Here is a 56061-nt window from a genome sequence, read left to right as displayed (position 1 = left end):
GAAGGTGCCCGTCCACAGAAGCTCGAGGACGATGTGTCGAGGCCGTGCAATCCGCTCGGCTGCGAGTGTGGCTTCAGCGTGCGCGATTGAGAGCTCCTCTGGAAATCGTTCGAGCACCGTCTGGAACAGGGCCGCGCGCGACTCGCGGCGAGCCTGAGAAGCGAATCTGATGTTGTTGATCAATGCCGAGTCCTCGCCGGTCCAAACCTCATAATCGGCGGAGAGGCGCTTGGACACCACCTTGGTCCACGTGAACACGGCCTTGACCTCGTCTTTCTGCGCGATTCGTGGATTCTTGACGTCCACGACCAAATATGACCCATCAGCCCGCGTCAGTAGGAGATCGGGACAGTGGCGTCGGCCGGTACCTCTGTCGTCGCCGGTGATCCAGAAAGGTTGCGCCGTGATCCAAACGACTTCGGGATCGAAGTCGGCAAGCAAGATGCGGTCGCGTTCGAGAAGGCTTTCGTAAACCACGTGGTCGGCTGTTGTACGGGTCCAAAAAAGACCTGGATAGTGGCGTTGGCCGGCGTGGGACGGTGGCAGGCGCACTGGCTGGGCTCGGGCCATCGAGCTGATCGAGTGATCCCTGACCTGACTGATGGTCTCGTCACCGGCTTCGGTAACGAAGCGAATCTCGGTCGCACCGATCTGATCAGGCATTTTGCTATCGTGCCGCATGACAGCCCGATGAGAACGATGACACGCCTATGACAAGCCGATGAGAAAATGACACGTTCGGTGAGAAGCTACACTTCACCCACGGCATAAATCCACCGGGAACAAACATCCCGCCATCAGGGTTGAGTCGGTCAGACTGAACTTTGGAGGATGAATGTCTGACAAGACCTATTCACTGCCCGTGCTGTTCGTGCCCGACGTCGTGGTTCTGCCCGGGATGGTCGTGCCGATCCCGCTCGACGACGCTGCTCAGGCGACGATTGATGCTGCACGTGCCAGCGAGTCCGGCAAACTGCTGGTCGCGCCGCGACTGGACGACCGCTACCCGACCTACGGCGTGATCGCGTCGATCGTGCAGGTCGGGCGCATTCCCGGCGGCGGGACTGCGGCGGTGCTGAAAGGTGAGCAGCGCGCCCACATCGGGACCGGGACCACCGGCAACGGCAATGCGCTGTGGGTCGAGGTCACCGAGACCGACGATCCCACAATCACCGACGAGACCAGGGCAAAGGCGGCCGAGTACAAGAAGCTCGTGCTCGCGATGCTGCAACGACGCGAGGCCTGGCAGGTCATCGACGCCGTCAACAAGATGAGTGACCCGTCGGAGCTGGCCGATACGTCCGGCTACTCGTCGTGGCTCACCGATGTCCAGAAGCGGCAACTGCTGGAGACGCCGGACGTCGGCGAACGCCTGCAGCTGCTCATCGACTGGACCGGCGAGCACATCGCCGAGACCGAGGTGAGCGACAAGATCGCCGACGACGTGCGTAACGGCATGGAGAAGCAGCAGAAGGAGTTCCTGCTTCGGCAGCAGCTCAACGCCATTCGCAAGGAACTCGGCGAGGACGAGCCTGACGGCGCCGACGACTACCGCGGCCGCGTCGAAGCCGCCGACCTGCCCGACAATGTGCGCGAGGCCGCACTGCGCGAGATCGGCAAGCTCGAACGCGCCAGCGACCAGTCACCCGAAACCGGTTGGATCAGAACATGGTTGGACACCGTGCTCGACCTGCCGTGGAGTGTCACCACCGAGGACTCGACCGACATCAAGGGTGCCCGCGACATCCTCGACACCGACCACCACGGACTCGACGACGTGAAAGACCGCATCGTCGAATACCTGGCGGTGCGTGCGCGTCGTGCCGAGCGCGGCCTGCAGGTCGTCGGCGGACGCGGATCGGGTGCCGTGATGGTGCTCGCCGGCCCGCCCGGCGTCGGCAAGACGTCGCTCGGTGAGTCCGTCGCACGCGCGCTGGGCCGCAAGTTCGTGCGCGTCGCCCTCGGCGGCGTCCGCGACGAGGCGGAGATCCGCGGCCACCGGCGCACCTACGTCGGCGCGCTGCCCGGCCGGATCGTGCGCGCCATCGGCGAAGCGGGATCGATGAATCCTGTTGTGCTGCTGGACGAAATCGACAAGGTGGGCTCGGACTACCGGGGTGACCCGGCGGCGGCGCTGCTCGAGGTCCTCGACCCCGCGCAGAACCACACGTTCCGCGACCACTACCTCGACCTCGATCTCGACCTCTCCGACGTCCTGTTCCTCGCGACCGCCAACGTCATCGAGAACATCCCGTCGGCGTTGCTCGACCGCATGGAACTGGTGACGCTCGACGGCTACACCGAGGACGACAAGGTCGCGATCGCCCGCGACTACCTGCTGCCCCGGCAAGCCGAGAAGGCCGCGCTCGACGACGACGAGGTCACCGTGACCGACGCTGCGCTGCGCGAGATCGCCGCGAACTACACCCGGGAACCCGGTGTGCGACAGTTCGAACGGCTCCTCGCCAAGGCGCTGCGCAAGGCGGCGACCAACCTCGCGTCGGGCAAATCCCAAGCACCGGTCACGATCGACGAACCCGACCTGCGGGACTATCTGGGCCGGGCCCGGTTCACCCCGGAGTCGGCCGAACGGACCGCGGTGCCCGGTGTGGCAACGGGTTTGGCGGTCACCGGCATGGGCGGCGACGTCCTGTTCATCGAGGCCAACCGCACCGAGGGGAAGAACGGTCTGCAACTGACCGGACAACTGGGTGACGTGATGAAGGAGTCCGCGCAGATCGCGCTCTCCTACGTCCGGGCCCACGCCGATCAACTCGGCATCGACCCGAAGAACCTCGACGGCACCATCCACGTCCACGTCCCCGCGGGCGCGGTGCCCAAGGACGGTCCGAGCGCCGGTATCACGATGGTGACCGCGCTGGTGTCGATGGCCACCGGCCGCAAGGTGCGGGCCGAGGTCGGCATGACCGGCGAGGTCACGCTGAACGGCCGGGTCCTGCCCATCGGTGGGCTCAAGCAGAAACTGCTTGCCGCCCAACGCAACGGGCTGACCCAGGTGTTCATCTCGCCACGCAATGAGGCCGACCTCGACGATGTCCCGGCCGAGGTCCTCGACGCGGTGACGGTGACGCCGTTCGCCGATGTCGCCGACGTCGTCGCGGCCGCTCTCGAGCCGGCGGCCGAGGTGACCGCAGAGACAGTGAACACAGCGGCCTGATCGTCGGGCTACGGTGGGAGGGAAACCTCGGCACGTGTCAGCAAAGGAGCTTTGCATGTCCGACCTCCCACCGATCACCGACGCGGAGATGAAGACGATCATCGCGTACTCGCAGCCGTATTCGGTGGTCGTCCTGAAAGCCGGCCCCAAGTTCCACACCGACGAGGCGAAACCCCTCATTTGGGAGCACAGCCGCCGCAACTTCTCGTTGCGGGCCAGCGGCAAACTCTCGATCATCCTCGGTGCCAGCGACGACTCCGACATCCGTGGCTACGGGATCTTCGACCAAGACCCCGAAACCACCGCGAAGATCATGAACGACGACCCGGCCGTACAGGCCGGCGTCTTCGAGTTCGACGTTCACCCGGTCCGCGGCTTCCCGGGTGACGCGCTCATCCCCACGCCGGACTGAACCAGCTCAGCTCTTCGCCGAGAATCCCAGGACGCGCGCGACAGTCTCACGATTCATCGCCGCATCGAACGGCTGTGCGGTGACCAGGGTCTGCTGCTGGATGAGGCCTTCGATCACCGCGACGATCAGTTCGGCGGCACGGGTGGGGCGCTTCGGCCAGAACTCAAGCGTGATCTGATCGGCAAACCCCACGAACCGACTGCGATTGGCCACGATCAGCTCGCGCAGCGCCGGATCGAACTGCGCCTCGATCAGCAGCGCATGCCGCACCACCACGAGTCCGCGACCCTCCGTCGTCATCGCCTCGATGAACCTCACCACGCAGTCGAGGATCATCGTCTCCGACGGCCGGTGACCGCCGGCCATGGTGTCGAAGATCGGTTCGAACTCGCGCACCGCGATCTCCCGCATCCGTTCAAACGCTTCCTGGAGCGCGAGTTGCTGCAGCTTGGAACGGTTGGGTGCGTAGTAGTTGACCGAACCGGGGGGCACGCCGGCAGCGTCGTCGACGGCGCGGTGCGTGAGTGCTCTCAATCCGCCGGACGCGACGACGTCGAAGGCGGCGCTGCTGAATTGGGCACGACGATCGGGTGTCGCGTTGCCGGTAACCATGTGCGGCGCACCCCCGTCCCGTCCGCGTGACCAACCTCGCCGAATGTAGTCGCTCGTTCGCGAATGGCCTCACACGCTCACCGCGCTCAGCATGGCCAGTTTCTCGTGACTCACGGTGCCCGGGGTCGCGGTGTAGACGAGCAGGCCCTGGTTGGCGTCGGGGTCGAACAGGGTCTGGCAGAACACCTCGATCAGCCCCAGCTCGGGATGGAGCAGCCGTTTGCGCTGGTCGGTGAGCCGAACGTTCACGTCGTGCTCCTTCCACAACGACGCGAACTCGGGGCTTTCCGCGAGCAGGGCGTCGGCGATCACCGCGGCGCGGGAGTCGGGTCCCTCCGTGGTGACCGCGGCGCGCAGTCGGGCGGTGTGGGCTCGTGCGTGATGGTCGTGGTCGTCGGCAGGGAAGCGTTGTCGGGTCGCTGGGTCGGTGAACCAGCGGTAGGCGATGCTGCGTGCGACGCCCTCGAAGTGCGTCTCGTCGCCTACGAGAGCCTTCGCCGGCATGGTCTGCAGCAGCGTCTCACCGGCGCTGTTGACGACCATCGCCGGTGTGTCGGCGAGACGGTCGACGATCCGCAGCATCCCCGGCCCGACGTGGTCGGACGCCGATCGGCGTCCCGGAGCGTGCTGGCCGGCGAGCCGGAAAAGGTGGTCACGCTCATCGAGCGACAGGTGCAGCGCCCGGGCCAACGCGGTCAGCATCTGCTCTGACGGATGCGGGCCGCGTTGCTGTTCGAGGCGGCTGTAGTAGTCCGTGGACATCTGCGCGAGCAGCGCGACCTCTTCGCGACGCAATCCGCTGGTACGACGCCGACTCCCGGCGGGCAACCCTACGTCCGCAGGCGTCAGCGCCTCCCGGCGGCGTCGCAGGAACTCCGCCAAACCGGCCCGGTCGAAGTCCATGGGCCCTCCTCACGATCGACTCTGCATTCCACTCTTGCCGATCGGCCCGTACTCATCCAGGGATCGACGGTCCGTGGATGAGTGGTGCCTTGTTGCCCTCGCCGCACTGCGGTGGTGTGGAGGTCGAAAAGTTCAGTCGTCAACAAGGAGACAGATCATGCGTATCAGCGGCAACACCATCTTCATCCCGGGCGCGACCTCGGGAATCGGGCTCGGTCTCGCACTGCGCCTGCACGAGGCGGGCAATCGGGTCATCGTCGGCGGTCGACGCACAGAACTGCTGTCGCAGATCGCCGACGCGCACCCCGGCATCGAGACCGTCCGCATCGACACCGCCGACGCCGACGACGTCGTGCGGGTGTCCGCCGAGGTCCAGCGACGATTCCCGGACACCAACGTGCTGATCGCGATGGCCGGCATCATGCGCTCAGAAGATCTGCGCGACAACGACTTTCTCAGCACAGCGGTCGCGGAGGTGGAGACCAACATCCTCGGACCCCTGCGCCTGGTGGCGGCGTTCACCGAATTCCTCGCCGCACAGCCCGACGCCACGATCATCACGGTGTCCTCGGGGCTCGCGTTCACCCCGATGGTGGGCACACCCACCTACAGCGCAACCAAGGCGGCCATCCACTCCTTCACCGACAGCCTGCGAATCCAGTTGGCCGACAGCGGTATCGGTGTTCTCGAGCTCGTCCCGCCGGCCGTCCAGACCGATCTCATGCCCGGGCAGGCAGAGGCCGAATGGGCGATGCCGCTCGACGACTTCCTCGACGAGGTGATGCACCTTCTCCCGGAGGCCACCCGCGAGATCCTCGTCGAACGCGTAAAGCCGCTGCGGTTCGCCGAACTCAACGGCAACCGCGATGACCTGATGGCAGCGCTGGCGCACGTCTAGGGCATACCCTGGCCTTACCGCTCCCTGAGGTGCGAGGAGCGCTAGCCGCCGGGTTGAGGAGCGACGAGGGAGCGGAGCGACCCGACGCGTCTCGAAATCGACGAGCCTCGAAGGGCAGGTGACGCCGGCTCATGTCGGAAGGTCTCTCCGCATCGTCGAGTTCCGGTCGCTGGCTCATCGCCGCGGCCGTGCTCGGCTCGGGGGTGGCGTTCCTCGACAGCACGGTGGTCAACGTCGCACTTCCCGCCATTTCCCGCGACCTCGACACTGGACTGTCCGGGCAGCAGTGGGTGCTCGACGGCTACCTGCTGACCCTCAGCGCTCTGCTGCTGGTCGGTGGCGTGGCCGGCGATCGTTACGGTCGGCGTCGGATCTTCGTCGGCGGACTGGTGATCTTCGGGCTGGCATCCATGGCCTGCGGCCTGGCGCCGACGATCGAGGCGTTGATCGCGGCTCGCATCGTCCAGGGCGTCGGCGCGGCCGCCGTGGTACCGGGCAGCCTCGCATTGATCGACGCGGAGATTCGCGAGGAGGACCGCAGCCAAGCGATCGGCCTGTGGGCCGGCATGTCCGGTGCCACAACCGCTTTGGGCCCGTTCGTCGGTGGGTGGTTGGTCGACGCCGTGTCGTGGCGGTGGGTGTTCTATCTCAGCGTTCCACTTGCCGTCGGTGCCATCGCGATCGCGTTGAGGCACGTGCCGAAGTCAGACGGCGCCGGCACGGGAAGGCTCGACGTCGCAGGCGCTCTCGCGATGATCGTCGGGTTGAGTGGGGTGATCTATGCGCTGATCGAGTTCCCGGATCGAGGCTCGGACGCCGGTGTGATCGCCTCGGCGGCAATAGGTGTCATCGGACTGATCGGTTTCGTTGTCATCGAATCCCGGGTCGACGACCCACTGCTGCCGCTCGGGCTGTTCCGGTCTGCCCAGTTCACCGGAGCCAACCTGACAACGCTGGTCGTGTACGCGGCACTCGGCGGAGCGCTGTTCCTGCTTGCGCTGCAACTGCAGCAGAGTATGGGCTACTCGGCGCTCGAGGCCGGGGCCGCGACCACACCGAGCACCATCATCATGCTGTTCGGGTCACCACTGTCCGGCAAGGTGTCGCAGATGACGGGACCGCGACTGCCGATGACCGTCGGACCGCTCGTCGCGGCCACCGGATTGGCGCTGATGACGCGGATCGAACCCGGCGCCGGCTACTTCACTGCAGTGTTCCCGGCTGTTGTGGTGTTCGGGCTCGGTATGACCATCACGGTTGCGCCCTTGACCTCCGCGGCGCTGGGCGCGGTCGACGACGCACATGCAGGCACCGCGTCGGGCGTCAACAATGCCGTCGCGCGTCTCGCTGGACTGCTCGCGGTCGCGATCCTGCCGGTCGTCGCCGGTATCGACAGCGGTCCCGGTCAGCCGCTCGGGTCGGGATTCCACACCGCGATGATCATCTCCGCGATCTGCTGTGCCCTCGGTGGCATCGTCGCCGCCGCGACCATCCGATCCGGGGCACCGGTGACACCGCACGTCCAACCGGCAATGAATCACGCATGCCAGCCGCCGGAGCGACTCACTTCTTGAGCCGACGACTCCCTGCGTGCCAGTCCTCTTGGACACCCACATCGGCATCGGTGACTCCGAATGCACGGAGTTGAGGCTTCTCGCGCAGGCTGCGTTTCAGTTCAGCGAACCCGGGAAAGCTCGCGAGGCCGATGACGTGGTCCCACAGGGCGACTGCGTCGTCGTCGCTGGGCAGCCGGCTGATGACCGGGCCGAAGAATGCCACGCCGTCCGGCGGCTGGAAATGGATGATCGGTGTGCCCACGTCCCGTCCGGTGAGGGACAGCGCTTCGTCCGTCTCGGCTTGTATCTCGGCATCCCACGACGAGTCATCAAGCGCGTCAATGTGTTCGGGCGGCAGTCCGAGTTCGGCGAGGATCGGTTCCAGGAATTCGGCCGTGCCGCGGTGATCGCGCTCGCCCACCATGTAGGTTCCGGTGTGCGAGTCGAAGATTCGGGTCCCGAAAGCGGTGTAGAGCGGGCCGATGGCGTCGCGCCCGTGTTCGCGTCGGACACTTGCCGCCGCCCGCAGGAGCTTCAAACCGGCCCAGTGCCCGGCCTCGTACTCGGGCGGGAAGTGCGCGTCGTAGTCGATGTGCGCGTTGAGAAGTCGCAGCGAGATGAATCGCCAGTCCACCGCATAGTCGCGTTGCGCCTGCACCTTGCGCACCCACTTGCTGGTCATCCAGGCAAACGGGCAGACCGGATCGAAGTAGAAGCGGATGTCGGCGTCGCTCACGGATCACCTCTCGATCAGTATGATTTTGGGTCCGGAATCCGGCCCCAAAATCATACTGATCGCGTGGACCTCAGACGAGGCCGAGTGAGTGCAGGATTTGATAGACCTGGTACAGGCCGACGATTGTTTCAACTGATCCCATGATGTCCCCCGACATATAGTGCGATTCTTACGTGTCATCGAATCTGATCACGACGACAAGGCTGACCTTAAGCCCGCGAATCGTGTTCTGCGAGTGGAAGTGACAGCACACACAGTGGGCTGAACCGGTGGTCCGCACCGCTTTTCGGCCCCGGCACCTGGCGGGCTCGGTCGCCCAAGCCGTCGCGCCGCAGACGCGAGCCTCACATTTGCCCAGTTCGCAGCGTCGGTCACCGGACTCTGTCGGATCAGCGTCCCGACCGCCGACGTCGTCGGCGGTCGTGGCGGCGGGAAGAGCGTGGTCGCCGAGCGCGAGGGCAATGACACCCACCGGGAGGCGTCCGAAACGGGCCTCCTCAGTGCCCGCCGAGGCATATTGCCCTCGGCGACACCTCACGGCGACCGCTTCAGACGCCAACTCCCGGAGTCGAGCCGGCCCAACGACCCGAACGCACCGCGACCCGTCGGATGTCTGTACCCCTCAGCCCGGCCAAGGGCACTATGTGCTTGGCAAGCCTCCCAGGTACAGATTTCCGCAGCTCAGCGGAGGCGGTCACCCTAACTCTTCGAGTCGGCGACCCATCCGCCGACATCGTCGGTGTTTGCAACGCCGAGCAGAACCGACCCTGACCAGCGATTACTCACATTGAGCGTATCGCGCTCAACTTTTTCGGGATTCCGGGAATGATCCCGGCCATGTCCCGGTTGAACAAATCGAGAAACCTGAGTCGTGTAGGCTCAACCCAGGTTGACTCCGGCTGTGTCCTCCAGTAGGACATGAGTCGGATGCACTGAAGTTCGGGTTTCGAACAACGTACTTGGGTGCACACCCACGAACTAGGAGGAAGCAACAAGATGTCCCGTGCTGTTGGAATCGACCTCGGCACCACCAACTCCGTGGTCGCGGTGCTCGAAGGTGGAGAGCCGGCCGTCATCGCCAATGCCGAAGGCTCCCGGACCACCCCGTCGGTGGTCGCCTTCGCGCGTAACGGCGAGGTGCTGGTCGGTCAGCCCGCAAAGAATCAGGCGGTCACCAATGTCGACCGCACCATCCGTTCGGTCAAGCGCCACATGGGCGAAGGTGACTGGACCGTCGACATCGACGACAAGAAGTACACCCCGCAGGAGATCAGCGCGCGCACGCTCATGAAGCTCAAGCGCGACGCCGAGTCGTACCTGGGTGAAGACGTCTCCGACGCCGTCATCACGGTGCCCGCATACTTCAACGACGCCCAGCGCCAGGCAACCAAGGAAGCCGGCCAGATCGCCGGCCTCAACGTCCTGCGCATCGTCAACGAGCCCACCGCCGCAGCCCTGGCCTATGGACTCGACAAGGGTGAGAAGGAACAGACCATCCTGGTCTTCGACCTCGGTGGCGGAACGTTCGACGTCTCGCTGCTCGAGATCGGCGACGGCGTGGTCGAGGTCCGCGCGACCTCCGGTGACAACCACCTCGGTGGTGACGACTGGGATCAGCGCGTCGTCGACTGGCTCGTCGAGAAGTTCAAGAGCTCCAGCGGCATCGATCTGACCAAGGACAAGATGGCCATGCAGCGTCTACGCGAGGCTGCCGAGAAGGCCAAGATCGAACTGTCGTCCTCGCAGTCGACGTCGATCAACCTGCCCTACATCACCGTCGACGCCGACAAGAATCCGCTGTTCCTCGACGAGCAGCTGAGCCGCAGCGAGTTCCAGAAGATCACCAGCGACCTGCTCGAGCGCACTCGCGCACCGTTCCAGGCGGTCATCAAGGACGCCGGCATCTCCGTCGGCGACATCGACCACGTGGTCATGGTCGGTGGCTCGACCCGTATGCCGGCAGTCACCGAGCTGGTCAAAGAACTGACCGGCGGCCGGGAGCCCAACAAGGGCGTCAACCCGGACGAGGTCGTCGCCGTGGGCGCCGCCCTGCAGGCCGGTGTGCTGCGCGGTGAGGTCAAGGACGTGCTGCTGCTCGACGTCACTCCGCTCTCCCTCGGTATCGAGACCAAGGGCGGCGTCATGCACAAGCTGATCGAGCGCAACACCACCATCCCGACCAAGCGGTCGGAGACCTACACCACGGCCGAGGACAACCAGCCGTCGGTGCAGATCCAGGTGTATCAGGGTGAGCGCGAGATCGCTTCGCACAACAAGCTTCTCGGCTCCTTCGAGCTCGGTGGCATCGCCCCCGCGCCGCAGGGTGTCCCGCAGATCGAGGTGACCTTCGACATCGACGCCAACGGCATCGTGCACGTCACCGCGAAGGACAAGGGCACCGGCAAGGAGAACTCCATCCGCATCCAGGACGGCTCGGGCCTGAGCAAGGACGAGATCGACCGGATGATCAAGGATGCCGAGGCGCATGCCGACGAGGATCGCAAGCGGCGTGAAGAGGCCGAGACCCGCAATCAGGCGGAGTCGCTGGTCAACCACACCGAGAAGTTCCTCAAGGACAACGAGGACAAGGTTCCCGCCGACGTCAAGGAGAAGGTCGAATCGGCCATCTCCAACGCGCAGGAGGCACTGAAGGGCACCGATTCGACCGCCATCAAGAACGCGATCGAGAAGCTGTCCGAGGAGTCGCAGGCTCTCGGCCAGGCCATCTACGCCAACACCGCCGAGTCGCCCAACGGTGACGCACCGGCCGGTGACGCCGCAGATGCCGACGCCGACGTCGTGGACGCCGAGGTCGTCGACGAGGAGAAGAAGTGACCCAGAGCGAGTCCTCGCCCGACACCGGGTTCGACCCGACCGAAGCCGAACTCGGCGGGGTCGAACCCGAGCGCGAGGGCGACATGCCCATCACCGTCACCGACAAGCGGGTCATCGACCCGGACACGGGGGAGGTTCGCCCGGGTGCACACCCGGCGGCCGAACCCAACGCGGCCGACGAGCGGGTGGCAGAACTGACCGCGGACCTGCAACGGGAACGCGCTCAGTTCGCCAACTTCAAGCGGCGTGCGGCGGAGGAGAAGCAGGGGTCGGTTGCCTACGGCAAGCAGATCCTGATCGACAAACTGCTCCCCGTCCTCGACGACCTCGACCGTGCACGTGAGCACGGCGATCTCGAGAGTGGTCCGTTGCGTGCGGTCGCCGACAAGCTCGTCGGTGCCCTCACCGCGGAGGGTCTCGCCCGCTTCGGTGAACCCGGCGACGAGTTCAACCCGGAACTGCATGAGGCCGTCCAGCACGACGGCGACGGTGCGCACCCGGTACTCGGGGCCGTGTACCGCTGCGGTTACCGGCTGGGTGACAAGGTGATCCGCACCGCGATGGTCACGGTCACCGATCCGGCAGAAACCGCCGCACCCTGAGGGTCAACGTTCCCTGAGGTGCGAGGAGCGCTAGCGACGAGCCTCGAAGGGCTTGGTGAGACAATGTCGCCAGCCCCTTCGAGGCTCGCAGGCTCGCACCTCAGGGAGCGGGGCTTACGGCTCAGAAAGTGGATTGCTTCACAATTTCATTGACAGACCAGACAACAGAACATCAAAGGAGGTGACGTCTGGTGGCTCCACAACGCGAATGGTTGGAACACGACTTCTACCAGGACCTCGGCGTTGCTTCTGACGCTTCGGCCGACGAGATCAAGAAGGCTTATCGGAAGCTCGCCCGCGAGCTGCATCCGGACGCCAACCCGGGGGACAGCGCGGCCGAGGAACGCTTCAAGCGCGTATCCGAGGCCCACAGCGTGCTCTCCGATCCCGCGAAGCGTAAGGAGTACGACGAGACCCGCGCCATGTTCGCGGGCGGTCGATTCCGCGGCGGCGGCAACGGTTTTCCGGGCGGCTTCGGCGGGGGCACAAACTACAACACGTCGGGCGGCGGGGCCGACTTCAACATCGGCGACCTGTTCGGCAGCGGTGCCGAGGCTGGTGGTGGCTCCGGCGGATTCAGCGACCTTTTCGAGGGCCTGTTCAACCGTGGCGGCGGCGGTCAGCGAACCTCGACCGCAAGCCGGCCGCGACGCGGCAACGACCTCGAAACCGAGACGTCGCTGTCGTTCAAGGACGCAGCACTCGGTACCACCGTCCAGCTTCGGGTGACCAGCCCATCGCCGTGCACCACGTGTCACGGCAGTGGCGCCAAGCCGGGCACCAGCCCGCGAGTGTGCCCGAGCTGCAACGGTTCCGGGTTCATCAGCCGCAACCAGGGCGCGTTCGGATTCAGCGAACCCTGCCAGGATTGTCAGGGCACCGGAAGCCGCATCGACGATCCGTGCACCGACTGCGACGGCAGCGGCGTCAAGGTCCGCGCCCGCACGATCAACGTCCGCATTCCCGCGGGAGTCGAAGACGGGCAACGCATCCGGCTTGCCGGACAGGGTGAGGCCGGACGACGCGGCGCGCCGTCGGGCGACCTCTACGTGGTCGTCCACGTGACCGCCGACAAGGTGTTCACGCGCAGTGGCAACGACCTCAAGGTGCAGTTGCCGGTGAGCATCTCCGAACTCGTGCTCGGGGCGACGGTGTCGGTGCCGACCCTCGAGGGGTCGGTCGGGGTCAAGATCCCGGCCAACACCACCGACGGCCGCACGCTGCGAGTGCGTGGTCGGGGCGTGCCGAAGCGTTCGGGTGGGGCAGGCGATCTGCTGGTGACCGTCAAGGTCGCGGTGCCGCCCAAGCTCGACGACGACGCCACCGAGGCCATGCGCCGCTATGCCGAGGCCGAACGCGCGAGCGGATTCGATCCGCGCGCCGGGTGGGGGCGATGATGATGGCGTCCCGTGACTTCGACGAGTCGGCGACGTTCCTGATCTCCGTGGCCGCCGAGCTGGCCGGTATGCATGCGCAGACCCTGCGCACATACGACCGGCTCGGCCTGGTCACCCCCCAACGCACGAGCGGCGGCGGCCGGCGCTACTCCACCCGCGACGTCGAACTGCTGCGCGAGATCCAGCGACTCTCCCAGGAGGAGGGTGTCAACCTCGCCGGCATCAAACGGATCATCGATCTGGAGAATCAGGTCGATGCGCTGAGCCAGCGGGTGCGTGAACTCGGCGACGAACTGCAGCAGGCCCGCGGCCGACGCGGCGGCGAACTCGTCCCGGTGCCGCGCACCAGCGCGCTGGTGGTGTGGCAGCCGCGTAACAGGCGTCCCAAGAGTTAACCCCGATCGGCCCCGGCAGCCGAGGACCCGGGACCTGCCGTTATCCTGTCTGGTCAAGGATCGACGTGAGAGGTAGTGCCCGGTGGCCGAGATGACCGATACCGTGCTCGGTATCTCCGTCGTCGACGACCAGATCGCCTCTGTCGTCCGCGACGGGGACGGCCGTGTCGTCGCCAGCAACCTCGTCGACCTGCCGGATTCGGCGACGTCGTCGCAGGTGGAGTCGGCGATCGAAGAACTCGTGACCTCGGTCCCGATGGACTTCCAGCACATCGGTCTCGCGGTCGCCGACGACTCCCTGCGCGAGCATCTCAACAGCGCATTCGCTCCGACCGCCGGCACTCCCGACTGGCACTCGAAGATCGGGGTGACCGATTTCCCGACCGCCCTGGCGGAGGTCGCCCGAGCGCAGGCGACGCGTCCCGGCGTGGTCGCGGTGGTCGACCTCGGAACCAACGCCGCCCCCTCGGTCGGGGCCACCACGGTCACCGTCGACGTCGCGACCGGACGTCTCGTCGGGGTCGGGCAATTCGATCGAGGTGAGTGCGGACCGGTCACCGAGCATGAGGGTGCCTCCGCGTTGGCCGACGCCATCACCGAGATGCCCGGCGGCGACAAGCTCACCTCGGTGATCTGCACCGGACCTGGTGCCGAGACCCCGGGCGTCGCGCCCGCCTTCGAGTACGCCGTCCAGCGTCCCGTGACGATCGCCGACCAGCCTTCCCTCGCGTCGGCCATCAGTTCCGCCGAGTTGGCCCGCGTCGCCGAGGCGCCGACGATGCTGACCAGATCGGCGCCCGCATCGTCGGGTAAACGCTGGTGGTTCATCGGCGCCGCAATCGGCGCTGCGATCGTCCTGGGCGCCCTTGCCATCACCGCGGTGCTCGCCGCCGACGGAGAACTCCGCGAGACCAGTCCGAGCACCATCACCTCCACCGTCACCACCCCCGGACCGGGCAGGACGGTGACCAAGACCGAGGCCGCCGACACCGTCGTCGAGACGGAAACCCGGACCGTCACCCAGACCACCACACCGCGGCCCGTCACCCGGACGAGGACGATCACCGAGACACCACCCGCGGAGACGACGACGGAGACGGAGACCGTCACCGAGACGGTCAACCCCAACCCCTACGACCCCAACGCCCAGAACTGAGACTTCTCAGATCACCGGATCGTATTGGATGCGGCTCGCGGGCACCCCGGCGATGATCAGCTTGCGCCGCGTCGCCTCCACCATCTGCGGCGACCCCGCGACCAGAACCTGATGGTCGTCCCACGATCCTTGTCCGACGACGACGTCACCGAGTCGCCCGATCAGGTGCGGCATCCCCAGATCTTCGGGTGACGGGAGCGAGCTCAGCCACCAAGGGTCGGTCGTCTCCTCGGTCACCGCGGTCACCTGCAGCCACGGATTGGTGGTGGCGATGCGTCGCAGCACGGCGAGGTCGTAGAGCTCACCGGGGTAGCGCATGCCGTAGAAAATGTGTGTGCGGGGCGAATCCGCGCGTTTGGACATCTCGATGATCAGCGCGCGAAGTGGTGCCAGCCCGGTGCCACCGGCGACCATGAGCACGTCGCGGTCGGGGTCGACGTGCAGCGTGCCGTGCCCTTGCGCCAGATGCCAGACATCCCCGACGCGGGTGTCGGCGACGATGGTCGGGCTCACCGTGCCGCCCTTGATGGCCCGGACATGGAACTCGAGTTCGCCGTCGGGGTTCGGTGGGATCGCCGACGACAGATTGCGCCACGCCTTGGGCCACTGCGGGATCTGCACCTCGACGTACTGCCCGGCGTGAAAATGCAGCGGGGTGTCGGCGACCAGGCGGACGACGGCGAGGTCGCGGGATATCCGGTACTTCTCGGCGACGGTGGCAGTCCACGTGGCCGGCTGTGTCGCGGTTTCGGCGGCGCCACGCATGACGCCGGTCAGCAGCATCGTCGCCTGTGCGACGACGTCGGCGGTGTCGGTGTCCCAATACCCGTCCATCAGCTCGGCGAACTCACCCATGAGCGCGAGGTACATGACGCGGTAATGCTCGGGTTCGACGCCGAACTTCCGATGGTCGCGGCCCAGCTGGGCCAAGAACTCGACCAGCTCGGGCTGGCCGGATTCGGCGGGGATGACCTCCAGGACGTGGTCGACGACGCGGTAGAAGGCGTCGCGCTGGCCGGCCATCATCGCGGGGAAGAGGTCCCGGAGGTCCGGGTCGATGGCGAACATGCGCGTGTACACGTTCTTGGCGAAGCGGTCAGGATCTCGGTTCACCGCGGTCCGCAGATGGTGCAGCGCATGCCGAGAGTGCGTCGCCATCGCGTCCTTTCACCTCCCCGGTCGCTCGTGTCGATGTGGTCGGGACCGGTCGCGGCTGGATCGAGACCGATTCACGATCCTCCATCGTATGCCGCCTCGCCGAAGCCTGTGGCAGGGTACGTGTTGTGACGTCTCTCGACGGTGTGATTCCCGGGATCGTCGATGCACACCTGCAGCAGTGGAATCCGCGACGGACACCGTGGGCTGCCAACCGTGCGTCCCGCCTCTATCGCTTCGTGCCCGGCATCGGGGACCGGATCTTCCCCGTCATCGTCTCGCGCGCCGATCGCGAATACGTGCTGACTCCCCGAACCGTCGCGCGCACCTACGAGCCGCGGCAGTACGCCGCCGACATCGCGGGCGTGCCGGCCGTCGCCGGGGTGCCGATCGACACCGTCGTGCACATGGAATCGCACTGGCGCGCCGAGTCCATCGAAGACCAGCCGGCAGAAGATACGACGTCGGTCGAGGAGACCCGCTACGTGGTGGGATTGCCCTTCGGTGAGCGGGGCGCCCCGCGACTCGGCGCCCTGATCGCACACGCCGATCCGCGCGCTCCCGAGTTCGGCCGCATCCTCGACGAGCACGCGGCGGTCACCGATCTGTTCCGCGGTGTTCGTATCATCTCGTCACGGCACCCCGATCCCCGCGTTCGGGACGGCGGCGACACCGAAGGCATGCTGGCGTCGGCCGCCTTCCTGGAAGGGTTCGGCGAGATCGCCGCCAGGAAGCTGATTTTCGACGCCTCGGTGTATTCCCACCAGCTCTACGACGTCGTCACCCTGGCCCGTGAGTATCCTGACACGCCGATCGTCCTCGACCACTTCGGCATTCCCGCAGGGGTTTTCGGTCCCATCGGCCTGCGAACCGGAGCCACCGCCGCAGCCCGCGCCGACATCATGCGCCTGTGGCGGGAACGGATGACGACGCTCGCCGGCCATCGCAATGTGTCGGTCAAGCTGTCCGGCCTGGCGATGCCGGTCCTCGGGTTCGGCCACGAACGGTGGGGCAACATCGGTGACCAGGCCACCCTCGCCGAGATGATCGGACCGTTCGTCGAACACATCATCACCCACTTCGGCACCGAACGTGTCATGTACGGCAGCAACTACCCGATCGACAAACCGAACTCCCGGATGGACATGCAGGTGGGTGCGCTCATCGACTGCCTGTCCCGATGGGGTCCGGACGCGCTTCGTAAAGTGTTCCGCGACAACGCGCTACGCACCTACAGCATCGAAGAGGTGTCCGCTCCCTGAGGACTCCGGCTCAGTCCTCCTCCGACTCCTGATGACGCCCGTGCGGCGCCTCGGGGACCGGCGGTTGCGGCACGACGGGGTAGTCGCCGGTGTAGCCTTCGCGTGCCGCTGCCATCGTCATCACCTTGCCGCGCACCGCATACCAGCCGACGATCAGCATCGGGATGATGACGAGGATGGCGATCAGGTTCCAGATGTTCTCGTAGCACATCAGCACGGTCACCGCGGCAAGGAAAAGCAGCGTCACGTAGCTCGTGTAGGGAGCACCCGGCAGCCGGAATGCGGGGCGTTCGAGAATTCCCTTGCGCTCCCAGCGATACAGCTGAATCTGGCAGGCGACGATCATCGCCCAGGTCGAGATGATCCCCAGCGCAGACAGATCGAGCGCGATGTTGAATGCGTCCTCGGGAACGAACAGGTTGAGCACGATGCCGAGGAGCGTCAGGGCTCCGGTGAGTGCGATGCCGCCGAACGGCACTCCATTGCGATTCATCTTGCCGGTGAACGCCGGGCCCGAACCGTTCATCGCCATCGAACGCAGGATGCGGCCGGTGGAGTACAGGCCGGCATTGAGGCTCGACAGAGCGGCCGTCAGCACAACAAGATTCATGATCCCGCCCGCGGCAGGCATGCCGATCTTGGAGAAGAACGTGACGAATGGACTCTCGCCGGCGCGATAGGCGGTATAGGGCAGCAGCAACGCGAGCAGCAGAACCGAGCCGACGTAGAACACGGCGATGCGCACGATGACGGAGTTGATGGCCCGTGGCATCACCTTGGGCGGATCCTCGGTCTCGCCGGCCGCGATACCGACCAATTCGACTGCCGCGTAGGCGAAGATGACCCCGGACGTGACGATGCACAGCGGGAAGATGCCCTCGGGGAAGAGACCGCCGTTGTCGGTGATGACGCTGATCCCGGCCTGCTGTCCGTCGATGTCGAAGCGTCCGGCCAGGAACACCATGCCGACCACGAGGAAGGCGATGAGCGCGGTGACCTTGATGATCGATGCCCAGAACTCCATCTCGCCGAACAGTTTCACCGAGATGACGTTCATGGTGAGGACGATGCAGAGTGCGATGAGCGCGATGAGCCACTGCGGTATCGCCTCGAACATGCTCCAGTAGTGCACGTAGAGCGCAACCGCGGTGACGTCGACCACCGCGGTCGCCGCCCAGTTGAAGAAGTAGAGCCATCCGGTGACAAATGCTGTTTTCTCACCGAAGAATTCGCGTGCATACGACACGAACGAGCCCGACGACGGGCGGTGCAGTACCAGCTCACCGAGGGCCCGCAGGATGAAGAAGACGAAGATGCCGCAGACGGCGTACACGATGAACAGGCCGGGTCCGGCGTCGTGCAAGCGGCTGCCCGCGCCCATGAACAGGCCGGTGCCGATCGCGCCGCCGATGGCGATCATCTGAATCTGCCGCGGTTTGAGGCTCTTGTGATAGCCCTCGTCTTCGTGTGCGAGGGACGAATTGTCGTACGTGGTGGTTTCGGACGTCATGTTTCCCTTGTGGTGGTGGGTTTTTTCGCGCAGCATTGGGCACCCTCGGATCGCGAGAGCGCACGCGCAGATGAACAGAACCAGAACAGAGATTAGACGTGCTAAATGGTCGGCGCGAGCGGTGGAATGTTAAAGAAATCGGACATCATTCGGCTCGACGTGGCACCGTGCAACGCGAATCATCTTGGCGCCAGGCAGTTTAACGGATCGGATGTCCGATTTAACATCTCCTTCGGATGTGATCGCCGCCACCCTCCGGCCGTCCCCAAGAAAATAGGGGAAGAAACTCTTCCCCTAACCTCGGTGTCCTCCCCGCGAATTTTCTGGGGGACGACACCAAACCCCGGGGAAGAGACTTCCTCCCCTACTTTCAGTGGCACCCCGTCGGCCCATCGACACCTGCGCGGCTCCCGGCCGGCGCCTCGAGCCCCCAGGCAGCAGAGAAGTCAGCGTCGGGTCCGCGATCGCCCGAACAGTCGGTGCGGGGGTGCCTCGGGGATCGGCACGTCGCGCATGAGTCGGGTGATGATCTCCACCAGTTCGCCGCACGACGAATAGCGGTCGGCGGGTGACTTGGCGAGAGCCTTCGCGAAGATCGAATCCATCGCCGACGGTAGCCATCTGCGGCGTCTGGTGAGTTTGGGCGGGTCGTCGTTGATGTGTGCGTAGGTGATGGCGAAGGCGGTGGTGCGTGGGTACGGAGGGAAGCCGGTCAGCAGTTCCACCAACGAGCAAGCGAAGGCGTACAGATCGGTGGCTGGGGAAAGCTGTTGAGCCTGAAGAAGTTCCGGTGCTGCGTAGGCGATCGAACCTTGCACGCGTCCGTTTCGGGCCAGGGGCCGGGTGTCATCGAGGAACTGCGCGATGCCGAAGTCGGACAGAAACCCGTCGAGCCCCGACGACGTCGGCGTCGTGAGGATGTTCGCGGGTTTGACGTCGCGGTGCAGGATCTCCTGTCCGTGTGCGTAGTCCAGCGCGCTCGCGATCTGTGCGGCGATGCGCAGGATCGCCGGTACGTCGGGTTCGGCTTCGTGGGGTATCAGCGTCGTCGCGGGGGAGCCGGGCACGTACTGCATCGCCATCCAGAGCGCCGGGTAGTGCGGTCGGCGGAGCGCGGGTGCGGTGTCCGGATCGTCGACCTCGCCGCGGGCATAGATCTTGACGATGTGTGGATGGTCGAGTTTGCGGGCGATGGTGAATTCGCGGTCGAATCGCTCGCGCATGCGGCTGGGATCGGACCCTTTCGGGTGCAGCACCTTGAGTGCCACAGGTCGGTCGTCGCCGCGGTGCACACGGAAGACGTCGGCCGTCGCACCGCCTCCCAGGAATTCGTCGACGGTGTAGCCGGCCACCACATCGCCAACTTCGAACACACCGACAGGGTAGGGGCAGCCGACGTCGGGCCGCTATTCGGTGGGGCTGACGCGGAAGATCGGGAACTGGCGGCCCTCCGCAGTCTCGGTGTACTTGAGGAAGCCGTCAGATTTGGCGGTGAAACGGTCCCACGCGGCGTCGCGCTCGTCGGGCGGGAGTTCGGTGACGGTGGCCTGCTGGGTCTTGACGCCGCCGATGTCGGGGGATTCGACCGTCACCGACGAGTCGGCGCGCAGATTGTGCACCCAGGCCGGTGTCTTCGGTGACCCGCCGGCCGAGCCGATGACCAGCCATCCGCCCTCGTCGGGCAGCGCGAGGAGCGGGTTGATGCGCGGCTCACCCGACTTGGCGCCGACGGTGTGCAGCAGGATCAGATTGCGCCCGAACCCTGCGGTCTGCACAAATCCGCTGTTGGTACGGAACTCGTCGATGATGGTGCCGTTGAAATCGCTCATGCCGCCATTGTGCACACCGACGCCCCATAGGCTGGCAAACATGAGCGGTGCCGATCTGAGCGAGTTGATGTCCCAGCTACCCGACGGCATGGTCGTCACCGATCCCGACATCCTCGCCGCCTACCGCCAGGACCGGGCGGCCGACCCGGACGCCGGAACCCCACTCGCCTTGATCCGCCCGACGAGCACCGCCGAGGTGCAGACCGCCGTGCGCTGGTGCGTGTCGCACGCCACGCCGATCATCACGCGCGGTGCCGGCACCAGCCTGTCCGGAGGTTCCACCGCGGTCGACGGCGCGGTGATGATCTCGACGGAGAAGATGCGCGAACTCACCATCGACACCGCCACCCGCACCGCGGTGAGTCAGCCGGGCCTGTTCAACTCCGAGGTGAAGGCGGCCGCATCGGCCAACGGGCTCTGGTACCCGCCGGACCCGTCGTCGTTCGAGATCTGCTCGATCGGCGGCAACGTCGCCACCAACGCCGGCGGCCTGTGTTGCGTCAAGTACGGGGTCACGACTGATTACGTCCTCGGCCTCGAAGTGGTCCTCGCCGACGGCCGAGCGGTACGGCTCGGCGGCAAACAACTCAAGGACTCCGCAGGACTGCCGTTGACCAAACTGTTTGTCGGCAGCGAGGGCCTGCTCGGCATCATCACCGAGGTCACCCTGCGCCTGCTCCCGCCGCAGGCGCCGGCGTGCACGGTGGTCGGCACCTTCTCCTCGGTGCACGACGCGAGCGCTGCAGTGCTCGCCGTGACCTCCGAAATACGGCCTGCCATGCTGGAATTCATGGATTCGGTCTCCATCAACGCCGTCGAGGACATGCTGCGGATGGGTCTCGATCGCGAGGCAGGCGCGTTGCTCGTCGCCCAGTCCGACGCGCCGGGTCCGGCGGGTGTCGCCGAGGTGGAACTGATTCAGAATGCCTTCGAAACCCACGGGGCCGCCGAGGTTTTCGCGACCGACGACCCGGCCGAGGGGGAGGCATTCACCGCGGCGCGACGAGCGGCGATCCCCGCAGTCGAGAAACTCGGCACGCTGTTGCTCGAGGATGTCGGCGTGCCGTTGCCGTCGCTTCCGTCGCTGATCGACGGAGTTGCCGACATCGCGTCGGACAACTCGGTGATGATCTCGGTGATCGCGCATGCGGGCGACGGCAACACGCATCCGCTGATCGTGTTCGACCCCGACGACGCCGACGAGCACGATCGGGCCCACCGCGCGTTCGGTCAGATCATGGATCTGGCTATCTCGTTGGGCGGCACCATCACCGGTGAGCACGGCGTCGGCCGGTTGAAGAAGGCGTGGCTGCCCGATCAGGTCGGGCCCGACGTGATGGAACTGACGACACTGATCAAGCAGGCCCTCGACCCTCAGGGACTGCTCAACCCGGGTGTCATTCTCTGACCGTCGATACCGGAGCTTCAGGTGGTGGGTGGAGCCTCGGTGGCGCTCGAACGAATCTCTTTGGGCCCCATGCCATATTGGGCACGCAGATGGCTGCGCATCGTTGCCGTCGACGTGAATCCGGATTCAGTGGCGATCTCCTCGGCCGGGCGGGTTGGATTCGTGACGAGCAATGATCGAGCGGTCCGGGCACGCTGAGCCCCGATCAGCTCGGCCATGGACTGAGGCTCTTGCTCGAAGTGCCGATAGAGTTGTCGCCGACTGACGTGCAGTAGCCGCGCGATGGTGTCGGGCGTGAAATCCGGGTCACAGTGGTGACGTCGGATCAACTCATCGGCGGCCTGCCTGATGAAGACCCCGTTGTCGGACAGCCGATACTTCTCGTAGTTCAGCTCGCCGAGGGCCGCACAGATCAACTCGAGTGCGGCGACCTCTGTTCCTGGGGAAGGTGTCGCCCCACGGACTGCGGTCTCGCGGGCAAACTGCCTGACGAAGGCCGACGCTGAACGGGCAACTCAGGACGGTGCTTCGGTGGTCGACAGACCGGCCCGGCCCGATGCCTTGGCACGCAGCAGCGCGAGATCGGCACTGGCGAGTGTCGCGTTGACGATCGCGATCACCATCGACGCCGACACCGGCGTACGTTTCGCCCGGCGGACCGAGATCCCCAGGCTCATGGTGATCGTCACGTCACCCTGAATCGAGTGCGGGACCTCGGTGATGCGGCGAGCCATGCGGATCGCTTCCTCGCGCTCGAGCGGTGCCGCGATGGCGAACTCGTCGCCGCCCATGCGCCCGACCACGGCAGATGGTCCGGCGATATCTTGCAGTGATTGTGCGATGCGGATGAGGACGGCATCCCCGACGACATGCCCGTGCTGGTCGTTGATCTGTTTGAAGTTGTCGATGTCGACCATCGCAATGGCGAACGGGCCCGACAAGCAACCCCGACGCAGTTCGGATGCGACGGTGTTGAGAAAGCCTCGTCTGTTGCGGACCTCGGTCAGCGGGTCGGTACTGGCAAGTTCGAGCTGGCGCGCAATCGCGCGTTGGAAATCGATGGTGTAGGTCCGCAGCAGAACCACGATGCCGTTCGACGCCATCAGTGCGACGACGGTGTAGTACGCGCTGGTCGCCACCGGATAGTCCAGCAGGACCGTGGCAATCCCACACGCAACGATCACCAAGCTCGTGAACGTCACATGCGCTATGACCACCGGCAACCGCACGAAGTGCGCGACATAGCCTGCGATCACCGCGAACAGCGTTGCTCCGTGCAGCGCCATCATCGGACTCTGAAAGGTGGCCAGGACGATCGCGACGCCAAGATCGGCGTAGATCACGAAGGCCGTGTTGGCGCCCTTGATCGACGCCTCCTTGGACCACCACACAGTGCCGAGGTTGACCCTGCTGATCACGATGGCCGCCGGGATGGTGCTGACCGAAGCTGCGAGGGCGATGGCGAGGCGAACGGGCGATCCGGCCGAACCCCCCGGTGCGAACGCACTCACGAGTCCCACAACACCAAAGGTGATGGTCAGCGCTGCGATGCTGTAGCGAATGAACCGCTCACGGATGCCGATCTGGTTGACGATCTCGAGAGCGTCGCTGTACTCGGGGCTGACCTCGAAGAATGCGGGCGGAATCCGCTTGCGTATCCGGGCATACCGGGGTGTGCCGACCATGTTGCCCACGCTGCGCCCCTCCCAAGCCTGCGTGGCACACGAGCCTGACCCCCGGAAGTCGCGCGCGCTGTCCAACGGTTGTTGATGCCAAAAGTGTAGTCAACGATCGCATAGGTGATGGGCCGCGGTGCATAGGTAGAACCGGCCGGGAAGCGCAAATGGGTCCACGCATCCCCTCAGTGCGTGGACCCATGTGAAGCGAAGCGATGCGAGCGGTGTCGGGGGTACCGCTCGCATCGCAAGTTCAAGCCTAAGGATCGAATTGACAATCTACAATCAGACCAAATCGGATAGTTGACAGGAATCACTTGATGAACTCACCGTCGGCCGGTGATCGCGACCTCGATCTGCGTCGGCTCCGTATGTTCGTCACGGTGGTCGATTCGCCGAACCTGCGGGTCGCGGCCGACGAGCTCTACATCACCCAGCAGGCGCTGTCGTCGGCGATTCGCGAACTCGAACGGCAGATGGGCGTCACGTTGTTCTCGCGCGCGAATCGACGCCTGGTGCTGACCGAGGCGGGTTCGGCGCTCTACGACGGGGCGGTGCCGTTGCTAGCCGGCGGTCGGCACCTCGCTTCGTCAGTGCGCAGCGCCGACGCCGATCGTCGGGTGCCGTTCGTGATTGGTCATACGCCGGACCTCGCGCCGTCGGAGATCTTCCGAATCATCGAGCCCGTGGTGCGCGACGATCCCACAGTGCCGATCACCGTGCGCCCGGTGTTTGCGTCCGACATCCACGACGCCCTGGTCGGTGGCGCGATCGATCTGGCCTTCGGTCGGGGTGTCGGCGATCCGTCCGGGCTGGCGTCGGCGATCGCGACCTATCACGTGCTCCGCCTGGCCATGCACGCCGATCATCCTCTCGCCCAGCACGAGCGCGTCGACCTCGAGGCTCTCGCCAACCACGAGATCGTGGTGTGGGGCGCCGAGGGCGACGCCGAATACACCGACATTCTCGTAGACATCTGTCGCAGAGCGGGATTCGAACCTAGGGTGATCGTCTCCACCCTCATCGGAACCCCGCCACACACCTCTGTCATCGCACACCCGCAGGCCTGCGCCTTCGTGACCAATGCGCCCGGATGGCTCGACAACGGTCGCATCAGGATCGTCGAATTCACCGACCCGCCCGTGGCCCCCGCCCGCGCCACCTGGCTACCGAACACGACATCGCCACTCCGGCAACAGATCTTGGACTCACTGCGCACCGACGGCTGATCCCACCCGCTGCCGCCCCACATCAGTGCCGCTCGACGATCGCTCCCACGTCGACTCCGACCGGCAGCGCTCCGTACTCGAACGAGCGATCGGCACCCAGCCGTGCGGCGATGAACGCCTCCGACACCGACGTCGGTGCGTACCGCACCAGCAGCGAGGCCTCCAACGCGAGCGCCATCGCCTCGATCGTCACTCGTGCCCTCGCCTGCGCGGCAGCAGGTTCGAACCGTGCGAGTTCGCCGAGTTCGACGCGGACGTGGTCGAGATGCGCGTCGAGCGTCGTGTTGGCACCGCGCGCCTTGGACAACTCAGCGTCGAACGCCGCAACAGACTCTGGTTCGCGGGTCATTGCGCGCAGCACGTCGAGTGCGATCACGTTGCCCGATCCCTCCCACACGGCCATCACCGGTTGCTCGCGGTAGCGCATGGCGAGCGGGAAGTCCTCGGTATAGCCGTTGCCGCCCAGGCATTCCAGCGACTCGTACGCGTGGTGGGGTCCGCGCTTGCAGATCCAGTACTTGGCGACGGCCGTCGCCAGCCGACGGAAAGCGCGTTCCTGGTCGTCGGCGTCCTCGTCGTGGGCGCGGGCGAGCCGCATGGCGGTGGTGGTGGCGGCCTCCGATTCGAGAGCAAGGTCGGCGAGAACCGCGGTCATGGCCGGCTGGTCGACGAGACGCGCACCAAAGGCGTTGCGGTGGCGGGCATGCCACACCGCTTCGGCGACGGACTGTCGCATGCCGGCCGCGCTGCCGAGGACACAGTCGAGGCGCGTCTGCGCCACCATCTCGATGATGGTGCGCACCCCGCGACCGGGTTCGCCCACCATGTAGGCGACTGTTCCGTCGAGTTCGATCTCGCTCGACGCATTGGACTTGTTGCCCAGCTTGTCCTTCAGTCGCTGGATGCGGAACACGTTGCGTGTCCCGTCCGGCAGCACACGGGGCAGGAGGAAGCACGAAAGTCCTTCACCGCCAGGCCCGTACGCCTGAGCGAGCACCAGGAACGCATCCGACATGGGTGCCGAGCAGAACCACTTGTGTCCGGTCAGAAGGTATTCCGCGCCCGGGCCGCCCGCACCGGCCGGTTTGGCCACGGTGGTGTTGGCGCGGACGTCGGAGCCGCCCTGCTTCTCGGTCATCGACATGCCGAAGATGGCCGACGACTTGTCGGCGCTCAGTTCGGGGGAGTACTCGCGCGATAGCGCCTTGGGCACCCAGAGCGCGGCGACATCGGGCTGCAGTTCGAGCGACGGGATCACCGCATGCGTCATCGACACCGGACACGCATGACCCGGCTCGATCTGACCGAACAGCATGAACGCGGCCGCCCGGGCGACGTGCGATCCCGGCTGCGGGTCGGCCCAGCAACGGGTATGTGCGCCATGGGAAATCGACGCCGAGATGATCCGGTGATACGACGGGTGGTACTCGACCTCGTCGATCCGCCGCCCCCACCGGTCGAAGGTGTGCAACTGCGGCGTGATGGTGTTCGCCAATTTGGCGTCGTGCTGGAACTGTTCGCTGCCGACCAGCGCACCGATCTCGCGGAGCTCCGCGTCCGCCCACCCGGCGTCGTGTCGGGCGACGGATTCCCTGAGTACGGTGTCGAGTTCGTACTCGTTGATGTCGACGCGCGGTGTCGACTGGTTGAGCACCTCGTGCGTGAGGTGCGGCTGCGGGTGGGTGGTGGTCGATCGGGTCATGATGTTCCTTTCAGGGCTGAACCCCCGCTGGTCGAGGAGCCACGTGCGAGCTTGCTCGCCCGAGGCGTCTCGAGACCACTCAGCGGTTGGTCCAGTACGTTTTCCGGTATCTGAAGATTCGTGAAGATCACGGCCACCGACTCCTCCAGCGTGTAGCCGAATTCCGCTCCGGTGGCGGCCTTTTGGACGACAAGTCCAAACGTGGCCGACCAGAATGCCTTGGCCTCGACGTCGATCGGCGCACGCAATTGCCATCCGGTACGCACCAGCGTCGCCATAAGGGCGTCTCCGCCACGTTCGTGCAGTGTGTGCAGAGTCTCGGAGATGTGTTCGCGTAGGTCTGGCCTGCGTGCGACCAGCAGCATCGCGGTCGTGAACATCTCGACGCTGCGGGCCTCGCTGCCCAGTAGCGAACCGATGAGCGCATGTGTGTACTCGCGGACGGTCGTCGCGTTGGCTGCGGCCTCTTCAGCATGACGCCCGGCGCGCAGCACGGCCGCGCACGCGACCTCGACGAACAGTTGCTCCTTGGAGCCGAAGTAGTAAGTGACCTGATTGGGAAAAGCATTGGCACGCTGGCAGATCTGCGCGACTGATGCAGTTTCGCCATGCTCGGCGAACACCTCGGTGGCCGCACGCAGCAATGACTGCCGGGTGGACTTCCCGGACTCCCGACTCGCGCGACGAGAGGGTGCGGTGGACGTGGTGGACATGCGCTCGATCCCGTTGTTTGTACGACAAACAATAAACAGGGCCGGCGTTTTCGTCAAGCAAGCAAGCAGCAGTGCAGCCGCCGACGAAGACGGCATCACGGTTCCGGAACTGTTGCAGCGCGAAGCCACGAAAATCGCAGAACGGCCGTCCATTGCCGAATGGCTGCGTCGCACGGGTCGTCGGCCGTCGCAGATTCGCACCGAAGACGTCTTGGCGGACCTCGACAAATGGCGAGGCGAGTGGCCCGATGCTCGTCGTTGACGCGTCGTGCCTGTTCGAAATCGTCGCCGACACCCCGCGGTCAGTCGAGGTCGGCGCACGCCTCGCCGCCGACCCCGACCATGTGGCCCCTGAGGTCATCGATGTCGAAGTGTTGGGCGTGGTCCGTGCGCAGTACCTGCGCGGCGGATTAGACGGAACGGCCGCAGGTCAGGCGGTGGAGGATCGGCGCGAGTGGCCCGGTGAGCGGTACTCCCACCGGTGGATGCTCGACCGAGTCTGGGAACTGCGGGAGTCGATTCGCGGCCCGGACGCGTTCTTTGTCACGTTGGCCGAGGCGCTTGACGCCACCTTGGTCACGCTCGACGCGAAACTCGCTCGCGCACATGGCCCGACGTGTCGGATCGAAGTACTTGGCGGGTGAGTCGCGAATCAGGTGGATTGCCGGTGCTGGCGGGCTCGTTTCGGCGCGATCCTCCTCGTGCCGCGCCGATTCCCGCCGCCACCACCAGCCCGAGTCCGAGAATCGATGCGGGTCCGGGGATTTGGTGGAGTACGAGGAGTCCGATCAGCATGGCGAAGCCGGGTTCGAGGGCCATCAGCGTGCCGAAGGACGACGTGGTGAGGCGCCGCAATGCCTGCATTTCCAGCACGAACGGAACCGCCGGCAGCAAAATCGCGAGGCCTAGCCCGATCAGCAGCAATTCGGGAGTCAGCCGACCGAATGTCGAGGGACCCGCGACGACGGTGATACCGGCAACCGGCATCGACACCGCCAACCCCTGCACTCCGGCCACCTCGTCGCCGATGTGCTGGGTCAACAGGATGTAGCTGCCCCAGCACGCCGCGGCGGCGAGTGCGAACAGCACTCCGACGGTGTTCACCGTGCCCGACCACGGTTGAGTCAACAGGATCACGCCGGTCGCTGCCAGTGCCGGCCACAGGATGCGCTTGCCTCCGCGGGCTGTCGCCACGGCGACGCCCAAGGGGCCCAGGAACTCGATCGCACTGGCCGTACCGAGCGGAATTCGCGCCACCGCGGCCATGAACAGCAGAACGATACCGGCGGTGACGATTCCGAGGAGTACCGCCGCGGCAAACGTGCGTCGGGTGAACGCCGACGGTGAGGGCCGCACGATCACGAGCAGCAAGATTCCGGCCCACGCCAGCCTCAGCCAGCCCGCGCCCTCGGCGCCGACGCGGTCGATGAGGGTCACCGAAAACGCCAGTCCGAGTTGGACACACAGCATCGACACGATGGCCATCGCCGTCCCGGCGCGTGCTGTGTTCTGTCCCATGGCGCTGGTGAAGTGTTGCACGCTCTCATTGAAGGCCACTCAGATCGTTCGTGTCCACGTGACATTTATGGACATATCGTTCGGAAATCATGAACAATAGACCAGTGGACTTCCGGCGGCTGGAATTGTTGCTCGCGCTCTCGCGGATGGGTTCGATGCGAGCGGTTGCCGACGCCTACCACTTGACCACCTCGACGGTGTCGCAGCAGATCGCTGCGCTCGCCCGCGAGACCAAGACATTGCTGATCGAGCCCGACGGCCGCCGCGTTCGGCTGACCCCGGCGGGTCGTCGGCTGGCCGATCACGCGGTGACCATCCTCGCCGAGGTCGATGCGGCACTGCGCGACCTCGATCCCGATGCCGAACCCGTCGGCACGCTGCGGGTCGGCGGATTCGCCACCGGCATCCGAGTGTCGTTGCTTCCGGTCCTCGCCGAGTTGAGGGACTCCCATCCGGGTTTGCGGGCGGTCATCAGTGAGTACGAGCCCGTCGAAGCCTTCGAACTACTCATGAACGACGACATCGACCTCGCGCTGTCCTACGACTACAACCTCGCGCCGGCCACGATCGATCCCGCGCTGCAGAGCGTCGCGTTGTGGTCCACGCCGTGGGGGCTGGCAGTACCCGACGACGACGCGGGCACGCGCGCGCCGTCCGATTACGCGGACCGGTATTGGATTGTCAACTCCCGCAACAGTGCTGACGAGACGGCCGTTCGTACCCTGGCCTCGCTGTCGGGATTCACACCGACGATCGCGCATCAGATCGACAGTCTCGAACTCGTCGAGGACCTCATCCTCGCCGGCTACGGAGTGGCATTGCTGCCGCTGCATCGCGCGTCTCGCGAGGGCTTGACGGTGCTGCCTCTCGGCACACATGACCTGCGGATGACCGCCTATGCGGTCACGCGACGGGGCCGAGACAACTGGCCGCCGCTGCGAGTCTTGTTGAGCCGCTTGGTTCCTCCCGGGAATGTGGTCCCGGAGCTCCATCGATGGCCGCGCACCGTGTGATGATCAATCATCAATGCCGCAACGCAGTTGCCTTGAAGTGCAAACGAATCCAACGAGTCCAGGAGACTCAGGATCTCACGGCTGGCTCTCTGCTTCTGTCGAGGTGTCGTGATGATGGTGGTGTTCGCCGGTGACCGGATACAGGGCGTCGACGTCGATGGCGGAGGTTCGGGAATCCCTGTTGCCCATGATGTTCCAGACCAGCACCAGCAGCGTGCCGATTCCTGCGTACAGGCCGAGGCACAGCAGGGCTGTGGTGTTGCTCGCTGCGGGGAAGTACAGCGAGTTGCGGATGAGTTGCGCACCACCGCCGGTGGGCAGCCATTGACCCAGTAGCGCCCAGAAATGGGGGAGGAAGGTCCACGGTATCGATGCGCCGGAGATGGTCGCACCGATCAGGAAGTAGAAGCCACCGGTCAGGGACCCCACCGGCCCGAATAGCGTGACTAGGCCGGAGATCGATCCGGTGATGGCCAGTGAGATGAGTGCATATGTCCAGAACAGTTCTCCGGTGTCGGCGCCGGACCCGACCCCGTAGATCGACGAGAACGCCAGGACTATCGCCGCGGACACCAACGCGTAGGCGATCAGGGCGGCGACATGTCCCAGCCCCCGGCGAAGTGACTTTTGGACGCGCGGCATCAACCGTCCCAAGCCGAGCGAGGCGATGCTGCCGCCCAGCGAGATCACCTGCAGGATGTAGCCGAGGGACGCTCCGTTGATGTCGCTGTCCGCCAACGGCACGACGTCGCGGGGGATGGTCTGCGGAGAGTTGTTGCGTTGGTTGGCTTCTGCCGCGACCGTCTTCAACGTCGCCGCCGGAAGCGTCCCACCGGCTCCGGCGACGACGGCCACGACGCCGCCCGATGTGATCTCCAGACCCCCGGCCGCGTCCCGTGCCCTGATCGCGGCGGTGAGTGCCTCCGGTGAAGGGTACGATGTCACGTCGAACTTCCCGGCGGATTCGAGCTGGGCGGCAACGGGTTCGACCTGTGCGGGCGGCCCGACGATACCGACCGGAAGGTTCCGCGGCTCCGGCGAGTGACCGACCCCGAGATAGAAGGTGCCGAGAAGGAACTGGGTGAGGGCGCCGAGGACCACGACGCCGATCAAGAGGCGGCGGTAGTGGGTGCCGAAGGACAACGGCTCGCCAGACAACAACGTCATGATGGACCTCCGAAGGGTGTGTGGGACGAGGCGTCCCGGCGATGGCATTCGCCGGGACGCAGGAGGTGGTGGTGGGTCAGGCGGGCATGCTCAGAGGATGTGGTTCTCGGAGAGGAGCTGCCCGATCTGGGTCTCGTTGAGCTTGCCGATCAGCTTGTTGCGCAGGAACTGCGGCCCTGGCAGACCGACCTCCTCGCCGTCGCGCAACCGGCTGGTCGCGGCCAGCAGCGCCCGCACGTCGTAGGTGGAGTTGAACACCTCCGGGACACCACGCTCGATGTCGAGCAAGGTGTACACGGCTTCCATCGGCGTGCGGACCGAGTACTCGGTGGTGAAGATGCAATCGCGCTGTGCCGATTCGGCGAACTGCCCGATGAAGGCGAAGTTCACCGCACCTGCCGGCACCACGTCGGGGCGGTCGCCGGCCTGACGAGGCATGAAGAACGAAGTCACGTACGGCATCATCACCGGCACCGTCTTGGCGCCGTTCGCCGCCAACTCGGGAATGTCCTCGACCGGAACGCCCAGGTGGTACAGCCACTCCTGGGTGATCTCCTCGCCGGTGCACTCTTGCATCGTCTTGGTGACATAGTCGCCGGGCTCGTCCACGAACAGCGCATAGACCCACACCACGATCTGGTCGGCGGGCTGCTGCTTGAAGTGGGGCTGCCGGTTGACCGTCCAGCTCATCAGCCAACGGGAGTCCTTCGCCGTGACGATGCCACCCGTTACGACCCTGCCGCTGAACGGGTCTCGCTTGCAGATCTTCTCGATGTAGGCCGGAATCCGGCGGTCGAGGGTAGTGACGGTGGCCGACTCCCATTTGGTCTCCGGGATGTGGCCGCCGAAGACATCGGGGCGGCCGAACGACGGGTCCTTGGCGGCGATGCGACGCCACAGGTCCCACGCGGGCGCGGGTCCCTCGTCGAGCGCGGCGGGGGTGTGATGATCGCCGTTGTCGGAGTTCTCGGTGAGCGACCCGATGGTCATGAAGAGAAGATCGTTCTCGGTCAACGATGTGCCGCCCTCATCTCCGTCGGCGTCGACCCAGTGAAGGTAGGTGGCTTGCTTGCGCTCACCGTGGATGTCGAAGTCGACGTCGGTGACCTCGGTGTCGAATCGGAACGTGACGCCCTGATCGAGCAGCCAGGTGTAGAGCGGCAGGACCAGCGATTCGTACTGGTTGTACTTGGTGAATTTCAGCGCCGAGAAGTCGGGCAGACCGCCGATGTGGTGGATGAACCGATGCAGGTAGAGCTTCATCTCCAGCGCGGAGTGCCATTCCTCGAACGCGAACATGGTGCGCCAGTAGAGCCAGAAGTTGGAGTCCAGGAAGTCCTGAGAGAAGACCTCATCGATGCGTTTGTTCTCCATCTCCTCGCGGGTCGCGAGGAAGATCTTGATGATGTCCTTCTGTGCCTTTTCCGAGAGCGTGAACAGCCCGTCGGTGTGCGCGTCCTTGCCTTGCTCCACGGTGGCGCGCTGCAGTGAATAGTTGGGGTCGTCCTTGTTGAGCCAATAGAATTCGTCGAGCACGCTGGCGCCGTCGATCTCCAGCGACGGGATCGAGCGGAACAGGTCCCAGAGACATTCGAAGTGGTTTTCCATCTCGCGACCGCCCCTGATCACGAAGCCCTTCTCGGGTTCCTTGATGCCGTCGAGCGCGCCGCCGGGCAGCGTGAGACGTTCGAGAATGGTGATCCGGTCCCCGGACATCTGTCCGTCACGGATGAGGAATGCCGCGCCCGACAGTGACGACAGTCCGGCGCCGACGAACCAGGCCGACTTGTCGTCGACTCCGGCCGGCTTGCGGGGACGGGCGAATGCCTCGTAGTTTCCGTTGGTGTACTTCATGATTCAGCTTCCTTTCGTGGGGCTGATGGGCGATAGGCGGTGGAAGTAGCCGGCCGTGGCAGCATCGATCTGGTTCTGGATGTCGGTCACCGGGTCCCGGTCGGGATGCGCGCCGGTACTCGGGCGCGCCAGCGTCAGATGCACGACTCCGAAGATCATGTTGCCGACCAGTAGAGCTGCATTCGGATCTGGTTGCAGCCCAGCCTTTTCCGCGTCGGCCATCAATCTTTCGGCGATGGTGTTCTGCAGCTTGAGAACGAGTGCAAGCCCCTCGGCGCGGTATCGGTCGGACGGGTCGCCGAACAACAATTCGCGCTGGTAGGCCCGTCCGTTTTCGGGGTGCGCGACCGCATACTCCAGGATGGGGACAATCATCGCTGTGATGGCCGCCGAAGTATCGGGCAGAGATGTGGCCCGCTGGGCTCCGGCCGCGATCGCCTGGCCCAGCTCCTTGTTGAGAACCATCAGAAGCAACTCGCCCTTGGTGGCCGCGTATCGGAAGACCGTTCCGGATGCGACGCCGGCCTTCTTCGCGATTTCGTTCGTCGACACCGACTCGAACCCGTGATCAGAAAAGAGTCCTGCAGCAGAACGGAATATCCGTTCCTGCTTGTCGCGCATGTTGCGTTCGCGAAGTCCTGCCGATGGTGACGTGTCCGACACTGCAGACCTCCTCCGTGGATCGCTAGTCGGGACGGTGATCCGGTCGTGGACGATAATGACTGTGCTCATTAATGAGCGTACTCAGTTTTTTCCGAATGTCCATGGCCAACCGAAGGTGTGAGAGGCGTCGCCCCGCCCATCGCACATGTGTGCGAAGATGGATCGGTGAGTGTGCAGAAGGTGAATGGATTGACCGCCGACGACCTGGTCGCGTTGGCGGCGGGGGTGGAAGCGGGCAAACGTGTCACCGTGTACCTGCGAGAGCCGATGGTGTCCCTGGGGCTCGAGGCAGGCGCGTCTGCGCGTGTCGTCGGCGTCGACGGGTCAACCGTCACGGTGCGGCCCAAGGGGGTCGACGACGAGTTGCCGTTCGAGGCGAACGAGCTGAATAGGACTCGCTCCCAGGCGCCTACCCGGGCGCCGGCAAAGCCGTCAACCCCCCGGCAGTCTCGAGGGGAATCGACGCCGGTCGCCACGCCCGCATCCTCACCTGCGCCCGCGCCGGAGGTAGTGAGTTCGCCGAGTCCGAAACCCGTTCCGGCGAAAGCGTCTTCGCGTCGCAGCAAGGAATCAACGGCGGCGGTGAGTGTGACGGTCACCTCTGCAGGCGCGAGCACGTGGACGGTGTCGGTGTCGCGCGGCGCGAAGAAGCAGGGAAAACCGGTGGAGGTCACCGCGGATCGGGTGGCTCGGGCCGTGCGTGAACTCGGCGACGATGCGGCGATTGCCGCTGTCGACGGTGTCATCGCGTCGGCACGGGAGGCGGCGCAGAAGCGGGTCGCCGAACTCAGCCAAGAACTCGAGAATGCGAGGGCCGCGTTGGCCGACCTGGACGGTGACTGACGTCGTGAGGTCAGCGGGGTTGACGCCGCTACGGCGTGACCACGACCTTGCCGAGCGCGTGGCCGTTGCCCACATGTGACAGCGCCTCGGGAACCTCGTCGAGGCCGTAGGTGCGTTCCACGTGGATCGCGATCTCGCCAGCGCTGCACAGCGTTGCCAGCGGTTCGAAGTACTGCGGCCCGGGACGTACTGCGAGGACACCGATTCGACGCCCGCTGACAGGGCCGACGACGAAGCCCGCAGTGAGCAGCCGCACCAAGGTGGGTACTGATCCGCCAACGCACCGGTATCGCCCGCCGCGTGACAGCGCCCGGCGATACGCGAACACCGAGCGGTGGGCGACGAGGTCGAGGATCAGGTCGTGGCTGTCCTCGGTGAAATCCGTTGTACGGTAGTCGATCACCGCGTCGGCACCGACTGATCGCATGAAGTCGAGTTTGCCGGCGTTGTCCACAGCGGTGACATGAGCACCGGCCTGCTTGGCGAGTTGGATCGCGAAGGCGCCCGACCCGCCCCCGCCGCCGTTGATCAGAACTCGGCATCCGTCGGTGGCGCCCGCAGTGCCCTGAAGGGCGATCGGTCCAGCCTGCGGGATCGTCGACGCCTCGACGAAGGTCAGCTCGGATGGCTTGTGGGCCAATGCTTTCTCGTCGACGGTCGCGTACTCGGCGAAGCCGCCCTTGAGGCGCATGTTATCGCCGTACACCTCGTCACCAGGCCGGAACCGGGTGACGCCCGCACCCACATCGTCGACCCAGCCGGCGATGTCCGAACCGAGGATGTGCTTGCCCGGCCGCCGCAGCCCACCCATCCGTGCGTACGCGGGATAGCCGGTCAGACACTCCCAGTCGCTGAGGTTGATCGAGGTGGCGGCCACTTTGACCCGCACCTGCCCTGCCGCGGGTGTGGGAATCGGGATCTCGTCGACTCTCAGGACGTCGGGCATCCCGTAGCGGTCGTACACGACGGCGCGCATGGCGTCGATGGTACGCCCGCGCAGGCGATCGTTGAGGTGTCGTCTCGACTATCCTGCAGTCGTGACCGGCACGCACCAGGTACTGAGCAAAGGTCAGAACGCACCGCTGACAGTGTCAGACGTGGCGGTGACGCTCACCCTCGACGCCGCAGCCGACCTGTCCGCGCTTCTCGTCACGGACGCGGGAACCGTTCGCGGCGACCACGATTTCGTCCTCTACAACCAGCTCGCCGGCCCCGGAGTTCGCCTGCACCTGGCGCAGGCCGGACAACCGGCCACCCTGGCCATCGCGCTTTCCGGCATCCCGGCCGAGATCAGTCAGGTGCGGACCGTCATCACCCTCGACGACGCGGCGGGCCGCTTCGGCAACCATGCGGCACCCGTCGCGTGGCTCTGGGACGGGGCCGGAAATGTATTGTTCGAGTATCGAATCGACGGTCTTGACACCGAATCGATCGTCATCGCCCTCGATCTCTATCGGCGCCAAGGGCATTGGAAGGTTCGGGCGGTCGGGCAGGGGTACGCCGGGGGATTCGCTGCGCTGGTCACCGACCACGGGGTCAGCGTCGACGACGAACCCGCACGTATCCCGACCTCGGCCACGCCGGTTGCACAGTCGACGCCCGGCATGGACCGCCTGCCGATCGACATGCGTAAGCGCCTCGACCTGCGCAAGCAGAGGGTCGCGGTGTCGCTGGAGAAGCGTGGCGCCGGGCAACTCAAGGCCCGGGTGATCTTGGTCCTCGACGCGTCGTGATCGATGTCTGGCCTGTACTCCAAAGGTGTTGTCGCGGGCGTCGTCGAACGGATGGCGGCCTTTGCCGCACAGCTCGACGACGACGGGACCATGCAGGCCTTCATCTTCGCGTCCAACAGTGCTCGCTTGCCGGACTTCGAGATCGGTAACCTGCCGGAATGGATCGGCCTGCACGTGCGGGTGGGCCAGATGAAGATCGGCAGGGGCACCAAGCGTTCGAAGAACCTCGCCAACGGCCAGCTCGATATGAGGAACCTCGGCATCGGTAACGAAGAGCAGAAGGTGATCGCCGACGTCCGCGCCTTGGTCGCCAAGGACCCTCAGCCAGTCCCGACGCTGGTGCTGTTCTTCTCCGATGGCGGCGTCTACCGCAACAAGGAGATCGAAGACCAATTGCGCAGCGCGGTAACGGAACCCATCTTCTGGCAGTTCGTCGGTCTCGGCCGCGCCAACTTCGGGATTCTCGAGAAGTTCGACACGCTACCCGGCCGGCTCGTCGACAACGTCGGGTTCTTCGCGGTCGACAACATCGACAAGCTGCCCGACGAAGAACTCTACGACCGATTGCTCTCCGAGTTTCCCTCGTGGGTGGCCGAGGCCAAGCGTCACCGCATCCTCTGACCTGTCCGCGTCCACCATCGTCTGGCCGACTCTCACTGCGGTGGCGGCAATTCCAGCGCCCGGGAATGGCGCATCCGCCAGGTGAGGTAGGCAATTCCCAAGCGGGCCTTGCCCAGGCCGTCGAAGGGGTCGAATCCGAGTTCGCCCGAGAGGGTTTCGACACGCACCTGCATCGTCGAATGATGAATGTCGAGTTGGCGGGCGGCCTGCCGGGCACTCGAGGATTCGACCAGGGCGCGCAGTGTTGCCGGAGCCCAGGTGTGTTCGGCGAAAAGGACTTCGAGGCGGTCGACGTCGGGATTGGCCGCAGTCGATGGCGACTCGGCCAGCAGGTGGATCAGGCCGCCGTAGCGTTCAGCGTCGACAGCGCTGTTCGCCGGACGCTCGCACAGCCGAAGCGCAATGAGTGCGGTGCGGAACGACAAGGCCAGGTCGGGAATCGAACCGGCTACCCCGAGCCCACAGGGCGCGGCCGGGGCGTCGTCGGCCGTGACGGAGGCGGGAGCGACCACTGTGTGGATCGTGCCGAGGGAGGTGGAGAGAACATCGCTCGGCCAATTCGGATGCGACGCCCATTCTGCGAAGAGCGGCTGCGCCAGTACGCGGTACCGCTTGGACGGTGAGAGTCCGAGTCGGGCAGCGGCCTCGGACCGCTCGTCCACCGGGTGGTCGCGGCTGAGCAGAACCGCGATATCGCGCCGAGCGGCGTCCGGACTGGCGCCGGATCGTCGGATGCCGACCGCGAGTGCAAGCCGTTCCAGGATGATGGCGTCGTTGGCCTCTTCGGGTCCGGTGCGCTCGAGCCACACCGCGGCGTCGGCGTCGACGTCGTGGCTGAGTCGGCCAGTGGGCGGATCGCCGGTGAGCGTCTCCCCGAGAGGCGTGACGCGAGGGCCGAACGAACATCCGGCGGGACAGCCGGCCAGGGCTGCGGCGGTGGCAAGCAGTCCATGAATATTCACCTGGCCGACGATGAGTTCGTCGAAGCAGGCAATGACCCGCAGACCGAGACTTGCGGTCGGATCCAGAGCGGCGATCCGACCGAGGAGTTCTTGCACGACGCCTCCTGAGGTCCGGCCGAGATGATGTCGTCGACCCTACGCCGCGTCGCCGGTGGTCAGGCCGAGTCCGGCGACGCGGCAGCGGTCAGTGATCGAGCGCGCGGTACACAGCGGTCTCGAAATCGAGGTAGCCGCCCACCGATGCCGCGTCGGCGAACGGGAAGATCTGCGTCGCCCAGTAGCCGCCGATCTTGTTCTGCCGGTCGATCCAGTAGTAGAGGTTCGCCAGACCTGCCCAGGCCAGAGCGCCGGCGGGCCGGCCGGTCGGCGCGTCCTCGTCGTTGATCATGAATGTGAGCGCCCACGACTTCGGCATCCCGGGAAAGAACTCGGCATCGTTGGACAACGCCGGGATCACGCCGGGCAGCATCTTCACCTTGAGGCCGCCGAGATGATTGCGCTCGGCATCGGCCACAGTGTCCGGTCGGAGAATCTGTGCGCCCGAGTCCGCGCGTCCGTCGTTGAGCCACATGCGAATGAATGTGAGGTAGTCGCCCACGGTCGAGTAGAGGCCGTGTCCGCCCATGTGCACCTCGGGGTCGTCGGGAAGTGCGAAGCCATGATCGGGAGTCAGCGAGCCGTCGGCGTTGCGATGGTGCATCGTGGCGGTCCGGCTCCGCATGTCGTCGTTGCGAGTGAACGAGGTGTCGGTCATGCCGAGCGGGTCGAGGATGTTCTCCGTGACCACCTCGCCGAGTCGCTGTCCGGCGATCGCCTCGATGACCAGTCCTGCCCAGTCGATGTTGCTGCCGTACTCCCACTCGGTGCCCGGGTCGAACAGCAGCGGGCTTCTCAGTGAGGCCATCGACGAGGTGACGATGCTGGGTTGGCCGTGTTCGGTGGCGAGACGGTTGTAGGTTTCATTGAAGAAGTCGTAGCCGAAACCCGCTGTGTGGGTAAGGAGTTGACGGGTGGTGATTTCCGACTTCGGTGCCCGTAGGCGAGGTTGCCCGGCGTCGTCGAATCCGTCGATGACCGACACCTCACCCAGTCGTGGCTCGTACTCGCGCGCGGGTGCATCGAGATCCAATTGGCCGCGCTCGACGAGTTGCAGCGCCGCGGTGCCGGTGATCGCCTTGGTGGTGGAGAAGATCGCGAAGACCGTGTCGGTGGTCATCGGAGTGTCTTCGTCGAGAGCTCGCCGCCCGGAGGACTCCAGCACGATGGTCTCGCGGTCGGTGGTCACGCCCGCGACCACACCGGGTACGCGGGCCGAGGCGGCCGCGATGACCGCGTTCGCGGCGTCGCCAAGCTTCTCGGGGTCGATGGTGGATGCACTCATTGTTTTCCTTTCCTATGGGTCGCTCGAGGATCGGTGAGCGGGCCGTCAATCAGCGAGCATGCGCTGTACCCACGAAAAGCGGGTGTGCAGCATCGCTTTCGCCATCGCGGTGTGCGGGGCGAAGATGTCACAGGCGTGGAACGCGCCCGGCCAGACGTGCAGTTCGGCGTTGACTCCGGCCGCCCACAAACCGTTGGCGTAGGCAACGACCTCGTCGCGGAAGATCTCGCAATCGCCGACGTCGAGGAATGCCGGTGGCAGCCCACGGAGGTCCTCGGCGCGCGCGGGAGCGGCATACGGAGATACGGCGTCGGTTCGGTACGCGTCCTGAAGGTATGCCTGCCAGCCGGTTTCGTTGGACACCCGATCCCACACCCCGACGCCGTCGAACTGCTGTGTGGATGGCGCGATCCCGCGGTCATCGAGCATCGGGTAGGACAGCAACTGGCCGCGGATGGCCGGTCCGTCGCGGTCACGTGCGGCCAACGCCAACCCCGCCGCGAGACCACCACCGGAACTGGCTCCCGCGACCAGGAGTCGACGCCGATCGATGCCGACGCGCTCGGCATTCTGGGCCGCCCAGTCGAGGGTCGCGTACATGTCTTCGCGCGCATATGGATCGGCGAACTCTGGAGCCAATCGGTACTCGGTCGAGATCAGCACTGCACCAAGCTTTTCCACCCAATTCAAGCTGGCGTCGAGCGCGTTGAAGCGATCCCCGAACATCAATCCGCCGGAGTGGGCGTAGACGATGGCCGGCCGCCGCGACGTCATCCCGATCGGAGTGAAGATGGATACGGTGACCGGGTCGCCCCGATGTCCCTCGATGGTTGTTTCGTGATGGGCCACGGCTCGTCCGCGCATCGTTTCGGCCAACGGGCGTGAGGCGTAGGACTGCCGCATGAAACCGATCAGGTCGGGTGTGACCGTGGGTGGAAACGTGCCGCCCACCACGGCGAGGCTGGCACGCAGCTCGGCGTCGAACGGTGGGCCGCTCTCCGCCGAGCCCGTGGGGTGTGTCATGGGACACAGTCTAGGAATGATGTGACCGAGCTGAAACCGCCGACATGACGGAGTTGGTGGTGGTGTCGACCGCCAGACGGCGGTTGCCGTTCGGGCAGGCGCCAGGGGGCCGGAGACTTTCGGCGAGAGCTTCCAGCCTCGTACGTCTGTGCGAAAATTGAGGGCGACGTGCGTAGAATCCGATGGATTGCCCACCAGGAGGACCAATGAGCTCAGGCGAAATCCCGTCCATCTCAGGTCGATTCGGTGATCCGATCACCATCGACGAACATACGACGTTCATCCCGGTGAGTCGGCGCGGGCTGTTCGGTCGCCCAGTTGCCATGGGCGCGTTCACAATCAGCGATGGAACTGCCACCTGGACGCCGATTGTCGATCAGGGGAGGGTCGCGCTCATCGGCGTGGTCACCGGACTTGTCGCCGCGACCCTGGGCTCGGCAGCGGTGTTCAAGCGACCGCCGTGGCCGACGATGACGATCGTCGAGGACCGGGGGACCGCCAGCTAGGTAGCGGACCGCGAGCGGCGTTTACGTGTCATCGCGCTGTGAGTGATCGCGGAACTCAGCGCGGGTGCCGGTAACAGGGAGACCTGTCTGTCGCTGCGGATTCCGTCGAGAATGAAGGTCAGGTAGCGCTCGTACAGATCGGGTGCGACGTCGCGGGTGCTGTCCATGATCGGCGCCATCGCCGACTGGATGAACGTGACGTCGGTCGGGGCGAAGTCGTCGCGAATAGCACCCGCCGTCTTCGCGCGCTCCACCAGTTCGACGATCAGCGGTGCGATGCGGACGCGGACGTCGTTGATGCGTTCATCCCCGAGCGTCGGATCGTCCATGATCTGGTGCAGCCCGCGGTCGCCGAACTGCATCCGCAGGGTGCGGCGCAGGTAACTGGTCAGGGCCAGCCAGGGATCCGGTTCATCGAGTGCTTCCCGGGCGACGGCCTCGACGGCCTGCAGCCGCTCCTCGAAGAGCGCGTCGATGATCTCGCCCTTGTTGGCGAACCGCCGGTAGGCGGTACCCACTCCGACGCCCGCGTGGTGTGCGATGTCGTTGAGGGTGACGTCAAGACCCTTCGCGGCGAACAACTCCCGGGCGGCTTCCAGCAATCGCTCGCGGTTGATCTGTGCATCCTTGCGGAGCGGTCGTGCTGCGTCCGCCTGTGCCATGACGTGAACCCTAGCATAATCGGATTGACCATATCCGCTTAGCGAGTATCGTGGTAAGCGGACAAACGATATCCGGTAACGGAGGAACGCGAGATGAAGTACACCAAGAGCGGCGGCCAAACCGGTGCCGGACCGGCCGACTGGTTCACCGGCACCGTCCAGATCGACGGCATTCGCAACCCAGATGAACAGACAGCCATCGGTTGCGCGCACGTCCGGTTCTCGCCCGGCGCGCGCACCGCCTGGCACCACCATCCGAAGGGCCAAACCCTGTACGTCACAGACGGTATCGGCCTCGTTGCCACCCGAGACGGTGTCGTACAGGAGATCCGGCCCGGCGACGTGGTCTACATCGAGCCTGGCGAAGAGCATTGGCACGGCGCGACAGCCGACCGCTTCATGGCGCACGTCGCCATGCAGGAGGCCGACGAGAACGGCGAGGTCGTCACCTGGCTCGACCACGTCACCGATGAGGAGTACACAGCGTGATTCTCGACGAAACCTACACACTGTCCAACGACGTGACGATTCCCAAGCTGGGCATGGGGACGTGGTTCATCGACGACGACAAGGCCGCCCAGGCGGTACGCGACGCCGTCGACGTCGGCTACCGCAACATCGATACCGCGCAGGCATACGGCAATGAGCGCGGCGTCGGTGAAGGTGTCCGCACCAGCGGTGTCGCCCGCGATGAACTGTTCGTGTCCAGCAAACTGGCTGCCGAGATCAAGAACTACGACGACGCCGTCAATGCGATCGAAGGATCACTGTCGACGATGGGGCTCGATTACCTCGACCTGATGCTGATCCACAGCCCGCAGCCGTGGGGCGATTGGCGCGGCGGCGACTACGCCGAGGGCAACCGCGAAGCGTGGCGTGCGCTCGAGGACGCCCACAAGGCGGGACAGCTCCGGTCGATCGGGGTCTCCAACTTCGAGGAGCACGATCTCGACAGCATCCTGGCGGCCAGCACGGTAGCGCCGCACGTCAACCAGATCCTTGTGCACGCGGGCAACACCCCGGCCGAGCTCATTGCCTACTGCGACGGGAAAGGCATTCTCGTCGAGGCGTATTCACCGATTGGCCACGGTGAGATCCTCCACAATCCGGACATCGTCGCGATTGCCGAGCGCTACGACGTCACGGTGCCCCAGCTGTGCATCCGCTACACACTGCAGCTGGGGGCGGTGTCTCTGCCGAAGACCGCCAATCCCGAGCACATGCGGAGCAACGCGCAAGTCGACTTCACGATCTCCGCCGAGGACATGAACACGCTGCGCGGCATGCACATTCGGGACTACGGCGAAGCGGGCGCATTCCCGGTCTTCAGCGGGAAGTGACGTGAGTAGCGGCCGGCCGGTATCAAGTGAAGGTATCCGTTGCCCATATCCTCAGTTACGCAATCAGGTGAAGATATGGCCGATCTAGCTCACACGGCGGTGCCGCCGGTCAGATAGTGATCGATCGCGGGACCCATGCGGGCGGCGAGGTCGCCGATGTCGGCGTCGGCGATGTCGGGTTGGCGCAAGACGAACCGCATCATGAGGATTCCCAGGACGTGGCTGGCGATCAAGGCGATGCGGAGCTCGCGATCCTCGGCGAGTGCGAAGTCACCGAGCACCATGGTCGCCATCCCGATGAAGAAAGCACGCATCCGTTCGGCGACCTCGTCGTGTGTGACGGCGATGCGCAACAGCGCGATCGCACGTTCGCGCTGCGCCGCGTCGTTCTCCCAGATCGTCAGCACGCGGGTGACGAACTCGGTTCCGAGATGTGGGGCGTAGGCGTCGAGTCCGCCGAGAACGGCGGTCGGGTCGACCTGCGGGCGCAGGGCCTCGACGGTCAGTGCGTTCTTGTTGCCGAAGTAGTGGTGGATCAGGGCGGGGTCGACGCCGGCACGTGAAGCGATGGCGCGCATGGTGGTTCGGTCGAATCCGCGTTCGGCGAACAGCTCTCGGGCTGCGGTCAGGATCGCCTCCCGCGAGTCCGGTCGTCCGGCATCGAGGCGCGGTCGCCCCCGTTTTCGTTCGCTCATGGGTCAATCGTGCCGGGCGAGAACCAGCATCTTCTCCTCGATGGTGGCCGGCACGGGCGTGATGGTGGCGGGAATGCCTGCCTGATCGAGGATCGCATCGAGCTTGGCCGTGTCGGTGTCGGCGACGCGAATTGCGCGCCCGGACAGGATGACCGGCACACTCGCCGCATTCAGGACCGCGAAGGCCTGCTGCCAGTCGTCGGTGCTCACCGATACTGCGCGAGTGTCGCCGATGATGTCGGCTTCGCTGCCGTGTGCGACGAGCTTGCCCGACGACATCAGCAACAGCCGGTCGCATTCCTGGGCTTCTTCCATGTAGTGGGTGGTGACGAGAACGCCGGTGCCCTTGTCGGATTCACCTCGGATGGTGTCCCACAGCCGTGCACGGGACAGGGCGTCGACCCCCGAGGTCGGTTCGTCGAGCACAAGTGCGGCAGGGGAGTGCGCGAGGGCGACGAGGAACGCGATCCGTCGTTGCGCGCCGAGCGGGAGCTCGCCGACCAGGGTGTCGGCATGCGACCGGAGATCGTCGGGCAAGGCCGGTGTTGTAACACCATAGGTTCCGGTGGAGAAATCGAGATTCTCGGCGACGGTCAGGTCCCGATACAAACCGAGGTTCTGGGGGACATAGCCGAGGCGTGCGCGCCGGTCGCGATCGGGCGGACCGTCGAACAGGGAGGTTGTGCCCTCGGTGGGTCGGAGTAGTCCCAGGAGTATGCGGATCAGGGTGGTCTTGCCGGCGCCGTTGGCTCCGAGCAGCCCGACGACCTCGCCGGGCTTGACGTCCATCGTGACGTCGTCGACGGCGGTGAAGTCACCAAACCTCTTGGTGACCGATGTGGCGCGAATGACTGCGTTGCTGCTCATGCCGGCGCTCCCGCGGCCAGCTGTCGTTGCAGCGACAGTGAGATGACGATGTCCTCGAGGTCGGGTTCGACGACAGAGCCCGGATCGATGTCTGCGGGCGTCGAGCCGTCGGGCCAGAATTCGTGACGCTCGTGGCCACGACGCCACGACCATTCAGGTCGCACCGGTCGGGTTGCGCGCGTGATGGTTCCACGAAATCCGGCCCGGACGTCGTCGTAGGAACCTTGCGCGAGGGTGCGTCCACCGTCGAGTACCAGGAGTGAGCCCGCACGCTCGGCCTCGTCGAGGTAGGTCGTCGACATGATCACCGCGGCGCCATCGGCGGCGCACTCGGAGATCATGCGCCACAGATCGATTCGGCTGACCGGATCGACGCCGGTACTGGGTTCGTCGAGGATGATCAGCTTCGGGCGGTGGATCATGGCCATCGACGCGGCCAGTTTGCGACGCATGCCACCGGACAGTGCCGACGCCAGCCGGTCGGCGGCGACGCCGAGACCGGCGCGAGTGATCATCTCCTCACGGCGTTCGGCCAGTTCGGCTCCGGAGAGCCCGTAGATACCGCCGACGAAATCGAGGTTCTGCCGGACGGTCAGCGCACCCCAATTACCCGGTCCCGCAGGCAGAAAGCCCAGGCCGTTCTTGTCGGGCGACGTCACCTGTCCCGAGTTGGGAATCACCTTGCGCGCAAACGCCCGCAGCAGCGTGGTCTTGCCCGCACCGTCACCGCCGACCACCGCGACCACGGTGCCGGCGGGCAGTTCCACCGACACGCCGTCCAGTGCTACTGTGTCGCCGAACTGGACGGATATCGATGTGGCCGAGGCGATCACGAGGCATCGGCCGGTGCAGTGACGCTGCGCGCCTTGGGTGCATTGGGCGCCAGGTCTCGCCGGAACCGCAACGTCGCTCCGGTGAACACCACGACGGCCATCACGGTCAGAATCAGCAGCGGCAGCCAGAGCGAAGATATCGGCGCGCCTCGGAGCATGACACCCTGGGAGATCATCGTGAAGTAGGTCAGCGGCAATAGGTAGCCGATCCAGCGCACGCCGGCGGCCATGGCGTCGAGCGGAAAGATCATGCCCGACAGGAGGATCTGGGGTAACAGGAAGAAGAAAGCCGTTTGAATTGCCTGGCCGGTGGTTTGCGAGATCGTCGATATCAGCACGCCGAGGCCTAGTACGACGAACAAGAAGATCCCGCCGCCGAGCGCGAACGTCAACACATTTCCGTTGAAGGGAACACCGAACAGCCACATACCCAACAGGGTCACGATAATCATGTCGATCGCCGCGAGCAGGAAGTAGGGGGCGATCTTGCCCAGGATCACCTGGCTGGGCTTGATCGGCATGACGGCCAACTGTTCCAGTGTGCCCGCTTCCCGTTCGCGCACCAGGCCGATGCTGGTGACGATGGTTCCGATGAAGGTGAGGATCAGCCCGATGATCGCGGGCACCATCACCCAGGAGGTCTTCAGGTCGGGATTGAACAGCACCTGCGTCTTCACCATGTTGCCGGCCTTGTTGAGGGCGGCAACCGTGGACTGGGCCGAGAACAGATTGGAGCCGTCGACCAACGCCAGAGCCGGTGTCTGTCCGGTGACGATCGCGACGTCAACCTTGTTCTCCTTCAACAGGTTCACCGCGTCCTGCTCGGTGTCGCCGGGCTCGATGGTCTTGACGTCGAAGTACGACGGCAGTTGGTCGGCCACCTGCTGGGCTTGTGGACCGACGACCGCCGTTTCCGTCGAGGAGACGAAAAAGTTTGCGGCGTAACCGAATATGACCAGCAGCAGCAACGGGAGCGCAATCAACATCGCGAGCGTGCGCGGATCGCGCCGCAACTCGCGGAACTCTTTGAGAATCATCGCACGCATGCACTTGAGCTTAAGACTCAAGCGGGAGAATGTCACCAGTTGTTGAATATTTCCTCATTGACTCCCGTCGGCACCGCTGCCTATGGTCATACACCATCCAATGAATGTATGGCGTAACGCGGAGGCTGGGATGGGGCTACTGGGTGGGCGTGCTGTCGTGATGGGCGGCAGTGTTGCGGGGATGTGCGCGGCCGGTGCGCTGGCGCCGTATTTCGACGAGGTCGTCGTGCTCGAACGCGACCTCATACCCGACGACGCCGAGCATCGGCGCGGAGTGCCACAGAGCAAGCACCCGCACTTCCTGCTCAACGCGGGTCGCCGCGCGATGGACACCCTCTTCCCCGGCTACGAAGACGCTTTGATCGACGCCGGAGGAATGCATCTCATGCCGTCGATGGCGGCCGCGCATTGCGAAGGCAGCGGCTGGATTCCGCGGCAGGAAAGCACCATGACCATGGTGTATGCGTCGCGGCTGCTGATCGAGCGCACCTTGCGCGGCAAGCTGCGTGAGCTCAGGAATGTTCACGTCGTCGAGGGCGTCAACGTCGAGGGCATCGAGATCGTCGGTGACGCCGAGTCGGGCGGCCGGGTCACCGGCGTGTGGGCGACCGGCGGTGACGACGGCCCCGACCGTCGGCTGATCGAGGGTGACCTCGTTGTCGACACGCTCGGTCGCGGATCGCTCGTGTCGGACTGGCTGGTCAAGGCGGGCTGGCCGGAGGCGCCGGTGCAATCGCTCGACGCCGGGGTCACCTACACCACCCAGTGGTTCCAGAAACCGGCCGATCTGCCGGAGTCCTGGTGGTGGCACCAACTGTCGGTGATGCCGACCAGCGACACCGGTCCGCACCCGCCTGAACACGACTTCCTGTGCCAGATCTTCCCGATCGAAGGCGACCGAGTGCTCGTGACCATGGGCTCCTGGGGGCACCCGATGCCGCGCAAGGAGAACGACTTCTACGACGCCGCCACTCGGCTCCGGACCCCCGTCTTCGCCAAGATCATGGCGTTGTGTGAGCCACTGTCGAAGGTGTTCGTCACCAAGTCGACCGGCAACAAGCGGCGTCGTTTCGACGAGCTCGAGAACCCGCCCGCCGGCCTCATCGTCCTCGGTGATGCGATCTGTGGCTTCAATCCCTTTTACGCACAGGGGATGACGTCGGCTGCCAAGAGCGCCGTCCTGCTGAGCGACATGCTCGACGTCGAGCTGCGTCGCGGTCAGGCCCTGCTCGACGCCGCCTTCCCGCAGCGATACTTCGCGGCGCAACGCGAATTGCTGGACGACATCTGGGTTCTCGCGCTGGCCCGAGACCAGGGCTACGAGAACGCCGAAGGAACCGAGATCGCGCCCCGCTGGCGCCAGCGCATCGCCGCCCGCGCGGGATGGCCGATCTTCAACCTGATCTCGGCGACGAGTCGTGAGGACAAAGCGGTGGAGAGTGCCTTCACCGCGGTGTTCAACCTCGAACAACCGGTCACCGCGATGGTGACCAGTCCGCGAGTGCTGTTCGGACTGGCCAGGTTTGCCATCAAACGTGCAGTGGGTCGCAACCGGCTGCCGATCGGATTCGATCCGCAAGCCGACCCGCCGTCGGACATCTATCGCGATGGCCGGCCCCAGCCGGGTGGCCCGGCCACGGTGCTCCCGCGCGTGCAGGTGGTCTGATCATGGCGGTATCGTGCGACACCGGATCACCCGCCTACATCATCACCCGCTACCTGGGCTTCGACTGTCAGGACTCCAATCCATTTGTCACACTCCGGAATCCATTTGGCCTCGACAACTGGACGCTGCCTGTGCTGGAGCTGACGATCGTTGTGGGCGCGATCCTCGCACTCGTCCACGCGATCCGGCGCCTGCGCAACGATGGTGACGCCACCAACCTCGCGCTGTGGTTCGGTGGACTCGTCTACCTTTTCATCATCGAGCCACCGCTGTACTTCCCGGAGTGGTTCGGCATGCAAGACGCGATGGGATTCATGTTCTCCCACAACGTCTTCACCGTGCAGTTCATGTACGACCGGCTACCCTTGTACATCGTTGCGTTCTATCCGGCGCTCAGTCAGGTGGCCTACGAGATCGTGCGTGCCCTGGGAATCTTCGACGGCAGCAAGGGATCCACGCTGCGGGGTGCCGTCGGTGTAGCACTTGTCTACCAGGCGTTCTACGAGATCTTCGATCAGCTGGGACCGCAACTGAAGTGGTGGGCCTGGAACGTCGACGAGCCGTTCTACGGACCTGACTCCGCCAAACTCGGCAACCCGTCGGCGGTTCCGTTGATGGACTCGGTGCCCTTGAACAGCGTGTGGCTCTTCGCTTCTGTGTCGTTCGGTGTCCTCGTCTACTTCTGCGCGAAGCTGGTCGCCGACCCCACGCGAGCCGGGAATCCGCCACGCGGGTGGTCGTTGACGTGGCGCACCGTGGTGGCCGGGGCTCTGGCAGTCGTCTGCATGCCGCTGTTCAGCATTCCGACCGCGGTATTCGGCCGCGAGAACGCCAACCTGACCGGCCAGACGATCGTGCTCGGCATCGAGATCGCCCTGCTGTGGCTGGTCGGCGGCTACATCCTGGTGACGCATTGGTGGCGTCACCGCCGAAATCCGTCAGGAACCGCTGCGCGGACCGCGCGGCCGTTCCTGCGGGTCTTCCCGGTCCTCTACCTCGCCGTGCTGGCCATTCTGTGGATCACCGCTCTGCCCGACGTCATCGGCGCATCCGACGGGGTCACGGTCAATGACACACCGACTGGCAACCTCTTCTACGTCGTGTGCTGTTTCGTGGTCGCCGGGACATCGCTCACCGCGGCGTTGCTCCGTGGACGCGCTGCGGTCGAGATTGAGCAGCAAGCGGCTCCGGCGACACCGTCGGCCAGCGGCTCATGAGAAAATCGTCCGGGTGAGAACACGTGGGTGGCAGGGTGACCTGCCGCGAAACTCGGAAGAGGCGCGGTCGCGCATCCTGGACGCGGCCATCCGCTGCGTCGACCGATACGGCGCGCAGAAAACCACCCTGGCCGACGTGGCCAACGAGATCGGCGTCACCCGCCAGACGGTCTACCGGTATTTCCCCACGGTCAACGACATGCTTGCCGCGGTCGCCGCCGCCGGCGCGCAGGACTTCCTCGATCGCATGGCTGTCGACCTCGCGCACGTCACCACAGCGCAGGACGCGATCACCGAGACGATCATCTACTGCCTGCGGGTGCTGCCCGACGAACCGGCGATCGGCCTGCTCGTGCGCGCCGGGGAGACCGAGTTCTTCACAAAGGAGGCCACCACGGCCGGTGCCATTGCGCTCGGTGCGTCGATGCTTCGCCGGCTGTCGGTGGACTGGGAAGCCGAAGGCTACGACGAGACGGCGATGCAGGGGCTCGCCGAAATGGTGATGCGCATCTGGCTCAGCTTTCTGCAATACCCCACGCACCCGCCACGTACCGACGACGAACTGCGAGAGTTCTTGCGTGCCTGGGTGTGTCCGCGAGCGCGCACGTCGTCGTAGCGTCTCCGCTGGCGGAGCCCCTCCCGCTGGCTGAGGTGCGAGGAGCGCTAGCCGCCGGGCTGAGGAGCCCCATGCGAGGTACGAGCATGGAGCGTCTCGAAGTCGACGAGCCTCGAAGCCCCTGGTGACCGTAGCTACGTGGTCGTCTAATTGCCTTGTCTCACTAGCCCTTCGAGGCTCTCGGCTAGCGCCTCGAGCACCTCAGGGAGCGGGGGGGGGGGGCGATCGGCGAAGGGCTCGTTACGTCAGTCGGCGCCGACAAAGGTGGCCAGAATCGTCCGGATTACCGCCATGCCGGGCTCGATCGACACCGATGGATTGACCGCACGCTGGACGCCGAGTCCGAAGGTGGTCGCGGTCAACATCCCGGCCAGTTCCCGGGCTTGCTCGTCGGAGATGGCCCCCAGGCCGAGGTGATCGGCGGCCTGCTGGATGACCGACACCATCGTGTCCCGCATGCCGGTGTGCATGGTCATGATCATCTCGGCCACCCGACGGTCACCGCGCGAATCAAGCGAGAGTTCCATCTCCAGCATTGTCCAGCCGACGTCGCCGATGGTGTCGCTCATCCACTTCTCCAGCCCATGCTGAAGGTCAGAGACTCCGTCGCTGCGGGCCACGATGTCGGCGACCTCGGCGAGTTTCTCCTGCTGCACACCCTGCAGGACGACGCGGCAGAGGTTCGCCTTGTTCTGGAAGTTGGAGTAGACGGCTCCCTTGGAGTAGCCGGCGTCGTCGGCGATCTGTTCGAGGCTTGTGGCGCGATAACCGTCGCGCAGAAAGCGCACACGTGCGGCGTCAAGGATCTCGCGTCGAGTGATGGCCTGACGGTCGGCCCTGCTCATTCGCGCCACCGTCACACTGTAGCGTGACAACGGCCATTGACATTCTCGAAGTATCCAAATACCGTCGGTATCCGAAATGGCGACGGCGAGGATATGCATGCGACGACTCACAGCGCGACCCCTGTCCGACTCGGTGGTGGTGATCACCGGCGGTGCTCGCGGAATCGGAGCGTCCACCGCCGAAGTGTTTGCGGCTCAAAGATCTTCGGTATGGATCGGTGACCTGGACGCCGACGTGGCCCAGGAGACCGCCGCAGGCTTGCCCGGTGTGCGCTCCGCGGGCCTCGACGTGCGGGATCGCGAGTCGTGGCAGACGTTTGTCGACGAGGTGATTCGTGAGTCGGGTCGTATCGACGTGCTCGTCAACAACGCCGGCGTGATGCCACTCGGTCCGTTCCTCGACGAGGCCGACGACGTCATCGACCTGACCTTGGACGTCAACGTACGAGGCGTCATCAACGGAATGCGGGCGGTCGCCCCGGAGATGATCCGCGGCGGGGGCGGGCGCATCGTCAATGTGGCGTCGATGGCGGGACGGTCCCGATTCCCGGAATGGTGGCCTACAACGCCAGCAAATTCGCCGCGCGCGGTGTATCACTCGCTGCGCGAAGGGAACTGATCGAGCAGGGTGTGGTGGTGTCGACCGTCCTGCCGTCGGCGGTTCGGACCGAACTGTCGTCAGGCGCTCCGCTGGGGCACGGCATGCCGACCGTCGACCCCGTCGAGGTGGCCAAGGCCGTCGTCGGCGCCTCTCTCAGCGGTGCGCGTGAGGTCTCGGTACCGCGCTGGTTGGGGCCGGGCTGGTCGCTGGTCGACGGCCTCGTACCCGAATGGCTGGAGTCCCGTGCGCGGCGGCTCATCGGTGACAATCGCGCGTTGACCTCGCTCGATGCCGATGCGCGTCGCGCGTACACCGACCGGATTGCCCGTCACGCCGGCAGTGCCGATGTGGCCTCGCGAGGAGGGAACCGATGAGCAAGACCGCGATCGTCATCGGCTGCGGCGGCACGATCGGTGGGGCGTGGGTCGTAGCCGCCCTACACGCGCTGGCCGAACAACTCGGGTCCGAACCCCGCGACGCCGATGTCCTGCAAGGAACGTCGGCCGGCGCGGAACTCGTCACCATCATCGGCGGCGGCGCCGACATCGACGAACTCGTTGCGATGCAGCGCGGCACCAGCGCCGACCTCCGATTGCGTCGCCACGTCGTCGACACGCCCTTCGGCCTGCCGCGGATCCCGCGTCCGCCGCTGCTTAATCCGAGACTGCTGCGATCACAGCACGGACTGGCGGCGCTCACCGGCATCGCACCGACCGGACGTGCCGATGCCGCGTGGCTGCAACGACTGGCGGACGGGTATGCCGACTCGTCGGGTTGGCTCGCTCACCCCGATGCCCGCATGGTCGCGTTCGACTACCGCGCCGGTCGGCGAACCGTATGGGGCGGAACCGAACCCGGATCTATCACCGTTGGTGAGGCATTGCGATCATCCTGGGCGATCCCCGGCTGGATGCCGCCGGTCGTGATCGACGGCAGGTCCTACGTCGACGGTGGCGCGGCATCGACCGCCTCCGTCGATCTCATCGAACCCGAGGATGCCGACGTCATCTACGTGATCGCTCCGATGGCGTCACATCCTGGAGTGCGTGTACCCGGCGTGGGTGGACTGATCGAGCAGGCCGCGTTGCGCGGACCTATGTCGAGCTTGTTGCGCCGGGAGGTCGCCGAGGTTCGCGGCCGCGGCACTCAGGTGGTCGAAATTCTGCCCACTGCAGCCGATCTCGCTGGACTCGGGGCCAACTTCATGAACCGAGGGCGTCGCGCCGAAGCGTTCGAATCCGCCATGCGCACTGCGTGGCACACCGTTCGGCGTGCTCTGAGGGAAAGCAAGGCCGGTGGATGACCGCGCCGCGAATCCTGATCATCGGAGCAGGGGTCGCCGGCATCACTGCGCTGCACGTACTGCGTGAACGCGGATACACCGACGTGGCTGTTCTCGAGAAGGGCGACGACGTCGGCGGTGTGTGGCACTGGAATCGGTATCCGGGTCTGACGTGCGACGTACCGTCGCAGATCTATCAGTTCGGGTTCGCCCCGAAACCCGACTGGATTCGAATCTGGGCCGACGGCAGCGAGATTCAACGCTACCACCGTGATGTCGTCGAACAGTTCGGGCTCGCACCGCACATCCGGTGCAACACCGAGGTGACCTCTGCCGCCTGGGACGACGACGCCCGCACGTGGGCGGTCTCGACGGCAGCGGGCGAGGATCTGGTCGTCGACGTCCTCATCTGTGCCACCGGTGTTCTCCATCATCCCGCCATTCCTGACATTCCTGGTCTGGCAGAGTTCGACGGCCCGGTGGTTCACACCGCGCGCTGGGACGGCGATGTGGTGACCGACGGCAAACGCATCGCTGTGATCGGCACGGGATCGACCGGGGTTCAGGTGGTTTCGGCACTGCAGCCCGCGGCCTCCTCGATCGTCCACTTCGTCCGGTCGCCGCAGTGGATTCTGTGGGCACCCATGGGAATTCGGCAGTCACGAGTTGTGTCGTCGGTTCTGCGACGACTCCCTCCGGTGCATCAGACGCTGACAAAGTCACTGCTCTGGGGCTCAGGAATTCTTGCCGACATCACCACCCGTCCGAGTTGGCGCCGCCGGCTCGTCCAAGCGTACGCACGTCTGTCGTTGAGGGTTCAGGTACGCGACCGTGCGCTCCGTACGGTGCTGACCCCCGACTACGAACCGCTCTGCAAACGACAGGTCGTGTCGGGCACGTACTACCGTGCGATCCAGGCACACAATGCAATTCTCGTCAACGATCCGATTACGGAGATCACCGCTCAGGGCATTCGGACCGCCGACGGCACAACGCATCCCGTCGATGTGGTCGTGCTGGCGACCGGATTCCATGCGCACAACTACACGCGGCCGATGACCGTGTCCGGGCGAGACGGTATGACGCTCGACGAGGCGTGGGCCGACGGGCCGCGCGCCTACCGGACCCTCGCAGTTCCTGGGTTCCCCAACATGTTCACGGTGCTGGGGCCGAACTCGCCCACCGGTTCGATCTCGCTGCAACTCACCTCCGAACTCACCGCAGGCTACATCGCCGACCTCCTCGATCACCTCGAGCAGACGTCCAGCGCAACGGTCGAGGTGACCGAGGAAGCGACCAAGAAGTTCAATGCCGATGTGACGCAAGCGATGACACCGACGGTCTGGAACACCGGTTGTAACTCCTGGTATCTCACCCCCAACGGTGCCGTCGACCTGTGGCCGTGGGACAAGCCGACTCTCACCAGAATGCTGGCGCATCCCGATCTCGATCACTCGACGTTCGCGCCGCGGATGGTGCGCAGGTGCTGTCGGCACGTTGACGCATCCGGCGCGCAGGTGCGAATCAGTTCACCGATAGCGTGGGTCGTCGCGGCTGACGTTCGGCGACATTGTGCGCGAGCGCTTCTCGGAGTGCTCGCACGGCTGGATGTCCGGCTCGACCGGCGCGCACCGCGGTGTACAGGATGCGTTCGGGCCTGCCGGGCAACTCGATGAGTTGGGTGCCCTCGAGGTGATCCGTCGCGATCAGGGCGGGTACGAACGCGACCGCGTGGCCGGTGCGCACGAGGTGGGCGTGCAGTAGCGGATCCGGCCCCTCGAACCGCACCCGAGGTTCGAAGCCCGCGCTGCGGCACATGGCACGGGCCCAATCCCCGCTCGCGCTGCCCGGCGGGTCCAATGCCCATGGGGTCGAGGCGAGTTCGGCGATGGTGCCGGGCCGTGCGGCCCACGGACCGTGCGAGGGCACGGCGAGGTAGAGCGGATCGGGCGCGAGGTCGGTTCGGTCGGTTCCCTCGCGTACCGGGTCGGGGAGGCCGGGGTACTCCTCGCCGAGAATCACGTCGAACAGGCCGGACAGCAGGCCGCTGAATGCCGCGTCGACCTCGCGCATGGTGATCTCCACCTCGAGAGCCGGGTGGCTCTGCTCGAGCAGTGTCAGCACGCGCGGTGCGATCTCGAGGACCACCGTCTGGAACGACGCCAGGCGCAGCGTTCCGTGTACGGCCGGTTGCGCGGCGGCGAGATCGGATTCGGCCTGCTCCAACTGCGCGAGCACCGCCTCGGTATGTGCGACGAGCGTGAGTGCGTCGTCGGTGAGACGGACGCGTCGGCCTACGTGCTCCAACAGTTGGACACCGGTTTCCCGTTCGAGCATTGAGAGCTGCTGTGAGATCGCCGACGGCGTGTACGACAACGCCTGAGCGACCTGTGCGAGCGTTCCCCGCAGGTGGAGTTCGCGCAGGATTCGCAGCCGTGCGACGTTCAGCATCCTGCCTCCATTGGTTAGCTGAAGTGATGATACAGCGCCAGAAACATTCACTGGACTGATCAATTATGCGAGTCGATGCTTGATGCGTGAGCACGACGGCACGCACTCCCGCATCTGCTCCCGCAGTGGGGATGATCCTCGGATCATGCGTATCGCTGCAGTTCGGGGCGGCGATCGCGGTGCACCTGTTTCCGGCCATGGGCTCGTGGGGCGTCACCACGATGCGCTTGGGACTGGCTGCCGCGATCCTCCTGGTCGTGGTTCGCCCGCGAGTGCGACGGTGGACCTGGTCCCAGTGGCGGTCCGTCGGGTTGTTCGGACTCGCACTGGGCGGGATGAACGGGTCGTTCTACTGCGCCATCGAGCGGTTGCCGCTGGGCGCGGCGGTGGCCATCGAGTTCCTGGGACCACTGCTGCTGTCGGCCGTGCTGTCGCGTCGCGCCGTCGACCTGGCCTGGGTTGCGCTGGCGTTCACCGGTATCGGCCTGCTCGGCGTCGAGAGCGCGACGCAGGCTGATTCGCTCGATTTCGTCGGCGTTCTGTTCGCCTTGGTGGCCGGATCATTCTGGGCGCTCTACATCATCGCGAGTGCGCGAGTCGGCGACGCAGTGCCGGGCGCCGGCGGACTTGCTGTCGCACTGGCATTTTCGACGGTGTTCGTGTTGCCGTTGGGAGCATCAGGCGCAATGCGTGCGCTCGATGACCCAATTCTGCTGGTGGGTGTTCTTGCGGTTGCCGTGCTGTCGTCGGTCATCCCATACACGCTGGAATTCGCTGCGCTGCGCCGACTTCCGCGACATGTCTTCAGCATCCTGCTGAGCCTGGAGCCCATCGTCGCGGCACTTGCCGGCTGGGTGTTGCTGAATCAGCCGACCGGGCCACTACGACTCGCGGCCATCGACTTGGTCATCGCCGCCAGCATCGGCACCGTGGTGACGGCCCGGTCGGTGTCAGGGCGTGACGAGCGACTTGATGGCGCGACGTTCGTCCATGGCGGCGAAGGCCTCGGCGATGTCGCTGAGCGGGAGGTCGAGGTCGAAGACCAAGCCGGGGTGGATCTTTCGCGACCACGTCAGATCCATGAGGTGAGGTAGGTAGGCTCGGCAATTCGCCGGTCCGCCCTTGATGCCGACGTTGCGCCAGAACAACTGGTCGATGGGGAGATCGCCGTGCGGCACCCCGACGAGCCCGATGTTGCCGCCATCGCGAACAGAGCCCGCCGCCTGCAGCCGGGCTCCTTCGGTGCCAACGCACTCGAGGACGCAATCGGCGCCGATGCCGCCGGTCAGATCCTTGATCTTGGCGATGCCCTCGTCGTCGCGTTCGGGGACGATGTGGGTGGCGCCGAATTCGTTCGCGATCTTCTGGCGTGCCTCATGACGGCTCATGGCGATCACCGTCTGGGCACCCAGCTGCCGCGCGGCGAGCACCGCGCACAGGCCGACGGCCCCGTCGCCGACGACAGCGACACTCGTGCCGGGCCCGACACCTG

54 protein-coding genes and 3 pseudogenes (1 of these 57 only partly in view) are annotated in these 56061 nt (G+C 65.4%); 29 read left to right on the top strand and 28 right to left on the bottom strand.

The window, feature by feature from the left end:
• Nucleotides 1-663, bottom strand: partial view of a TnsA-like heteromeric transposase endonuclease subunit gene (locus ABZW74_RS09850; RefSeq protein WP_006369927.1) — the 5' portion only. It extends 63 nt beyond the left edge of the window; only the first 663 of its 726 coding nucleotides appear in the window; the start codon lies at nucleotides 661-663; its stop codon lies beyond the left edge, outside the window.
• Nucleotides 664-835: 172 nt separating this feature from the next.
• Between ABZW74_RS09850 and lon the strand changes: the two genes are divergently transcribed.
• Both lon and ABZW74_RS09840 read left to right on the top strand, forming a co-directional pair.
• Nucleotides 836-3178 carry an endopeptidase La gene (gene lon, locus ABZW74_RS09845; RefSeq protein WP_355275925.1) on the top strand — a complete coding sequence of 781 codons (2343 nt, stop codon included), beginning with the start codon at nucleotides 836-838 and terminating at the stop codon, nucleotides 3176-3178.
• Nucleotides 3179-3233: 55 nt separating this feature from the next.
• A complete protein-coding gene (locus ABZW74_RS09840) occupies nucleotides 3234-3590 on the top strand; it encodes a hypothetical protein (protein WP_240857802.1) in 357 nt (118 codons plus the stop codon).
• 6 nt (nucleotides 3591-3596) lie between these two features.
• Here the strand turns inward: ABZW74_RS09840 and ABZW74_RS09835 are convergent, their stop codons facing one another.
• Nucleotides 3597-4202, bottom strand: coding sequence for a hypothetical protein (locus ABZW74_RS09835; protein ID WP_355275923.1), 606 nt, complete (start codon nucleotides 4200-4202; stop codon nucleotides 3597-3599).
• 69 nt (nucleotides 4203-4271) lie between these two features.
• The gene (locus ABZW74_RS09830) at nucleotides 4272-5105 is read right to left on the bottom strand and encodes a helix-turn-helix transcriptional regulator (protein WP_240857800.1); all 834 of its coding nucleotides are present in this window, start codon (nucleotides 5103-5105) and stop codon (nucleotides 4272-4274) included.
• A gap of 157 nt (nucleotides 5106-5262) precedes the next feature.
• Between ABZW74_RS09830 and ABZW74_RS09825 the strand changes: the two genes are divergently transcribed.
• On the top strand, nucleotides 5263-6003 hold the full coding sequence (locus tag ABZW74_RS09825; protein ID WP_240857799.1) for an SDR family NAD(P)-dependent oxidoreductase: 741 nt from the start codon (nucleotides 5263-5265) through the stop codon (nucleotides 6001-6003).
• Between the two features lie 131 nt (nucleotides 6004-6134).
• Nucleotides 6135-7577, top strand: a complete 1443-nt coding sequence (locus ABZW74_RS09820) for an MFS transporter (RefSeq protein ID WP_355275920.1) — start codon at nucleotides 6135-6137, stop codon at nucleotides 7575-7577.
• Here ABZW74_RS09820 and ABZW74_RS09815 read toward each other — a convergent pair.
• Nucleotides 7567-8295, bottom strand: a complete 729-nt coding sequence (locus tag ABZW74_RS09815) for a hypothetical protein (protein WP_355275918.1) — start codon at nucleotides 8293-8295, stop codon at nucleotides 7567-7569. The genes ABZW74_RS09820 and ABZW74_RS09815 overlap by 11 nt on opposite strands.
• A 996-nt stretch (nucleotides 8296-9291) precedes the next feature.
• On the opposite strand from ABZW74_RS09815, the gene dnaK reads away from it, so the two are divergent.
• The 5 genes from dnaK (at nucleotide 9292) to ABZW74_RS09790 (ending at nucleotide 14680) form a co-directional block, all read left to right on the top strand.
• Nucleotides 9292-11130: a molecular chaperone DnaK gene (dnaK, locus tag ABZW74_RS09810; RefSeq protein WP_240857796.1), complete on the top strand. Its 1839-nt coding sequence runs from the start codon at nucleotides 9292-9294 to the stop codon at nucleotides 11128-11130.
• The gene (gene grpE / locus ABZW74_RS09805; protein WP_355275916.1) at nucleotides 11127-11732 is read left to right on the top strand and encodes a nucleotide exchange factor GrpE; all 606 of its coding nucleotides are present in this window, start codon (nucleotides 11127-11129) and stop codon (nucleotides 11730-11732) included. Before dnaK ends, grpE begins: the two co-directional genes overlap by 4 nt.
• A 191-nt stretch (nucleotides 11733-11923) precedes the next feature.
• Entirely contained in the window at nucleotides 11924-13129 is a 1206-nt protein-coding gene (dnaJ, locus tag ABZW74_RS09800; protein ID WP_355275914.1) for a molecular chaperone DnaJ, read from the top strand.
• A complete protein-coding gene (locus ABZW74_RS09795) occupies nucleotides 13129-13524 on the top strand; it encodes a helix-turn-helix transcriptional regulator (protein ID WP_355275931.1) in 396 nt (131 codons plus the stop codon). Before dnaJ ends, ABZW74_RS09795 begins: the two co-directional genes overlap by 1 nt.
• Nucleotides 13525-13615: 91 nt before the next feature.
• Entirely contained in the window at nucleotides 13616-14680 is a 1065-nt protein-coding gene (locus ABZW74_RS09790; protein ID WP_355275912.1) for a hypothetical protein, read from the top strand.
• A gap of 6 nt (nucleotides 14681-14686) precedes the next feature.
• Here ABZW74_RS09790 and ABZW74_RS09785 read toward each other — a convergent pair whose 3' ends face one another.
• A complete protein-coding gene (locus ABZW74_RS09785) occupies nucleotides 14687-15838 on the bottom strand; it encodes an FAD-binding oxidoreductase (RefSeq protein WP_355275910.1) in 1152 nt (383 codons plus the stop codon).
• A 125-nt stretch (nucleotides 15839-15963) separates the two neighbouring features.
• Here ABZW74_RS09785 and ABZW74_RS09780 point away from each other — a divergent pair, with 125 nt between their 5' ends.
• Entirely contained in the window at nucleotides 15964-17097 is a 1134-nt protein-coding gene (locus tag ABZW74_RS09780) for an amidohydrolase family protein (protein ID WP_355275908.1), read from the top strand.
• A 10-nt stretch (nucleotides 17098-17107) separates the two neighbouring features.
• Here the strand turns inward: ABZW74_RS09780 and ABZW74_RS09775 are convergent, their stop codons facing one another.
• From ABZW74_RS09775 to ABZW74_RS09765, 3 genes are all read right to left on the bottom strand, one after another.
• Nucleotides 17108-18607 carry an amino acid permease gene (locus tag ABZW74_RS09775; RefSeq protein WP_355275906.1) on the bottom strand — a complete coding sequence of 500 codons (1500 nt, stop codon included), beginning with the start codon at nucleotides 18605-18607 and terminating at the stop codon, nucleotides 17108-17110.
• A 446-nt stretch (nucleotides 18608-19053) separates the two neighbouring features.
• Nucleotides 19054-19980: a serine/threonine-protein kinase gene (locus ABZW74_RS09770; RefSeq protein ID WP_355275904.1), complete on the bottom strand. Its 927-nt coding sequence runs from the start codon at nucleotides 19978-19980 to the stop codon at nucleotides 19054-19056.
• A gap of 33 nt (nucleotides 19981-20013) precedes the next feature.
• Complete coding sequence (locus tag ABZW74_RS09765) at nucleotides 20014-20436, bottom strand: nitroreductase family deazaflavin-dependent oxidoreductase (protein WP_240857790.1); 423 nt, start codon at nucleotides 20434-20436, stop codon at nucleotides 20014-20016.
• Between the two features lie 40 nt (nucleotides 20437-20476).
• On the opposite strand from ABZW74_RS09765, the gene ABZW74_RS09760 reads away from it, so the two are divergent.
• Nucleotides 20477-21844, top strand: coding sequence for an FAD-linked oxidase C-terminal domain-containing protein (locus ABZW74_RS09760; RefSeq protein ID WP_240857789.1), 1368 nt, complete (start codon nucleotides 20477-20479; stop codon nucleotides 21842-21844).
• Nucleotides 21845-21861: 17 nt separating this feature from the next.
• Here ABZW74_RS09760 and ABZW74_RS09755 read toward each other — a convergent pair whose 3' ends face one another.
• Together ABZW74_RS09755 and ABZW74_RS09750 are read right to left on the bottom strand one after the other, a co-directional pair.
• Nucleotides 21862-22260 carry a helix-turn-helix domain-containing protein gene (locus tag ABZW74_RS09755; RefSeq protein ID WP_355275901.1) on the bottom strand — a complete coding sequence of 133 codons (399 nt, stop codon included), beginning with the start codon at nucleotides 22258-22260 and terminating at the stop codon, nucleotides 21862-21864.
• A 99-nt stretch (nucleotides 22261-22359) separates the two neighbouring features.
• Entirely contained in the window at nucleotides 22360-23529 is a 1170-nt protein-coding gene (locus ABZW74_RS09750) for a GGDEF domain-containing protein (protein WP_355275899.1), read from the bottom strand.
• A gap of 311 nt (nucleotides 23530-23840) precedes the next feature.
• On the opposite strand from ABZW74_RS09750, the gene ABZW74_RS09745 reads away from it, so the two are divergent.
• Nucleotides 23841-24749, top strand: a complete 909-nt coding sequence (locus tag ABZW74_RS09745) for a LysR family transcriptional regulator (RefSeq protein WP_355275897.1) — start codon at nucleotides 23841-23843, stop codon at nucleotides 24747-24749.
• Nucleotides 24750-24771: 22 nt separating this feature from the next.
• On the opposite strand, the gene ABZW74_RS09740 is transcribed toward ABZW74_RS09745, so the two are convergent.
• Both ABZW74_RS09740 and ABZW74_RS09735 read right to left on the bottom strand, forming a co-directional pair.
• Nucleotides 24772-26451: an acyl-CoA dehydrogenase family protein gene (locus tag ABZW74_RS09740; protein ID WP_355275895.1), complete on the bottom strand. Its 1680-nt coding sequence runs from the start codon at nucleotides 26449-26451 to the stop codon at nucleotides 24772-24774.
• Nucleotides 26448-27164, bottom strand: coding sequence for a TetR/AcrR family transcriptional regulator C-terminal domain-containing protein (locus ABZW74_RS09735; protein ID WP_355275893.1), 717 nt, complete (start codon nucleotides 27162-27164; stop codon nucleotides 26448-26450). The genes ABZW74_RS09740 and ABZW74_RS09735 overlap by 4 nt, the downstream gene beginning before the upstream one ends.
• Here ABZW74_RS09735 and ABZW74_RS09730 point away from each other — a divergent pair.
• Together ABZW74_RS09730 and ABZW74_RS09725 are read left to right on the top strand one after the other, a co-directional pair.
• A complete protein-coding gene (locus tag ABZW74_RS09730) occupies nucleotides 27148-27426 on the top strand; it encodes a hypothetical protein (protein ID WP_355275891.1) in 279 nt (92 codons plus the stop codon). The genes ABZW74_RS09735 and ABZW74_RS09730 overlap by 17 nt on opposite strands.
• Complete coding sequence (locus tag ABZW74_RS09725) at nucleotides 27413-27808, top strand: type II toxin-antitoxin system VapC family toxin (RefSeq protein WP_355275889.1); 396 nt, start codon at nucleotides 27413-27415, stop codon at nucleotides 27806-27808. The genes ABZW74_RS09730 and ABZW74_RS09725 overlap by 14 nt, the downstream gene beginning before the upstream one ends.
• Here the strand turns inward: ABZW74_RS09725 and ABZW74_RS09720 are convergent.
• Nucleotides 27741-28682 carry an EamA family transporter gene (locus tag ABZW74_RS09720; protein ID WP_355275887.1) on the bottom strand — a complete coding sequence of 314 codons (942 nt, stop codon included), beginning with the start codon at nucleotides 28680-28682 and terminating at the stop codon, nucleotides 27741-27743. The genes ABZW74_RS09725 and ABZW74_RS09720 overlap by 68 nt on opposite strands.
• A 104-nt stretch (nucleotides 28683-28786) precedes the next feature.
• Here ABZW74_RS09720 and ABZW74_RS09715 point away from each other — a divergent pair, with 104 nt between their 5' ends.
• The gene (locus ABZW74_RS09715; protein WP_355275929.1) at nucleotides 28787-29695 is read left to right on the top strand and encodes a LysR family transcriptional regulator; all 909 of its coding nucleotides are present in this window, start codon (nucleotides 28787-28789) and stop codon (nucleotides 29693-29695) included.
• A 75-nt stretch (nucleotides 29696-29770) separates the two neighbouring features.
• Here ABZW74_RS09715 and ABZW74_RS09710 read toward each other — a convergent pair whose 3' ends face one another.
• The 3 genes from ABZW74_RS09710 to ABZW74_RS09700 form a co-directional block, all read right to left on the bottom strand.
• The gene (locus ABZW74_RS09710) at nucleotides 29771-30862 is read right to left on the bottom strand and encodes an ABC transporter permease (RefSeq protein WP_355275885.1); all 1092 of its coding nucleotides are present in this window, start codon (nucleotides 30860-30862) and stop codon (nucleotides 29771-29773) included.
• A 90-nt stretch (nucleotides 30863-30952) separates the two neighbouring features.
• A complete protein-coding gene (locus tag ABZW74_RS09705; protein WP_355275883.1) occupies nucleotides 30953-32716 on the bottom strand; it encodes an oleate hydratase in 1764 nt (587 codons plus the stop codon).
• A 3-nt stretch (nucleotides 32717-32719) separates the two neighbouring features.
• The gene (locus ABZW74_RS09700) at nucleotides 32720-33337 is read right to left on the bottom strand and encodes a TetR/AcrR family transcriptional regulator (protein ID WP_355275881.1); all 618 of its coding nucleotides are present in this window, start codon (nucleotides 33335-33337) and stop codon (nucleotides 32720-32722) included.
• Between the two features lie 207 nt (nucleotides 33338-33544).
• Here ABZW74_RS09700 and ABZW74_RS09695 point away from each other — a divergent pair, with 207 nt between their 5' ends.
• Complete coding sequence (locus ABZW74_RS09695) at nucleotides 33545-34222, top strand: DUF6319 family protein (RefSeq protein WP_240857780.1); 678 nt, start codon at nucleotides 33545-33547, stop codon at nucleotides 34220-34222.
• Nucleotides 34223-34250: 28 nt separating this feature from the next.
• On the opposite strand, the gene ABZW74_RS09690 is transcribed toward ABZW74_RS09695, so the two are convergent.
• Nucleotides 34251-35198, bottom strand: coding sequence for an NAD(P)-dependent alcohol dehydrogenase (locus tag ABZW74_RS09690; protein WP_240857779.1), 948 nt, complete (start codon nucleotides 35196-35198; stop codon nucleotides 34251-34253).
• Nucleotides 35199-35259: 61 nt separating this feature from the next.
• Here ABZW74_RS09690 and ABZW74_RS09685 point away from each other — a divergent pair, with 61 nt between their 5' ends.
• The gene (locus tag ABZW74_RS09685) at nucleotides 35260-35955 is read left to right on the top strand and encodes a TerD family protein (RefSeq protein WP_355275879.1); all 696 of its coding nucleotides are present in this window, start codon (nucleotides 35260-35262) and stop codon (nucleotides 35953-35955) included.
• 3 nt (nucleotides 35956-35958) lie between these two features.
• Nucleotides 35959-36576 carry a VWA domain-containing protein gene (locus ABZW74_RS09680; RefSeq protein WP_355275877.1) on the top strand — a complete coding sequence of 206 codons (618 nt, stop codon included), beginning with the start codon at nucleotides 35959-35961 and terminating at the stop codon, nucleotides 36574-36576.
• A 32-nt stretch (nucleotides 36577-36608) separates the two neighbouring features.
• Here the strand turns inward: ABZW74_RS09680 and ABZW74_RS09675 are convergent, their stop codons facing one another.
• The 3 genes from ABZW74_RS09675 to ABZW74_RS09665 all read right to left on the bottom strand — a co-directional run bounded on the left by ABZW74_RS09675 (nucleotide 36609) and on the right by ABZW74_RS09665 (nucleotide 39942).
• Nucleotides 36609-37634, bottom strand: coding sequence for a PucR family transcriptional regulator (locus tag ABZW74_RS09675; protein WP_355275875.1), 1026 nt, complete (start codon nucleotides 37632-37634; stop codon nucleotides 36609-36611).
• A gap of 88 nt (nucleotides 37635-37722) precedes the next feature.
• Complete coding sequence (locus tag ABZW74_RS09670; protein ID WP_355275873.1) at nucleotides 37723-38919, bottom strand: serine hydrolase domain-containing protein; 1197 nt, start codon at nucleotides 38917-38919, stop codon at nucleotides 37723-37725.
• Nucleotides 38920-38964: 45 nt separating this feature from the next.
• Entirely contained in the window at nucleotides 38965-39942 is a 978-nt protein-coding gene (locus tag ABZW74_RS09665) for an alpha/beta hydrolase fold domain-containing protein (RefSeq protein ID WP_355275871.1), read from the bottom strand.
• A 206-nt stretch (nucleotides 39943-40148) separates the two neighbouring features.
• On the opposite strand from ABZW74_RS09665, the gene ABZW74_RS09660 reads away from it, so the two are divergent.
• Nucleotides 40149-40448 (top strand): hypothetical protein, encoded by a 300-nt coding sequence (locus tag ABZW74_RS09660; protein ID WP_355275869.1) that lies wholly within the window; start codon nucleotides 40149-40151, stop codon nucleotides 40446-40448.
• Here the strand turns inward: ABZW74_RS09660 and ABZW74_RS09655 are convergent.
• Nucleotides 40445-41110, bottom strand: coding sequence for a helix-turn-helix domain-containing protein (locus tag ABZW74_RS09655; RefSeq protein ID WP_355275867.1), 666 nt, complete (start codon nucleotides 41108-41110; stop codon nucleotides 40445-40447). The genes ABZW74_RS09660 and ABZW74_RS09655 overlap by 4 nt on opposite strands.
• A gap of 93 nt (nucleotides 41111-41203) precedes the next feature.
• On the opposite strand from ABZW74_RS09655, the gene ABZW74_RS09650 reads away from it, so the two are divergent.
• Together ABZW74_RS09650 and ABZW74_RS09645 are read left to right on the top strand one after the other, a co-directional pair.
• Nucleotides 41204-41599 carry a cupin domain-containing protein gene (locus ABZW74_RS09650; RefSeq protein WP_240857772.1) on the top strand — a complete coding sequence of 132 codons (396 nt, stop codon included), beginning with the start codon at nucleotides 41204-41206 and terminating at the stop codon, nucleotides 41597-41599.
• 53 nt (nucleotides 41600-41652) lie between these two features.
• Entirely contained in the window at nucleotides 41653-42450 is a 798-nt protein-coding gene (locus ABZW74_RS09645; RefSeq protein WP_240857845.1) for an aldo/keto reductase, read from the top strand.
• 89 nt (nucleotides 42451-42539) lie between these two features.
• On the opposite strand, the gene ABZW74_RS09640 is transcribed toward ABZW74_RS09645, so the two are convergent.
• The 4 genes from ABZW74_RS09640 to ABZW74_RS09625 are packed head-to-tail and all read right to left on the bottom strand — an operon-like array spanning nucleotide 42540 to nucleotide 45891.
• On the bottom strand, nucleotides 42540-43145 hold the full coding sequence (locus ABZW74_RS09640) for a TetR family transcriptional regulator (protein ID WP_355275865.1): 606 nt from the start codon (nucleotides 43143-43145) through the stop codon (nucleotides 42540-42542).
• Between the two features lie 3 nt (nucleotides 43146-43148).
• Nucleotides 43149-44012 (bottom strand): ABC transporter ATP-binding protein, encoded by an 864-nt coding sequence (locus tag ABZW74_RS09635; protein ID WP_240857770.1) that lies wholly within the window; start codon nucleotides 44010-44012, stop codon nucleotides 43149-43151.
• Nucleotides 44009-44845: an ABC transporter ATP-binding protein gene (locus tag ABZW74_RS09630; protein ID WP_240857769.1), complete on the bottom strand. Its 837-nt coding sequence runs from the start codon at nucleotides 44843-44845 to the stop codon at nucleotides 44009-44011. The genes ABZW74_RS09635 and ABZW74_RS09630 overlap by 4 nt, the downstream gene beginning before the upstream one ends.
• Nucleotides 44842-45891 carry an ABC transporter permease gene (locus tag ABZW74_RS09625; protein ID WP_240857768.1) on the bottom strand — a complete coding sequence of 350 codons (1050 nt, stop codon included), beginning with the start codon at nucleotides 45889-45891 and terminating at the stop codon, nucleotides 44842-44844. The genes ABZW74_RS09630 and ABZW74_RS09625 overlap by 4 nt, the downstream gene beginning before the upstream one ends.
• Nucleotides 45892-45991: 100 nt before the next feature.
• Between ABZW74_RS09625 and ABZW74_RS09620 the strand changes: the two genes are divergently transcribed.
• From ABZW74_RS09620 to ABZW74_RS09610, 3 genes are read left to right on the top strand one after another with little or no spacing between them, the layout of a single operon-like run.
• Complete coding sequence (locus tag ABZW74_RS09620) at nucleotides 45992-47557, top strand: hypothetical protein (protein WP_355275862.1); 1566 nt, start codon at nucleotides 45992-45994, stop codon at nucleotides 47555-47557.
• Nucleotides 47558-47559: 2 nt separating this feature from the next.
• On the top strand, nucleotides 47560-48774 hold the full coding sequence (locus tag ABZW74_RS09615; RefSeq protein WP_355275860.1) for a hypothetical protein: 1215 nt from the start codon (nucleotides 47560-47562) through the stop codon (nucleotides 48772-48774).
• A gap of 13 nt (nucleotides 48775-48787) precedes the next feature.
• Nucleotides 48788-49390, top strand: a complete 603-nt coding sequence (locus ABZW74_RS09610; RefSeq protein ID WP_355275858.1) for a TetR/AcrR family transcriptional regulator — start codon at nucleotides 48788-48790, stop codon at nucleotides 49388-49390.
• Nucleotides 49391-49635: 245 nt separating this feature from the next.
• Here ABZW74_RS09610 and ABZW74_RS09605 read toward each other — a convergent pair whose 3' ends face one another.
• Complete coding sequence (locus ABZW74_RS09605) at nucleotides 49636-50235, bottom strand: TetR/AcrR family transcriptional regulator (RefSeq protein ID WP_355275856.1); 600 nt, start codon at nucleotides 50233-50235, stop codon at nucleotides 49636-49638.
• A gap of 76 nt (nucleotides 50236-50311) precedes the next feature.
• Between ABZW74_RS09605 and ABZW74_RS09600 the strand changes: the two are divergent.
• From ABZW74_RS09600 to ABZW74_RS09585, 4 genes and pseudogenes are all read left to right on the top strand, one after another.
• A pseudogene (locus ABZW74_RS09600) lies at nucleotides 50312-50853 on the top strand (SDR family NAD(P)-dependent oxidoreductase); the annotation flags it as partial.
• An 18-nt stretch (nucleotides 50854-50871) separates the two neighbouring features.
• Entirely contained in the window at nucleotides 50872-51210 is a 339-nt protein-coding gene (locus tag ABZW74_RS09595) for a hypothetical protein (RefSeq protein WP_355275933.1), read from the top strand.
• The gene (locus ABZW74_RS09590; protein ID WP_240857762.1) at nucleotides 51207-52139 is read left to right on the top strand and encodes a patatin-like phospholipase family protein; all 933 of its coding nucleotides are present in this window, start codon (nucleotides 51207-51209) and stop codon (nucleotides 52137-52139) included. The genes ABZW74_RS09595 and ABZW74_RS09590 overlap by 4 nt, the downstream gene beginning before the upstream one ends.
• Nucleotides 52136-53563, top strand: a pseudogene (locus tag ABZW74_RS09585) (NAD(P)/FAD-dependent oxidoreductase); the annotation flags it as partial. The gene ABZW74_RS09590 and the pseudogene ABZW74_RS09585, both read left to right, overlap by 4 nt.
• Before the next feature lie 79 nt (nucleotides 53564-53642).
• On the opposite strand, the gene ABZW74_RS09580 reads toward ABZW74_RS09585, so the two are convergent.
• The gene (locus ABZW74_RS09580) at nucleotides 53643-54569 is read right to left on the bottom strand and encodes a LysR family transcriptional regulator (protein WP_240857760.1); all 927 of its coding nucleotides are present in this window, start codon (nucleotides 54567-54569) and stop codon (nucleotides 53643-53645) included.
• A 131-nt stretch (nucleotides 54570-54700) separates the two neighbouring features.
• Here ABZW74_RS09580 and ABZW74_RS09575 point away from each other — a divergent pair.
• A pseudogene (locus tag ABZW74_RS09575) lies at nucleotides 54701-55486 on the top strand (EamA family transporter); the annotation flags it as partial.
• Between the two features lie 33 nt (nucleotides 55487-55519).
• Here the strand turns inward: ABZW74_RS09575 and ABZW74_RS09570 are convergent.
• Nucleotides 55520-56061 (bottom strand): zinc-binding dehydrogenase (locus tag ABZW74_RS09570; protein ID WP_355275853.1); only part of this gene is annotated, 542 nt, incomplete at its 5' end.

The sequence above is a fragment of the Gordonia sp. NPDC003585 genome (genome assembly GCF_040610755.1).
Lineage (GTDB): Bacteria > Actinomycetota > Actinomycetes > Mycobacteriales > Mycobacteriaceae > Gordonia.
The sequence above is the reverse complement of the archived record's forward strand: the minus strand, read 5'-3'. Positions and strand labels throughout refer to the sequence as shown.

What these genes read in the sequence shown, in the direction of transcription:
- lon (WP_355275925.1), top strand. Translation starts at nt 836, where the DNA reads ATGTCTGACAAGACCTATTCACTGCCCGTGCTGTTCGTGCCCGACGTC.
- ABZW74_RS09840 (WP_240857802.1), top strand. Translation starts at nt 3,234, where the DNA reads ATGTCCGACCTCCCACCGATCACCGACGCGGAGATGAAGACGATCATC.
- ABZW74_RS09835 (WP_355275923.1), bottom strand. Translation starts at nt 4,202, where the DNA reads ATGGTTACCGGCAACGCGACACCCGATCGTCGTGCCCAATTCAGCAGC.
- ABZW74_RS09830 (WP_240857800.1), bottom strand. Translation starts at nt 5,105, where the DNA reads ATGGACTTCGACCGGGCCGGTTTGGCGGAGTTCCTGCGACGCCGCCGG.
- ABZW74_RS09825 (WP_240857799.1), top strand. Translation starts at nt 5,263, where the DNA reads ATGCGTATCAGCGGCAACACCATCTTCATCCCGGGCGCGACCTCGGGA.
- ABZW74_RS09820 (WP_355275920.1), top strand. Translation starts at nt 6,135, where the DNA reads ATGTCGGAAGGTCTCTCCGCATCGTCGAGTTCCGGTCGCTGGCTCATC.
- dnaK (WP_240857796.1), top strand. Translation starts at nt 9,292, where the DNA reads ATGTCCCGTGCTGTTGGAATCGACCTCGGCACCACCAACTCCGTGGTC.
- ABZW74_RS09795 (WP_355275931.1), top strand. Translation starts at nt 13,129, where the DNA reads ATGATGGCGTCCCGTGACTTCGACGAGTCGGCGACGTTCCTGATCTCC.
- ABZW74_RS09790 (WP_355275912.1), top strand. Translation starts at nt 13,616, where the DNA reads ATGACCGATACCGTGCTCGGTATCTCCGTCGTCGACGACCAGATCGCC.
- ABZW74_RS09785 (WP_355275910.1), bottom strand. Translation starts at nt 15,838, where the DNA reads ATGGCGACGCACTCTCGGCATGCGCTGCACCATCTGCGGACCGCGGTG.
- ABZW74_RS09775 (WP_355275906.1), bottom strand. Translation starts at nt 18,607, where the DNA reads ATGACGTCCGAAACCACCACGTACGACAATTCGTCCCTCGCACACGAA.
- ABZW74_RS09765 (WP_240857790.1), bottom strand. Translation starts at nt 20,436, where the DNA reads ATGAGCGATTTCAACGGCACCATCATCGACGAGTTCCGTACCAACAGC.
- ABZW74_RS09760 (WP_240857789.1), top strand. Translation starts at nt 20,477, where the DNA reads ATGAGCGGTGCCGATCTGAGCGAGTTGATGTCCCAGCTACCCGACGGC.
- ABZW74_RS09750 (WP_355275899.1), bottom strand. Translation starts at nt 23,529, where the DNA reads ATGGTCGGCACACCCCGGTATGCCCGGATACGCAAGCGGATTCCGCCC.
- ABZW74_RS09745 (WP_355275897.1), top strand. Translation starts at nt 23,841, where the DNA reads ATGAACTCACCGTCGGCCGGTGATCGCGACCTCGATCTGCGTCGGCTC.
- ABZW74_RS09740 (WP_355275895.1), bottom strand. Translation starts at nt 26,451, where the DNA reads ATGACCCGATCGACCACCACCCACCCGCAGCCGCACCTCACGCACGAG.
- ABZW74_RS09735 (WP_355275893.1), bottom strand. Translation starts at nt 27,164, where the DNA reads ATGTCCACCACGTCCACCGCACCCTCTCGTCGCGCGAGTCGGGAGTCC.
- ABZW74_RS09725 (WP_355275889.1), top strand. Translation starts at nt 27,413, where the DNA reads ATGCTCGTCGTTGACGCGTCGTGCCTGTTCGAAATCGTCGCCGACACC.
- ABZW74_RS09720 (WP_355275887.1), bottom strand. Translation starts at nt 28,682, where the DNA reads ATGGGACAGAACACAGCACGCGCCGGGACGGCGATGGCCATCGTGTCG.
- ABZW74_RS09710 (WP_355275885.1), bottom strand. Translation starts at nt 30,862, where the DNA reads ATGACGTTGTTGTCTGGCGAGCCGTTGTCCTTCGGCACCCACTACCGC.
- ABZW74_RS09705 (WP_355275883.1), bottom strand. Translation starts at nt 32,716, where the DNA reads ATGAAGTACACCAACGGAAACTACGAGGCATTCGCCCGTCCCCGCAAG.
- ABZW74_RS09700 (WP_355275881.1), bottom strand. Translation starts at nt 33,337, where the DNA reads ATGCGCGACAAGCAGGAACGGATATTCCGTTCTGCTGCAGGACTCTTT.
- ABZW74_RS09690 (WP_240857779.1), bottom strand. Translation starts at nt 35,198, where the DNA reads ATGCGCGCCGTCGTGTACGACCGCTACGGGATGCCCGACGTCCTGAGA.
- ABZW74_RS09680 (WP_355275877.1), top strand. Translation starts at nt 35,959, where the DNA reads ATGTCTGGCCTGTACTCCAAAGGTGTTGTCGCGGGCGTCGTCGAACGG.
- ABZW74_RS09670 (WP_355275873.1), bottom strand. Translation starts at nt 38,919, where the DNA reads ATGAGTGCATCCACCATCGACCCCGAGAAGCTTGGCGACGCCGCGAAC.
- ABZW74_RS09665 (WP_355275871.1), bottom strand. Translation starts at nt 39,942, where the DNA reads ATGACACACCCCACGGGCTCGGCGGAGAGCGGCCCACCGTTCGACGCC.
- ABZW74_RS09660 (WP_355275869.1), top strand. Translation starts at nt 40,149, where the DNA reads ATGAGCTCAGGCGAAATCCCGTCCATCTCAGGTCGATTCGGTGATCCG.
- ABZW74_RS09655 (WP_355275867.1), bottom strand. Translation starts at nt 41,110, where the DNA reads ATGGCACAGGCGGACGCAGCACGACCGCTCCGCAAGGATGCACAGATC.
- ABZW74_RS09650 (WP_240857772.1), top strand. Translation starts at nt 41,204, where the DNA reads ATGAAGTACACCAAGAGCGGCGGCCAAACCGGTGCCGGACCGGCCGAC.
- ABZW74_RS09645 (WP_240857845.1), top strand. Translation starts at nt 41,653, where the DNA reads ATGGGGACGTGGTTCATCGACGACGACAAGGCCGCCCAGGCGGTACGC.
- ABZW74_RS09640 (WP_355275865.1), bottom strand. Translation starts at nt 43,145, where the DNA reads ATGAGCGAACGAAAACGGGGGCGACCGCGCCTCGATGCCGGACGACCG.
- ABZW74_RS09635 (WP_240857770.1), bottom strand. Translation starts at nt 44,012, where the DNA reads ATGAGCAGCAACGCAGTCATTCGCGCCACATCGGTCACCAAGAGGTTT.
- ABZW74_RS09625 (WP_240857768.1), bottom strand. Translation starts at nt 45,891, where the DNA reads ATGCGTGCGATGATTCTCAAAGAGTTCCGCGAGTTGCGGCGCGATCCG.
- ABZW74_RS09620 (WP_355275862.1), top strand. Translation starts at nt 45,992, where the DNA reads ATGAATGTATGGCGTAACGCGGAGGCTGGGATGGGGCTACTGGGTGGG.
- ABZW74_RS09615 (WP_355275860.1), top strand. Translation starts at nt 47,560, where the DNA reads ATGGCGGTATCGTGCGACACCGGATCACCCGCCTACATCATCACCCGC.
- ABZW74_RS09605 (WP_355275856.1), bottom strand. Translation starts at nt 50,235, where the DNA reads ATGAGCAGGGCCGACCGTCAGGCCATCACTCGACGCGAGATCCTTGAC.
- ABZW74_RS09590 (WP_240857762.1), top strand. Translation starts at nt 51,207, where the DNA reads ATGAGCAAGACCGCGATCGTCATCGGCTGCGGCGGCACGATCGGTGGG.
- ABZW74_RS09580 (WP_240857760.1), bottom strand. Translation starts at nt 54,569, where the DNA reads ATGCTGAACGTCGCACGGCTGCGAATCCTGCGCGAACTCCACCTGCGG.